Raw genomic sequence first — 57671 nt, 5'->3', positions numbered from 1 at the left:
CACCGCGCCCGACATCACCGGTCCTTCCGCCGCCACTGATCTCGCGGTGGCCAACAACGGACTGACCCTGACCGGCCGCGGCGAACCGGGGTCGACCGTTTCAGTGCGCGACGCCCAGGGCAATGTCATCGGCACCGGCGTAACGTCGGCGACCGGCAACTTCAGCGTCACCCTTGCTTCCGCTCAAACCAATGGTCAGGCGCTGCAGGTGGTCCTGAGCGACGCCGCCGGGAACCCGTCCCTGGCGACGCCGGTCACCGCGCCGGATCTGGATGGCCCGCTGCAACCGTCGGCCATCAGCATCGATGCCAGCGGCACCACGCTGACGGGCACCGGTGAGGCCGGGTCGACGATCACCGTCACCGACGTCAACGGCAACGTGCTCGGCACCGCCGTTGCGTCTGCGAACGGCCAGTTCAGCGTGATCTTGAACAGCCCGCAGAACAACGGCCAGACCCTGCTGATTGGCGCCAGCGACAGCAGTGGCAATCCGGCCTTGCCCGTGACCTTTGTCACGCCCGACACTCAGGAGCCCGCCGCGCTTACCGGCGTTGCCCTCGACGGCGCCGGGCTGATTCTCACCGGCACCGGTGAAGCCGGTGCAACCGTGACGGTGCGTGATGCGGGCGGGAACATCATCGGCACCGGCCAGGCCGGCGCCGATGGCCGCTTTACCCTGACCCTGACAGCGGCGCAAACCGACGGCCAGCTGTTGCAAGTCACCCAGGCCGACAGCGCGGGCAACCAGTCGCTGCCGGTCCCGGTCACTGCGCCGGACCTTAGCGCACCGGCACCGGTGACCAACCTCGATCTGTCGGCCAACGGGTTGATCGTCACCGGTAACGGCCAGATCGGCGCGACTGTCACCGTCAAGGACGCCCTCGGCGCGACCCTCGGCAGTGCCGTGGTGGGCAGTGACGGACGCTTTGAAGTCACCCTGTCCAGCGCGCAGATCAACGGCCAGGCACTTAACGTCTCGCAAGTGGATGGCTCGGCCCTGGCGTCTCCGACGGTGCAACTGCAGGCAGCGGACATCCAGGCGCCCGACGCCCCGACCGGCCTCACCCTGAGCGCCAACGGCCTGACGCTGAGCGGCCAGGGCGAACCCGGCGCGACGGTCAACGTGCGGGATGCCAACGGCACGCTGCTGGGCACCGCGACGGCCAATGCCGTGACCGGTCGCTTTGACGTCACGCTCAATTCGGCTCAAGACGACGGCCAGGTGCTGTTGGTCAAACAGACCGACGCGGCGGGGAACCTCTCTCCCGCGGCCTCTTTGACCGCACCTGACACCACCGCGCCCGACGCGCCGACCGGCATCACCATCAGCAATGACGGCCTGACCGTGTCCGGGACAGGCGTTGCAGGCGATACCGTTCAAGTGCGCGATGCCAGCGGGACCCTGCTGGGCTCCGCCACCGTCGCCAGCAACGGCAGCTTTGCGCTGACCCTGAATCCGGCGCAGCTGGACGGACAGGTGCTGAGCGTCACCCAGACCGACGCCAGCACCCTGCCCTCGCCCCCCGCATCTGTTACGGCGCCCGACATCACGGCACCTCCTGCGGTCATCGACCTCACGCTCGACGGCAATGGCGTGCTGACCGGCACCACCGTGCCCGGCGGCTCGGTGAAAATCCTCGATGCCAACGGCATTCTGATCGGCAACGCCACCGCCGGACCTGACGGCACGTTCACGTATACCCTTCAGTCCGTCCTGAGAAACGGCGAGACGGTGCAAGTGGTCGCCACCGATGGCACCAACGACGCCCTGGCGACCCCAGTGCTCGCCCCCGACACCACCCGGCCGGTCGACGTGACCAACCTGGCGATCAGCCCGGACGGCGCGAGCGTCTCCGGCGTCGGCGAGCCCGGCACCACCGTTACCGTTCGCGGGCCGGGCAATGTACTGCTCGGCACTGGCACCGTCGGCCAGGATGGCGCATTCGTCATCGGCCTCAATCCGCCTGCCGCCATCAATACCAACGTCGACGTCATCAGCACCGACGCCGGCGGCAACGCGTCCAACCCAGTTACCCTCCCAGGGCCGGACGGCACGCAGCTGGCGACTCCCAGCGACCTGGCCGTCAGCAGCGACGGTTTCATTCTCACCGGCACCGCCACTGCGGGGAGCACGGTCAACATCCTCGACAGCAACGGCGTCAGCCTGGGCAGCGGCAGGGTCAACAGCCTCGGCCGCTTCAGCATCCTGATGCGTTTCGCCCAACTGAATGCGCAGACCTTGCACGTTGTCGCCACCGATGACGCAGGACACACCTCGGTCACCGCCCTGATTGTCGCCAACGACCTGACGGCGCCCGAAGCCCCGGCCGGGCTGACCATCAACGCCGATGGCAGCTCTGTCACCGGGCGCGGTGAAGCCGGTGCGACGGTGACCATTACGAACAGTGGCGGCACGGTGCTGGGTTCCGGGATCGTCGCGAGCAACGGCGTCGTCACCATCGCGCTGACCCCGTCCCAGCTGGATTCGCAGCCCCTGACGGCGACCCAGGTCGATCAGGCGGGCAACGTTTCCCAGGCCGGCAGCATCATCGCGCCGGACCTGACGGCGCCCGACGCCGCCACGGGTCTGACCATCAACAACGTCGGCACCGTGGTCAATGGCCTCGGCGAGGCTGGGGCGACGGTGACGATCCGCGACGCCGCGGGCAACATCCTCGCCACGGGGCTGGTCAATCAGAGTGGCCAGTTCCAGGTCACTCTGCCAAGCGCCGTCACCACTGGCGCGGCGCTGACCGTCACCCTGACCGACGCGGCGGGCAACGTCTCGGCCGGCACAGCCCTGACGACGGTGGACACCACACCGCCGGCCCTGCCACAGAACCTGTTGATCAGCGCCAACGGCCGCACGCTTACCGGGACCGGCGAGGCCGGTGCAACGGTGAAAGTCCTCGACGCCAGCGGCACGCTGCTGGGCACCGCGCTGGTGGCAAATGACGGCACCTTCACCGTGACCCTCGCGCCTGCGCCGAACAACGGCCAGGCTCTGGACATCAGCCAGACCGACCCGAGCGGCAACGTCTCGCCGTCGGCGAACCTGACGGCGCCGGACATCACTCCGCCTGCCGCCCTCACCCAGGTGTCGGTGAACGCCGACGGCCTGACGGTGATTGGCCGTGGCGAACCTGGCGCAACGGTATCGGTGCGCACGTCCGGGGGTGCCCTTCTGAGCACGGCGCTGGTGGCCGCCAATGGCGCGTTCAGCGTCACGCTGAGCACCGCGCAGATCAACGCCGAGGTCTTGACCGTCACCCAGGAAGATCCGCCCGGCAACGTGTCGACGGCGGTCAATGTGACGTCCGTGGACCTCACTGCGCCGGACAGCCCGACCGCCCTGCTGCTCAGCGGCAGCGGCGTGCAACTGGCGGGGAACGCCGAAGCCGGCAGCACCGTCATTGTCCGCGATGCCTCCGGCAACGTGCTAGGTTCAGGCGTCGCCGGGGCCAACGGCGTGTTCCAGGTCACTCTGTCCAGCCCGCAACTCAACGGCCAAAACCTGAGCGTCACCTCCACCGACGCTTCGGGTAATGTCTCGGTGCCCGCGGCTTATCAAGCCGCCGACACCACCGCGCCCTCGGCTGCCAGCAACCTGGCCGTCAGCGCCGATGGCCTGACCCTGGGCGGGACCGGCGAGGCCGGGGCAACGGTGGTCGTGCGCGATGCCAATGGCAACGCGCTGGGCACCGCGACTGTGGCGGCCAATGGCAGCTTTACCGTCGGGCTGAACCCGGCGGCGACCGCTGGCTCTACCCTGACCGTGATTCAGACCGACGCCGCCGGCAATCCGTCCGACGCCGGCACGGTGGTAGCCCCCGGCAATCTGGCGGAGCCTGCGCCCCTCAACCTGGCCCTCAGCGCCGACGGCCTGACGCTGAGCGGCACCGCCAACGCCGGCAGCACGGTCAGCATCCGTACCGCCTCCGGTGTGCTGCTGGGCACGGCGCTGGTCAATGGCGACGGCACGTTCAGTGCACAGCTCAATGCCGCGCAACTCAACGGTGAGTCGCTCTCGGCCATCGCCACGTCCAGCGACGGCATCAATTCGCTGTCCACCGGTTACCTGGCGGCGGACGTCACCGCGCCCGGGCAGCTGACCGATCTGGTGCTCAATACCAACGGCGTCTCCCTGACCGGCCACGGCGAAGTGGGCGCAGCGGTGACGGTGCTGGGCGCTGGCGGGGTCATCCTCGGCACCGGGCAAGTGGGCGTCGACGGCAACTTCTCGCTGACGCTGAACGCGCCGCAGATTGCCGGCCAATCCCTGAGCGTCAGCCAGACCGACGTCGCCGGTAATGAATCGGCCAGCATCGCGCTGACCGCCCGGGACCTGATTGCCCCGAATGCGCCGCTCGCCCTGGCGATGACGCCAGACGGCGCGGTGCTGTCGGGCACCGGTGAACCGGGTGCCACGGTCAATGTGTTCAACGCCAGCGGCGCCCTGATCGGTTCCGGCAGCGTGCTCATCGACGGCACCTTCCAGCTCACCCTGACCACCCCGCAAGCCAACGGCGAATTGCTGGCGGTCACCCTGACCGATGCGGCCGGGAATACGTCCCTGCCCGCCGACCTGACCTCGGTCGACACCACGGCGCCGCTCGCCCTGACCCAGCTGAACATTTCCAGCGATGGCGCGACGCTGACCGGCCGCGGTGAAGCCGGGGCGATTGTCACGGTGACCAACAACCTCGGTGCCCTGCTGGGCACGGCAACAGTGGGCAGCACCGGGGCGTTTACCCTGGTGCTGGTCCCGGCGCTGTCCAATGCCGAAGTGCTGACGCTGGTGCAACGGGATGCCGCCGGCAACGTGTCGCCCCAGGCCAGCCTGACCACGCCGGACTTCACGCCGCCCGAACAGCTCGACAACGTGCGCATCAACGCAGCCGGCGCGGTGATTACCGGTACCGGTGAAGCCGGCGCCACTGTCACCGTCCGTGATGCCAGCGGCACCCTGCTCGGCTCAACGCTGGTGCTGACCGATGGCACGTTCAGCGTCACCCTCTCCACCCCGCAGATCAACAACCAGGTACTGAGCGTTCAGCAGGCCGATCCGCCCGGCAACGTCAGCGTGCCCGCAACGGTGATCGCGCCGGATTTGACCCCCCCGGCGGTCGCCACCAATCTGCAGTTCAATGCCTCCGGCAGTGTGCTCAGCGGCAGCGGCGAAGCGGGCGCGGTGGTGCGCATTACCTTGGCCGATGGCACGCAAGTGGGCAACGGCACCGTGGGTGTCGATGGCAAATTCCTGATCACCTTGAACCAGCCTCAGAACGACGGTCAGCCCGTATTCGTCGTGCTCACCGACGCGGCCACCAATGCCTCGCCAGCCGGCTCCGTCGCCTCGCCTGACCTGACACCGCCCGCAGCGGTCACCAACGTGCAAATCGATAACACGGGCGTGGTGGTCAGCGGTCGCGGTGAAGCAGGCGCCAGCCTGTTGATCACCGATGCCGCCGGCAACATTGTCGGCACAGGCGTGGTCGGCGTGGACGGCAATTTCGCGGTGTCGCTGTCGGTACCGCAAATCAATGGCGAGCTGCTGTCCGTGGTGCAACGGGATGCCGCGGGCAATCCGTCCGCCGGCGCCCCGGTAACGGCACCGGACACCACGCCCCCGGCGCTGCCGGTGGTGACCGCGCTGAGTGCCAACGGCCTGACGCTGACCGGCACCGGTGAAGCGGGCGCGACGGTCAAAGTGACCAGCGCGACCGGCGCCAGCCTCGGCAGCGCCACGGTGCTGGCCGACGGGACATTCAGCGTCGCGCTGAGCCCTGCCCAACTGAACGGCGAGAAGCTCAACCTGACCCAGACCGACGCGGCGACCAACGTCTCCGGCACCGTGGTCTACCAGGTTGCCGACGTGACCGATCCGGCTGCGGTGACCAACCTTTCGGTCAGCCAGGACGGGCTGACGCTGAGCGGACGCGGCGAACCCGGTGCTTCGGTGAGCGTTTCGCTGACCGGCGCAAGCGCGGGCACGCCTGCGCTGGGCACGGCCATCGTGCTCGCGGACGGCACGTTCAGCGTGGCGCTGTCGACTGCGCAGCTCAACGGTCAGTCGTTGTCGGTGGTGCAAGTCGACGCAGCGCTGAACGATTCGGCGCCGGTTCCCGTCATCGCGCCGGACATCACGCCACCCGCAGTGCCGGTGTTCACCTCGCTTACCGGCAACGGCACGATCCTGCAAGGCACGGCCGAAGCCAACAGCACGGTGACCGTGCGGTCCGCCGACGGCACGTTGCTGGGCACCACGCAGACCGACGCCGGTGGACGTTACGAGGTCGGGCTGAATCCTGCGCAAACCAACGGGCAAGTCATCTCCATTACGGCAACGGACGCGGCCAACAACGCTTCCGCGCCGCTGGTTTACACCGTGCCGGACACTCAGGCGCCTGATCCTGTCAGCAACCTGACGATCAGTGCCGATTACCTGCTGTTGGCGGGTCGCGGTGAAGCGGGCGCGACAGTGACCGTCAAAGACTCCCTGGGTATCACGCTCGGCATCGGACAGGTGGCTGCCAATGGCACTTTTGTGGTGGGCCTGCCTGCCGGCATCAGTGCCAACGACGTCCTTACGGTCGGTCAGGCGGACGCCAGCGGCAACGCCTCCGGGACCCTCGGCCTTACCGTCCCCGTGACCCCTCCACCGAATGCGCCAACCAATCTGCTGGTTAGCGCCGACGGACTGACGGTCACAGGCAGCGCCGCAACGGGCACCACCATCACGGTGTACAGCGCAACGGGTGTAGTGCTCGGGACGGCGGCTACCAATGCGGGCGGCACCTTCAGCGTCACACTCAATACCGCGCAAACCAACGGCGAAAGCCTGGGCGTGACGGCCAGCACCGGGGCGGGCGGCGCATCCTTGCCGGCTGCAGTGCTGGCGGCCGACTCCACGCCGCCGGCGGCGCTCGCCGACCTTGCAGTCAATGCAACCGGCACCTTGGTGACCGGTCGTGGCGAAGCCGGGGCGACGGTGACCATCACCACTTCCGACGGCGTCACCCTTGGCACTGCGCTGGTCAATGCCGGCGGCACCTTTGGCGTCCTGTTGAGCCCGGCGCAAGCCAACGGTCAGATCGTCAACGCCTATCAGACCGACACCGCGGGCTTGCCGTCGGCCGTCCTGCCGGTCACTGCGCCCGACATCACCGCGCCCAACGCACCGGTGTCGCTGGTTCTCAATGGCGCTGGCACCGTGCTGAGCGGGATTGGCGAAGCCGGCGCGACAGTGACCGTGCGCAGCAGCCTCGGCGTCGTACTCGGGACGGCAACCGTCGCCCTGGACGGCACGTTCAACGCCAACCTGTCGGCGGCGCAACTCAATGGCCAAGTGCTGACGGTGAGTCAGCGTGACGTCGCAGGCAACATCTCGGTGCTCGCCAATGTGACTGCCGTCGACACCACACCGCCCGCCGCCCTGACCAACGTCGCGCTGAACGTCGCGGGCCTGCAGGTCAGCGGCAACGGCGAAGCCGGCGCGACCGTGCGCGTGACCAACGCAGCCAACATCGTGCTCGGCACGGCAGTGGTCAATGCGGCGGGCGGGTTCGTCGTCTCGCTCTCCAGCGCGCAATTGAATGGTCAGGTGCTGAGCGTCCAGCAAGTGGACGCGGCGAGTAACGTCTCGGTCGTCACGACGGTTAATGCCCTCGACCTTCAGGCGCCCAATGCACCGTCCGCTTTGTTGTTGGCCGGCAACGGCCTGACCCTCACCGGCAGCGGTGAAGTCGGCGCGACGGTCAACGTGTTCAACGCCGGCGGTACGCTGCTGGGGACCACCACGGTAGGCCTTGGCGGGACGTTCAATGTCACCCTGAATGCCGCACAACTGGACGGCCAGGCGCTGACGGTGCGTCAGGTCGACGTCGCCGGCAACGTGTCGGCTGCCGGCAGCCTTCTGGCACCGGACATCACGGCGCCGGGCGCACCTACAGCGGTGACCGTGAATGCCAGCGGTTCGGTGGTGACCGGGACCGGTGTCGCCGGCTCGACGGTGACCGTGCGCAACGCGCTGGGAGCTGTGCTCGGCACCACGACAGTGGCCGCCAACGGCAGCTTCACGGTGGCACTGAATGCCGCGCAGATCGATAACCAGGTGCTGAGCATCACTCAGGCGGATGCCGCCGGGAATGTGTCGGTGGCCGCCAGCGCTATCGCACCTGACCTGACGCCGCCTGCGGCACCGGGTGCGCTGCTGGTCAGTGTCGATGGCCTGACGGTCAGCGGCACCGGGGAAGTCGGTTCGACGGTGCAGATCAAATCCACCGGCGGCGCGGTGCTCGGGACGGGCACCGTCGGGGCCACGGGGCAGTTCAGCGTCACCCTCGCCCCTGCGCAGATCAATGGGGAAACCCTGCTGGTCAGCCTCACCGACATCAAGGGCAACCTCTCGGTGGTGGCCAACGTCACCGCGCCGGACATCGACGTCAATACCCCGGTCATCGCCAGTGACAACCTCGCCACGGCGTCGGTCACGCTGGTACCGGTGAAGACCACGCAGAATTTTGCGGACTCTTTCACCACGCTGCTGGCCGGGTTCTCCAAGGCGTTTGTGTTCACGGTCAACAGCGGCACCAGCCTTGATCCGACCCTGACGCTGACCACCGCCAGTGCGGTGTCCTTGCTCGACGGCGTGGTCTACACGCTGCAAGTGAAGAATGCCAGCGGCAATTGGGTCACGCTGGACGTCAACGGCAACGGCGGTCTGATCGACCTCGTGGCCCTGACCGGCCAGGGCGTGCGGGTGAACATCGGTGATTTGCTGGGTGGCGATTACCGGCTGGTCGTGTCGAGCACCGGCATCGGCGTGGTGACCAATGTCACCACCCAACTGCAGCTGGACGTGACCAGCCTGACCCAGTTCAACGGGGTGGCCGGTGCCGCCGTGACCGGCAACGTCATCACCAACCCGGGGGTTGACGGCCAGGCGGACGTGACCGGCCCAGACAACGGCGCGGTGTTGCAGGTGCTGAAAAACGGCAGCTACGTTACAGCCAGCGCGGGCACCACGGTGCAAGGGCTGTACGGCACGCTGACCATCGACGCCAGTGGCAACTACAGCTACACGCCGAACGGCGCGGTCACCAGCGTCGGCAAAGTGGATGTCTTCAGTTATCAGCTGGTGCACCCGAACGGCCTCAGCGACACGGCCAATCTGTACGTGCGCATCGACAGTCCGCAGGCCACCGAGGTGTGGAGCGACAGCAGCCTGGCCAGCCCGGCCTTGCTGGTCGACGCCACCAACGACATCGCGGTCAGCGACATCACCCTGGTCAACAAGGAGGTCATCACCAACTCGGCGCTGGGCAGCTTCAGCGTACCGCTGGCCGGCACCGGCAACGGCTCGTGGACCACCAGTGTGGCGGCCGGCACCGTCACGGACCTTACGGTGGTCGTCAACTCGAGCAACCTGCTGAGTCTGCTCGGGTCAATGACCGTCGGCCTGTACAAGCTCAACACCACGACCAACCAGTACGTGCTGGTGAAAAGCTACGGCGGCAATGCGCTGTTGAACCTGGGCAGTGGCAACTACGGCATCCGTTTCGACGATCAGACCGCCGGCAGCTATCAGGTGAAAATCAGCACGGGCGGCGTCGGCCTGTTGAGCACCGTCAACGCCAGTCTGATCAACGACGCCACCTACACCAATCAGTTCGTGGTCAGCAGCTACACGCCGGTGGCGGGCAATCTGCTCACCGACACCGCCGGCGGCGGCGCTGATGTGCTGGGCTCGGCGTACACCGTGCTCAATGTGCTGGCGGCCGGCAATTACGTGACGCCGGGCTACAACGGCACCACGATTGTCGGCACCTATGGCTCGTTGCTGGTGCAGGCCGACGGGCGCTACACCTACACGCTGACGCCGGGGCAGACCGATGCGGTCATCGGCCATGAGGACGTGTTCACTTACCAGCTCAAGCACCCCAACGGCACCACCGACACGGCGACGTTGACCATTGATCTGGAACAGGCCGGTGCCGTCGTCACTACCTCGTTCGCGGCGCTGTCTACCGTGGCGAACGTCGATGATCACAGCGCGCTGACGGCCGTCGCCACCACCGGTGCCGAGCTGATTCAAGGCACGGCGGGCAACGACACGCTGGACGGGTCCCATGGCGGCGCGGTCACCCTGCAAGGCGGCGCCGGCAACGACACGCTGATCATCGCCGACCAGCATTTCGCCTCGGTCGATGGCGGTACGGGCACCGACACCCTGCTCTGGGCCGGGGGCGATGCGACCATCAACCTGGGTGATCTGCAGAGCCGGATCCACAACATCGAGGTGCTGGACCTGAACCACACCAGTGCCGTCGCGCTGACCATCAGCCTGGCGGACCTGGTCTCCATTACTTCGGCCGACAACAACACGTTGATCATCAAGGGGGGCAGCGAGGACACCGTACACATGACCAACACCTGGGTCGCCGGCGGTGCGCAACAGGCCGATGGCGTCGATTACACCCAGTACACGCCGCAGGAAGATCCAACCCATCATCTGTGGGTGCAGAACGGTATTCACGTCGTTTGATCAGCCCGCCGTCTGGCGCTGCCAGCGGCGGGGTTCAACCGGCCGATTGATTGGGTCGGCCGGTTGATTCACTAAAAGGGAAGCTCTGTATTCGTACAGTAAGGAAGCCATGTGGAGCGCGTTCGCAAGCAGAAATGGCCGGCGGTCGTCCTGACCCTCGGCCTGTGTCACCCGATGTTTTCCGTTGCGCTGGCGGAGGATCAAATCGATCCCGGCCTGCGCAGCATCAGCCCTTCGCGCCTGCAGGCAACGCCTGCGGATCAGCGCCGCAAGGACAATGGCCCTGAGGGCAGCGACAAAAGCAGCGCCAAAGGCAATGCCAAGGGGAATACAAATGACCGTTCCGGGCCCGGGGCGGTCATGGTCAAGGAAGACAGCCAGACCCTGGGCCTCGAACAAGCGGTCAGGCTCGCCGTTGACTGGCACCCCAGCATCAGCGAAGCGGTCGGCACCCTGTATCAACAGGCCGAGGGCATCAACGTGGCCGAAGCCGGTTACTACCCGCAGATCTCCGGCGGGATAAAAGGCGGTTACACCAGCGGCTACGGCAGCGATGACGGCAGCCAGTCGGTGAGCATCTCCCTCAAACAGATGCTCTACGACTTCGGCAAGGTGTCGAACTCGGTCGAAGCGGCCCGGGCCAAGGTAGCGCGCAGCCAGGCAAGCATCCTGCTGACCATCGATCAGGTCAGCCGCGACACCGCGTTCGCCTACATCGAGGTCCAGCGCTACCAGCACCTGGTGGACATCGCCCGGGAGCAGATCCGCGGCATCGGCGACATCGTCGAACTGGCCAAACAGCGCAGCGACATGGGCGCGAGCACTCGCTCCGATGTGGTTCAGGCGCAGTCCCGCGCCGAGGGCGGCATGGCCACGCTGCAGGAGTACAAAGCGCTGTACGCGCGCTGGCAGTCGACGCTGACCAACCTTCTCGGTCGGCAGACCCCGCCCCAGGTCAGCGACACCTTCACGCCCTCGATGACCGACGCCTGCACCGCGCCCGTGAGCACAGACGCCCTCCCCGCCGTGCTGCAAGCCGTGGCCCAGCGCACCCAGGCCCAGGCCGAACTGGCCCAGGCCAAAGCTGAAGCCTATCCGACACTGTCGCTGCAGCCGTCGATTAACCAGTATCTGGACGACCACTACGACGACCAGAACTCGAGGATCAATCGCACCCAGGCCGGGATCTTTCTCAACCTGGAAGTGCCGATTTATCAGGGTGGCGCCATCAGCGCCCGCAGCCGCGCCGCCAACTATGCGCTGACCGCTGCCGATTCCGCCGAAGACGCCGCCCGCTTGCTGGCGCGGCAAGGGCTGGGCGAAGCGCAGGCACAGACATCCGGCCTGACGCGCCGCCTCAGCTCGCTGGAATCGCGGCAGACCAGCATCACCGAAGCCCGCGAGTTGTATGGCCGGCAGTACCTGGAACTGGGCACCCGGCCGCTGCTCGATCTGCTCAACGCCGAGCAGGAAATCCACCAGTCGCGCTTCGACCTGGCCAACACCCAGGCCGATCTGCGCCGCCTGCAAATCGACTGCCTGTACAACAGCGGTGCGCTGCGTCGCGCGTTCGGCATCGATCACAGCACCATCCAGCACGTGGAGATCCTGCCATGACCGAGACCATCGTCATCCCCGAAGCCCCTGCGGCAGGCCCCGATCGTCCGGATTATTCGCCGTGGCTGGAAGCCATCCTCACCGTCGCCCGGCATTACCGCCTCGACGTGTCACCGGAAAGCATTCGCCTGGCATCCACCAACAGCGAGGGTCGTGTCGAAGAAGTGGTTCGCTACATGGCGCGCCAGGCGGGCTTGAGCGTCAAGTTCGCCCGCTATGACCGCAAGAGCCTGTCGCGCTGGCGCACGCCGCTGCTGGTGCAACTGCGCGACGGCCAGGTCGGGGTGATCGAAAGCGTCAGCGAGCAAGGCGAACTGGGCATCGCCTACAGCGGCGATCAGGGCCTGCAAAGCCGCATCGACCCGGCCGTGCTTGCCGAGCAGGCGCTGCGCACGGTGATCCTGCGGCCCATCCAACCCCTCAGCGACGTGCGCACCGACGACTACATCAAGCCTTACGACGAGCACTGGTTCCGGCGCATCGTCCTCAGCGACCTGCGCCCCTACCGGCAAGTGATGCTGGCGTCGCTGGTCGCCAACCTGCTGGGCATGGCCGGCGTGCTGTTTTCCATGCAGGTCTACGACCGGGTGATTCCGGCCGAGTCGCTGCCGACGCTGTACGTGTTGTTTGGCGGCGTGATGCTGGCGCTGGTGTTCGACTTCGTCATGCGCATCATGCGTCTGCGCATCACCGACGTACTGGGCAAGCGCGCCGACCTGCGGGTGTCGGACCTGGTGTTCGGCCACGCCCTGCGCCTGCGCAATTCGGCGCGGCCGAAATCCACCGGCTCGTTCATTTCGCAGCTGCGCGAGCTGGAGCAGATCCGCGACCTGATCACCTCCAGCACCGCGACGGCGCTGGCGGACATGCCGTTCTTCTTCCTGTTCTTGCTGGTGTTCTATCTGATTGGCGGGGCGCTGGTGCTGATTCCTCTGGTCGCGCTGGTGGCGATGGTGCTGCCCGGCGTCTTTGCCCAACGCAAACTGGCGCGGCTGGCCAATGCCTCGATGCGCGAAGCCGCACTGCGCAACGCCATGCTGGTGGAAGCCGTGCAGGGCATGGACGACATCAAGGCGCTGCAGGCCGAGCAACGTTTCCAGCAGCAGTGGAATCACTACAACGCCGCGTCTGCCGACAGCAGCCTGAAATTGCGTTCGCTGACCAACAGCCTGGTGGCCTGGACCCAGAACGTGCAGGGCGCGGTGTTTGCCGTGGTCATCGTGTTCGGTGCGCCCATGGTGATTGGCGGCGACCTTACCACCGGCAGCCTGGTGGCCGCCTCGATGCTGGCCTCGCGGATGATGGCGCCAATGGCGCAACTGACCCACGTGCTAACCCGCTGGCAACAGGCGAAAGTCGCGCTGCAGGGGCTCAACCGGCTGATGCAGATGCCGGTCGATCACCCCGAAGGCAGCCAGCGCGTGCATATGCCCGCCATTCGCGGGGATTACGTGTTGCGTCAGGCCGGCTTCAAATACAGCGAAGAGGCATCGCCCGCGCTGAGTGGTATCAACCTGAACATACGGCCCGGTGAGCGCGTCGCCATCCTCGGGCGCAATGGCGCGGGCAAGTCGACGCTGCTGCAGGCGCTGGCGGGTTCGATGGATTTGTCCAGCGGCGAGACCACCGTGGACGGCATCTCCCTCGCTCACCTGGACCCGGCCGACCTGCGCCGGGACGTCGGCCTGATGTCGCAGCAGGCGCGGCTGTTTCACGGCACTCTGCGCGACAACCTCACCCTCGGCGCGGGCCAGGCCAGCGATCAGGAAATCATCGCCGCCCTGTCGGTGACCGGCGCGCTGGAGTTTGTCCGCCAGATGCCCAAGGGCATGGACCACCTGATTCTCGAAGGGGGTCTGGGCCTGTCCGGCGGTCAGCGCCAGAGCCTGCTGCTGTCACGCTTGCTGATTCGCCAGCCCCAGGTGCTGCTGCTGGACGAACCCACGGCGTCACTGGATGACATCACCGAACGCCAGTTGCTGGAAAAACTCTCGACCTGGTGTCAGGGCCGCACGCTGATCGTCGCCACCCACCGAGTCAGCCTGCTGCAACTGGTGGAACGGATCATCGTGCTGGACAACGGTCGCATCGTCATCGATGACCACCGCGACGCCGCCCTCACCCGACTCAGACAGCCGCAAGGAGCGCAGGCATGAACGCACTGACCACGGAGCAAACTCCACGGCTCGCCGACCAGATCACCTACCTCGACGGCAAGGACGAGCGCAGCATCACCGGAAGCGTGCGGGTGATCTGGACCTGCGCGCTGATGCTGGCGTGCTTTATCGCCTGGGCGGCCTGGTTTCAGGTGGTGGAAGTGTCCACCGGCACCGGCAAGGTGGTGCCCAGTTCCAGGGAGCAGCTGATTCAGTCCATGGAGGGCGGGATTATCAAGGAGTTGAACGTCAGCGAAGGCACGCTGGTGGAGCGCGGTCAGGTGCTGGCGCAACTGGATGCAGTGAAGAGTGAATCGAACGTCGGTGAAAGCGAGGCGAAATACCGGGCGGCGCTGGCCAGCGTCAATCGGCTGCAGGCGGAAGTCAGCGAGAAACCGCTGACCTTCGACGCGTCGCTGGATAAGTACCCGGAGCTGCGCCGCGCCGAAACCGATTTGTTCAACGCCCGGCGCAGGGGCCTGAGCGAAACCCTCACCGGCATCGAAAGCTCGCTGAAGCTGGTGCGCAGCGAACTGGACATCACCGAGAACCTGGCGAAGATCGGCGCGTCGAGCCGGGTCGAAGTGCTGCGCCTGAACCGCCAGCGCTCCGAGCTTGAGCTCAAGGCGACCGAGGCGCGTTCGGAGTACATGGTGCATGCCCGCGAAGACCTGGCCAAAGCCAATGCCGAGGCGCAGATGCTGTCGGCGGTGATCCGTGGGCGCAGCGATTCGTTGTCACGCCTGACCTTGCGCTCGCCGGTGCGCGGCATCGTCAAGGACATCAAAGTCACCACCATCGGCGGGGTCGTGCCGCCCAATGGGCAGCTGATGCAGATCGTCCCGCTGGATGAGCAACTGCTGATCGAAACCCGCATCTCGCCCCGGGACATTGCTTTCATTCACCCCGAGCAGCAGGCCAAAGTGAAAATCACGGCCTACGACTATTCGATCTACGGCAGCCTCGACGGCAAGGTGGTGACCATCTCGCCGGACACGATTCAGGATGAGGTCAAGCCGGAAATCTTCTACTACCGCGTGTTTATCCGTACGGACTCGGATGTGCTGCGCAACAAGGCGGGCAAGACCTTTGCCATCGTCCCCGGAATGATCGCCACCGTGGACATCCGCACGGGTGAAAAAACCGTGCTGGATTACCTCATCAAGCCCCTCAACCGCGCCCGTGAAGCCCTGCGCGAGCGTTGATCAGTTGACCGCGAGATGAACCGGCGCTGGCGTGGCAGGCTTGAGCTGCGCCATGTAACGGGTCCACTCGCGGTTGATTTCGTTGTACGGCATGAAGATGCTGATCCGTGGCTGGTTGGCCAGGTCTGGACGCTTGATCTTGGCCAGGTCGCTGGAGGTCAGCAACGCCACGGTGATCCCCACTACCTTGCCATCTGCGGCGAATACCGGACCGCCCGACATGCCCTTGGCCACCGGGCCATCATGGGTGCCGTACATCACGTTGCCTTCTTTTGCGTCCAGGCGAACCATCGCCGGCAGCGCATGGCCTGTGCCTTTCACCGACATGTAAGCGGAGTTGTAGCCCACGGAGGTGAGCTCTTCACCCGGCTGGTATGAACGCCACATCGGAACGGAATCGGCCTTGTGCTTGAAGAACTGCACGTCGCCCTGCCCCTGAAACACCGCGCCCGAGATGTAAGGGATGTGTTTGACGGTCACCGCATAATCTTCATTCCACTGGATCGCGGTGCCCATCAACAGATAGGGCAACGGCGCACCGGAGTGGACGACGAAGGCTTGGTCAAAGACAGGATCCTGGGTAAAAGCGGTGGGCATTCCGTTGCACCCGCTGATCAGCACTGAGGCTGCAACAAGTGACTTGAAGGGGCGCATCTGGTTTTCCGTGTGTGAGGATGGATGACGGGAGCGAATATGTCATTGCGCCATCACTCTGGCAATAGAGTTTAACTACCACCCGACTAGTGGTAATGCACTCAGCTTATTGGATCCAACCTATTTGGATAATGCAACGACCTGCGTCGCAATCAATACCATTCATTTGCGGATAATTCGGGAAATCCAGGCCAGTTAATGAATTATTTACCCTCTGCACCTATCAGATGCAGATCGGTCTGCCACTACTACGACAGCACACATTCTCCACGGAGTGCATGGACTGCCGTTGGTCGGGATACTGATCGCCGCAACGTCACACCTCTACCTGCCGGGACTTTTATGAGATCACGCAAGAAAACCGTCAACCCGATCGGGTTGCAAGACATCACTATTGTCGACGATGCCAAGATGCGGAAGGCCATCACCGCCGCCGCCCTGGGCAACGCAATGGAATGGTTCGACTTCGGCGTCTACGGCTTCGTGGCCTACGCACTGGGCAAGATCTTCTTCCCCGGCGCCGACCCCAGCGTGCAGATGATCGCGGCCCTCGCGACCTTTTCCGTGCCCTTCCTGATTCGCCCCATCGGCGGCGTGTTCTTCGGCGCCATCGGCGACAAATACGGGCGACAGAAAGTCCTCGCCGCGACCATCGTCATCATGTCCCTCAGCACCTTCGCCATCGGGCTGATCCCCTCGTATGAAACGATTGGCATCTGGGCGCCGATCCTGCTGCTGTTGGCGAAGATGGCCCAGGGTTTCTCGGTCGGGGGCGAATACACCGGCGCTTCGATCTTCGTGGCTGAATACGCGCCGGACCGCAAACGCGGGTTCCTCGGCAGCTGGCTGGATTTCGGCTCGATCGCCGGTTTCGTACTCGGTGCCGGCGTCGTGGTGCTGATCTCTTCCGTCGTCGGCGAGGAGAAATTTCTCGAATGGGGCTGGCGCCTGCCGTTCTTCCTCGCCCTGCCACTGGGCATGATCGGCCTCTACCTGCGTAACGCCCTGGAAGAAACCCCGGCATTCCAGCAGCACGTGGAAAAACTCGAACAGGGTGACCGCGAAGGCCTGGCCCACGGCCCGAAAGTGTCGTTCAAGGAGGTCGCCACCAAGCACTGGCGCAGCCTGCTGACCTGCATCGGCGTGGTCGCGGCCACCAACGTCACGTATTACATGCTGCTGACGTACATGCCGAGTTACCTCTCGCACAACCTGCATTACAGCGAGAACCGCGGCGTACTGATCATCGTCGCGATCATGGTCGGCATGCTGTTCGTGCAGCCGCTGATTGGTTTCCTCAGCGACAAGATCGGCCGTCGGCCCTTCATCATTGCCGGCAGCATCGCTCTGCTGGTGCTGTCGATTCCGGCGTTCAAACTGATCAACAGCGGCCAGTTGGGTCTGATCTTCGCCGGCCTGCTGATGATCGCGGTGATCCTCAACTTCTTCATCGGGGTGATGGCCTCGACACTCCCGGCGATGTTCCCCACCCACATCCGTTACAGCGCGCTGGCCAGTGCCTTTAACGTGTCGGTGTTGATCGCCGGCCTGACCCCGACCGTGGTCGCCTGGCTGGTTGAAACCACCCAGGACCTGTACATGCCGGCGTACTACCTGATGGTCGTCGCGGTGGTGGGCCTGATCACCGGCCTGACCATGAAGGAAACCGCCAATAAGCCTTTGCGCGGCGCAGCGCCGGCGGCATCGGACCTCAACGAAGCCCGTGAACTGCTGCAGGAGCACCACGACAATATCGAACAGAAGATCGAAGACATCGACACGCAGATTGCCGAGTTGCAAGCCAAACGCGAGAGCCTGGTTCAGCAGCACCCGCGTATAGATTGACAGCAGCTTATCCAAACAGATGGCCGCGACGGTATCCCTGCCGTTCGCGGCCATTTCGGCAAATTTGTCTGAACCGCTGCGTCCCTCTCCCGGTCAGGTCTTGCATGAGCATTCACCCGCTTCTGTGCAGGCACTGACAGGCGGACAGATAACTGAAAGGCAGCCTCCTCCCCATGACCGACATCATTGATCACTTGCCCCCCGTGCTACGACCGCAAAGCGAAATGATCCTGGCCGACATACGCGCCTCTGGCTCGACCATCGATGTGGTCAAGAGCGGCGCTCAGGCCAATGGCTTCGTGCTCGGTTTGCGTTGCTGCGGGGGAATCGACGCGCAGCAGGCCGAGCAGCTTTCCGAGTTCTATGACGCCGTCGTGGAGTCGCGGTTGAAACGGCTGACACTCGGGTTGTCCTGAGCAGCTTTATGCGGCTTGCCTGAGCGCCGGGCCCGTCCCTTTTATTTTTAGCCATTGTCAGCGGATGACATGTTTACCAACGGAGCCACACCATGCGATCCAATACTTCCTTTCTTTTCGACCTCGACGGCACCCTGACCGACAGCGTTTATCAGAACGTCACGGCGTGGAAAGAAGCCCTCGATTCGGAAAACATTCCTCTGGCGATGTGGCGAATCCACCGCAAGATCGGCATGAGCGGCGGTTTGATGCTGAAGATGCTGTCCCGGGAAACCGGGATGGAAATCACCGAGGCGCAGGCCGAGCGGTTGAGTAAAAGGCACGCCGAGGCGTATGAGAGAACTCAGGATCAGATCATTGCTTTGCCTGGCGCTGTTGATTTGCTGAAGACGCTGGACGATGAGGGCTTCCCCTGGTGCATCGCGACCAGTGGGGAGATGTCGACGGCGCAGATCAATTTGAAGGCGTTGGGGCTGGACCCGAAGAAGATCAATCTGATCACGCGCGATGATGTGAAGAATGGCAAGCCGGACCCGGATTTGTTTGTGACGGCTGCGAAGAAGATCGACGCGAAGATTGAGGATTGTCTGGTGATCGGCGATGCGATCTGGGACATGCTGGCGGCGCGGCGGTGCAAGGCGACGGGGATTGGGTTGCTTTCGGGTGGCTACGATGTGAGTGAGCTGGAGCGGGCCGGGGCGTTGCGGGTGTATGAGGATCCGCTGGCGTTGCTCAACCATCTCGATGAGATCGCTACTCGGGAATAGCCAAATCAAGAGCGTCTGCCTAACGGCAGACATTTCGCCTTCGGCGAGTTACTTGATAAAGCCCCAAGTAACCAAGGGCTTTGTGCTCCTGGTTGGGCCCTTCCTTCGTCAGGGTTCCTTCACTCCGGTCTCACTCCGTGGGCCCGCGCCGAACGGGCATCCATGCCCTGACGGCGCTCTCGCCGCATCCATGCGGCTCGGCCCACTGCGCGAGACCTGCGTTCAGCCTGCACCCAAGTCGCGTTTCGCGGTGACTGAACCTTCTGTGTATGAAGATCAAAAGCAGAGCTAACGCGTTCTTGGTAGGACTGGCTTTAGCCGGGAAGACGCCAGTGCTGGCGCCATCAATTTTGATGGCGCCACGCGCAGCTTTTTAGTGGGACCGGCTTTAGCCGGGAATACGTAGGCCGGATCACTCCCAACTTTGCTGAATGCACGCACTGCTCTTAGTGGGACCGGCTTCAGCCGGGAATTCGCAGGCCGAATCACTCCCAATTTTGCTGAATGCACGCGCTGCTCTTAGTGGGACCGGCTTTAGCCGGGAAGAGGCCAGTTCATGCGCCACTAATCTTGGCCGTTGAAACCGGCTCCAGACTCGACGCGCTGATCGTTCCCACGCTCCGCGTCACCCCAATCGGCTAACCACCCTGCCTTCACTCACCCGCGTTATAAACCGGGTAGTCGATATACCCCTCTTCCGTCCCGCCATACAACGTGGCCGGATTGACGGGGTTGAGGGGCCAGCCGTTGGCGATGCGGGCCGGCAGGTCGGGGTTGGCGATGAAGGGGCGGCCGAAGGCGATGAGGTCGGCCACGCCGGCGTCGATCAGGCGGTTGCCGCGTTCGGCGGTGTAGCGGCCGGCGTAGATGATGCGGCCGGTGAAGGCTTCGCGGATGGCTTTGCGGAAGGTGTCCGGCAGTTCGGGGGCGTTGTCCCAGTCGGCTTCGGCGATGGAGACGTAGGCGACGCCTGCGTTTTCCAGGACCTTGATGGCTTCGACATAGGTGTGGTGCGGGTCGCTTTCCACCAGGCCGATGTAGACGCGTTCTTCGTCGGTGCTGGCGAACAGCGGCGAGAAGCGCACGCCCAGACGGTCCGCGCCTACGGCTTCGGCGACGGCAGTGACGATCTCGCGCAGGAAGCGCAGGCGGTTTTCCAGCGAGCCGCCGTATTCGTCATCGCGGTGGTTGGCGTGCTCGGAGATGAACTGGTTGACGAGGTAACCGTTTGCCGCGTGAATTTCCACGCCATCAAAACCCGCTTCGATCGCATTCTTAGCCGCCTGGGCATACAGCTTGACCAGCTCGCGGATTTCCTCGACGGTCAGCGCACGAGGCGTCGGCGGTACGACCAATTGCCCTGCGCCGGGCGCCGTTTCGATGAACGCTTTGGCGTTGGCCGCCGGAATCGCCGAGGGGGCAACCGGCGCTTCGCCGTTAGGCTGCAAGGCGTGATGGGACACACGGCCGACGTGCCAGAGCTGGGCGAAAATCACGCCCTCTTCTGCGTGCACTGCATCGGTCACTTTGCGCCAGCCTTCGACCTGCTCGGCGCTGTAGATGCCCGGGGTCCATGCATAGCCTTGGCCGCGCGGCTCGATCTGGGTGCCTTCGGTGATCATGAAGCCGGCGGACGCCCGTTGCTGGTAGTAGCTCGCCATCAAGTCCGAAGCGATATCGCCCGGCTGCAGGCTTCTCTGCCGGGTCAACGGCGGGAAGGCAATGCGGTTTTTCAGCACGTGCCGACCGAGGTTGACGTGGGTGAGCAAGGGTTGAGTGGACATGGGTGATACTCCGTTCAAGTCGTTGAAAGTGTTGGCTAGATCGCACTGCGTAGACCAGTCGTCTAGTGAATGGCCGGGAGTCTAAAGCGCACGTGCAGACCCGGCAATGTCAGATCCGCAATGATTCCGGACATCGGCCGCAGACAACGCCACTTACAGAATCTTGCGCTTTTGAGCTCATCTACCCAGACGACCCGTTGCAGTCGGTCGTCCCGCGCTTATGATTCCGCGCATCGAACGTTGGTCGACCCTCGGCAATGCCAGTGGGCTCATTGGTCTACACCCCACATCCTGAACAGGCACTCCATGAACATCATCCGCAGCAAGGACTTCACCGGTGACCGCCCATGGGCCGCGTTGGCCATCGCCAACATGAACGGCATCACCACGCGACTGCACTGGACGGATCAGCCCTACAAATGGCACGTGAATGACGGTCAGGAGGTTTTTGTGGTGCTGGACGGGCAAGTGGAGATGCGCTTCAAGCAGGACGGCGTCGAGCAAAGAACCGTGCTGCACATCGGCGATATTTTCTACGCCTCCATCGGCACGGCCCACGTTGCCCACCCGTTGGGTGAAGCGAGGATTCTGGTGATCGAAAGCGAGGGCAGCGCTTGAGCCAGGCCGCCTGATCACTGCAAAGCGGTGGTGCCTGGACGGGCCCCTTCGCGATCAATCAAGGCTTCCACGCCCCGCCTTCAACGATCACCGCCGACGGATCGGTGTCCGCCGCCAGTTGATCGCGCACGTACTGGTTGTACAGCGAGAGCAGATACTTCTGCTGACCGAGGCTGGCCAGTTCGGTGTTCACCCAGTCGCGCAGTTCAGTGTTGCCCTTCTTCACCGCCGGGGCGATCGGCGCTTCTTCACCGAGTTTCTGTGCGAGCACGCGGTAGCCGGGGTTCTGCTTGGCCCAGCTGAACAGCACCAGGTTGTCCTGGGCGTAGGCATCGCCTCGGCCGTTGGCCAGCGCCTGCAGCGACTCGGAATTCTTCTCGAACTTGAGCAGCTTCCAGTCCGGGTGGTTCTTGGTCAGCCAGATATCCGCCGTGGTGCCGGTGGTGACGATGACGGTTTTGCTCGCCAGATCATCCAGCGTCTTCACCGGGCTGCTGTCGGGCACCAGGGCCTGCACGGCGACGCGCAGGTTGGGGTGGGTGAAATCGACCACTTGCGCCCGTTCCGGCGTCACGGTCATGTTGGCGAGGATCAGGTCAACCTTGTCGCTCTGCAGAAACGGAATGCGGCTGGCGGGCTCGACCACCACGAACTCGATCTTCTTCTCGTCGCCGAGCAGATCCTTGGCGAAACGCCGACCCAGATCGGTGTCGAAGCCGACGTAGTCGCCCTGTTCGTTAACGAACCCGAACGGCGGTTTGTCGCTGAAAACGCCGACAATCAACGTGTCTCGCGCCTTGATTTTTTCCAATGACCCTGCGGCAGAGTCGGCGGCATGGGCGGCAGCGGTGCCGACCAGCAATCCGAGGGCGAGCAGTGGCAGTACGAGGGGAGATTTAAGGGTCACGATGCTTTCCTTTTTGGCATGTTTTCTACGTATGAGAATTTCTCCAGGAACTGCTGCGCGCGTGCGGTCTGCGGGGCGCTGAAGAAGGATTCGGGGTCGCTCTGTTCGGCGATACGGCCGCCGTCCATGAACAGGATTCGATCGGCCACCGCGCGGGCAAAGGCCATTTCGTGGGTGACGATCAACAGGGTCATGCCACTGCGGGCCAGGTCGAGGATGACTTCCAGCACCTCCTTGACCATCTCCGGATCAAGCGCAGCAGTGACTTCGTCGAACAGCATGACCCTGGGGTTCATGCACAGCGCGCGGACGATGGCGATGCGTTGCTGCTGACCACCGGAAAGCTCGCGCGGATAGGCGTCGCGTTTGTCCAGCAGGCCGACGCGGGTTAACAGTGTCTCAGCCTGTTGCTGCGCGTCGACGCGTGTGCGCTTCTGCACGCTCAGTGGTCCGAGCACAATGTTCTCCAGCACGGTCATGTGCGGGAACAGGTGGTAGCTCTGAAATACCATGCCGATCTGTTGCCGCACCTGGCGCCAATCGGTGTTGGCCGGCAGGTCCTGACCGGCAAAGCGGTACTGCCCGGCATGGCCGAGCTCGAGACCGTTGAGGCAACGCAGCAAGGTGCTTTTGCCGCAGCCGCTGGGGCCGAGAATCACCACCACCTCGCCTTCACGAATGCTCAGGTCAACGTCTTGCAACACCGGCACCGAACCGAATTTTTTGCTGAAGCGGGTCAGTTCTATCAATGGGCTCATGAATGATTCCAACGCCGCTCGAGCACCCGCGAAGCGGCCGAGAGCGGATAACAGGCAAGAAAGAAAAACACGAACAGGAAGCCGTAGATCAGCACCGACTCATAGGTCCGCTCGATGATTTGCTGGCCGATCTTGATCACGTCGACGACGCCGATCAGCACCGCCAGGGAGCTGGTTTTGATCAGCCGGGTGAAGACATTGATCAGCGGCGGCGTCATACGCCGCAACGCCTGGGGCAGCAGCACGCGGCCGTAGAGTTGCAGCTGGCCGAGGCCAATCGCGAGCCCCGCTTCCCGTTGCCCTTTCGGAATCGAGCGCAGCGCCCCGCGCACCACTTCGCCGGTTTCACTGGCGCCCCACAGCGACAGCACCAGCACCGCGCACCAGAAACCGGGGATGCTCCAGCCGAGAAAAATCGGCAAACCGAAAAAGAACAGGTACAGCCAGACCAGCACCGGGATCGCCCGGAACAGCTCCAGGTAGATCAGCAGCACCCCGTCGACCCAGCGCACGCCGAGGTTGCGCAGCACGCCATAGGTCAGCCCGCCGACGCTGCTGAAGATGATCGCCAACAGCGAAATACCCAGCGTGCGACCGATGCCCTGGGCCAGTTGCGGCGCCGAAATCCACAGCAATTCAAGACCCGAACTGGCCATGCTGGAGCCTCCTTTCAATCAGGCGCAGCAGCAGCGACAGCGGCACGAACAGCAGCACGCACAGGCCGGTCATGACCGCGAGCATTTCGTAGGTTTTGTAGTACAGCGCGATGTAGCTTTTGGTGGTGTAGAGAATTTCCGGCACCGCCACCGCCGAGACCACGGTGGTTTCCTTGAGCAGAAAGATGAAGTTGGCGAACAGTGCCGGCAGGCTGAGGATCCCGGCCTGGGGCAGGATGACGTGGCGCAGCAACTGCCAGCGCGACAGGCCGATGGACAGCCCCGATTCGATCTGCGATTTGGGCACCGCGTCGATGCCCGCGCGCAGGATCTCGGTCAGGTACGCGCCGCCCATGAAGGTCATGGCAATGACCGCCGAGGCAAACCCGGAGATGCGGATGCCCAGCGTGGGCAGCGCGAAGTAGATGAAAAACAGCTGGATCAGCAACGGCGTGTTGCGCGCCAGCTCCACATAGACGCGCACCAGCGGACGCAGGATCGGCACGCCGAACGCGGTGATCGCGGCATTGATCAGCGCCACGCACAGCGAGGTACCGATGGCGATGAAGCCCACTTGCAACGTGACCCCGACGGCGCTGACGAACGCGGGCAGCGTGGACACGGCAAATTCAACATCGAACGCCATATCAACCCTGGCCCTGGTTGGTGAGGTTGTCGCCATCGACGGGTGGATCGATACCGGCCGGTCCCGGGGCTGAAAGGTTGTGAAGGATCGTTGATGGGGCGGTAGACACATTAACTCCTGCCAATGACGGGTAAAACGCGACCCCATGGGTGGGTCGACGCGGGTTCGTTTGTGGGTCATTGCAGGCTTTATGCCACGCCGGAAGGTCCCGGGATTCAGCGCGATCGAGGGTCGTTAAGGGGCGTAACTGTTTGTTTTGCATGGCAAGTGGTGGAGTGCTGTTGCTGGGACAACAGTGTCAGCGGCTTCGATGATTGGAGGTCCGAAGCACAGGCTGGCACCGCGCTTACCCAAGGCATTGCCATGGCTGGCTTTTTTGTCGATGCCGCATCGCCGTCTAGCCGACCCAGCGGCGTGGGCATACGCCTTGCTATCTCCACAGCACTCCGCGCTTTCGGGCTTTACGCACAACAAGCCGTGCCGCGGACCTCGCCTGTTCCGATCCGATCCAGGAGCCACCCCATGACCCAACGCACTGAAACCCTCAAGCTCGGCCTGTTCCTGCGGGCCACCGGGCATCACATCGCCGCGTGGCGCGACAGCGGTTCCGAGGCCGACGCGGGCACTCGGCTGGACCACTTCATTGATCTGGCGCACAAGGCCGAGGCGGCCGGGTTCGACACGCTGTTCCTCGCCGACAGCGTGTCCGTCAGGGGCATCGATGCACCGACGTTCGACCGGGTCATCGCGCCGAGCCTGAGCTTCGAGCCGCTGACGCTGTTGTCGGCCCTGGCGACCGTGACCTCGCGCATCGGTCTGATTGCCACGGCCAGCACCAGTTACAGCGAGCCGTACAACCTGGCGCGACAGTTCGCCTCGCTGGACCAGATCAGCGGCGGTCGCGTGGGCTGGAACCTGGTCACCAGCAGCGACCCCGACGCAGCGAAGAATTTCGGCGGCGGGCATCAGGGCGAGCAGGCGGCGCACGCCGACCGCTACAGCCGGGCGCGGGAATTTCATGAGGTGGTCGACAAGTTGTGGGACAGCTGGGAGGACGACACGCTGCTGCTGGACAAGGACAGCGGCGTGTTTCTGGACCGCAGCAAGCTGCACCGGGCCGACCACCGGGGCGAGCACTTCCATGTGCGCGGGCCGCTGAACGTGCTGCGCTCGCCCCAGGGCAAACCGGTGCTGGTGCAGGCGGGTGCTTCCGAGGATGGGCGTGCGCTCGCGGCCGCAACCGCTGAAGCGATCTTCGCCGCGCACCAGAATCTCGGCGACGCCCAGGCGTTCTACAGCGACATCAAATCCCGCGCGGCGGTGCTGGGGCGCAAACCGGAGCACATCAAGATTCTGCCCGGGGTGACGATCTTCACCGCGCCGACCTCCGCCGAAGCCCACGCCAAACATCAGCGCCTGCAGAATCTGGTGCACCCGGAAGTCGGCCTGAGTTTGCTGTCCGGGCTGCTCGGCGGCGTCGACCTCTCGCACCTGCCGCTGGACGGGCCGCTGCCCCAGGACCTGCCTGCCACCAACGCCTCGAAAAGCCGCCAGCAATTGATTCTGCAACTGGCCGCCGAGGGGCTGAGCATCCGCGAGTTGTACCTGCGGCTGGCCGGCGCACGGGGTCACTGGACCCTGGTCGGCTCACCCGAAGAAGTGGTCGATCAACTGCAAGCGTGGTTTGAAGGGTACGGTGCCGACGGCTTCAATATCCTGCCGCCGACCTATCCCGAAGGACTGGACGATTTCATTGCGCTGATCCTGCCGGAGCTCAAACGCCGCGGCCTGGTGCCCGCCGACGGGCCGACCGGCAAGACCCTGCGCGAACGGCTGGGCCTGCCCTACCCGGCCCACCCGGCAGCGCTTGCGCGCGGCGTTCTGCTAGCGGTGTGACAACTGAGCCTTTCCCGGCTAAAGCCAGTCCTACAAGGTAATCACGGTCCCACTATGTGCGCGCGGTCCAATTGGGCGGGTGCTGTGGGGACCCTGACAGACATCAGGGTGCCCGTTCCTGCCAAAGCGCCTTCGCCGCCGTTTCAAGCCGGACACGCTGCGTATACTCAAGCGCGACGAAGCACAGGACTTCGAACCGCCGGGGGCTACGATGCTGGACGAACATCAATCTCCTCTTTATGACCGCTTCCCGCCGCCAGCGGAACAACACTGGCCGGAGGCGATTCGGCACCCTTCTCTGCAGCCCCTTGCGCACCCGGCCGCGCGCATCACTCCCGTCTGCAATCAGGACGCCGCCGCGCAAAGCGATTACGCCCAGAGCCTTCACGCCCGCAAGATGGCCGAGTTCAGCGCCTCCATCGCCCATGAAATCTGCCAGCCTCTGCTGGGCATCGCCGCCAATGCCGCTGCCAGCCTGCGCTGGCTGCAGCGCGACGTGCCAGAGATCGAAGAGGCCATTGCCGGTCTGAAGGACATCCGCGCCGGCTGCGAACGCGCTGCCAACATCGTCAAGGCCCTGGGCGCGCTGGCCCGTCAGACGCCTTTGCAGCTGCAGATCCTGAAGATTGACGACGTCATTCGCGAAGCCATACGCCTCACCCAGCCTGCGCTTACCGCCCAGCGGGTGCGGCTCGAAACCGGTTTGTTCGTCGACCAATCCATCGTCGCCGACGCCGTGCAGTTGCAGCAATTGCTGGTCAACCTCATCACCAATGCCGTGGAAGCCATGGCCGGTAACCGCGCCGCCGCTGTCCTGCGCATCAATTCGTTCACCCTCGATGACGGTGTTGAGGTGTGCGTCGAAGACAACGGCCCGGGCATCCCGGCAGACCGTCGCGAACAGATCTTCGGCGCGTTCTATACCACCAAGAGCAGCGGCCTCGGCGTCGGGCTGGCGATCTGTCGCGCGGTGGTGGACGCCCATCACGGCCGCATCTGGGCACAAGCCTCGGCCAGCGGTGGCGCGCGCATCCGCGTTCAGCTGCCGACGTGCTGTTACTGAAAGGCTGCCCGTCCTCTAGCCATCCCCCAACGACGCCTCATGAAACAGGGTTCAATCGGGCGCGCCAACCACGCCGCACACCCACGATTGTGTCCAAACGCCAATCATTCACATTCGTTCGCGCAATCCCCTAGAATGCCGCCTGGATTCAGGCTCGTGCCCCCTGCGCTGGCAGTGGCGGTAACAGAAAGGCGATCAAGGCATGCGCGACATTCCAAAGCAGAAAACAGTGGCGGTGGTGCTGTTCAACGACGTGCTCATGCTCGACGTGACCGGCCCCATGGACGTTTTTTCGATTTCCAATCGACTGCTGGCGCCGGAGAAGCAATACCGACTGATCACCGTGGCCGAACCCCCGCTGCTCATCCGCAGCTCCTGTGGGCTCAAGGTTCAGGCAGACCTGGCGCTGGACGATCTCCCAGCCGACATCGACCTGCTGCTGGTCCCCGGCGGACCGGGCGCGTACGGCGTCAGCCATCCGCAACTCGACGCCTGGTTGCCTACCGCCGCCCAGAGCGCCCGGCGTTTCGGGGCGATCTGCACCGGCGCGTTTCTGTTGGGTGACGCCGGCCTGCTCGACGGTTACCGCTGCACCACTCACTGGAACTACGTTGAGCGGTTGGCTCGGCGCTTTCCCGCCTCCCGGGTCGAAACCGAGCAGATCTACGTGGTCGACCGCAACCTGATCACTTCCGGCGGCATTACAGCGGGGATCGACATGGCCCTGGCCATCGTCGCCGAAGACCACGGCAAAGAGGTCGCGCTGGAGGTCGCCAAAGTGCTGCTGGTGGTGATGAAGCGTCAGGGCGGACAAACGCCCTACGGCCCGTTGCTGGCGGCGGTGCCCCGGGATGACAGCGCGATCGCCCGGGTGCAGGCCTACGTCGTCGACCACATTGATGAGCCCTACACCGTGCAGCGAATGGCCGACCTGGCGGCGATGAGCCCGCGCAATTTCGCTCGGGCGTTCCAGCGCGAAGTCAGCCTGACGCCCATGCAATTTCTGCTCAACGCGCGCATCGACCATTCACGCAAACTGCTCGAAGGCAGCGACCTGCCCCTCAAGGTCGTGGCCAGTCGTTGCGGCTTTGGCAGCGCGCGGCACATGCGCAAGGCATTCAGCGAGCGCATTGGCGTGACGCCCGGACAATACCGTCAGCAGTTCGGCGGCGACTGAACGAGTGCGCGCGTCAGTCATCTGATCTTCAAGGGCGGCCGTTGCGCCGCACACTCGCCAACAAGCTCGCAGACACGCACACTGCGCTGCTTGTCTGAAACACACACCGTTCAATCCCTGGAAGGACTTGCCCATGACCACCCACACCGAAACCGCGCTGCTTGCCGGAGGCTGCTTCTGGGGCATGCAGGACTTGCTGCGCCGCTACCCCGGCGTCGTCTCGACCCGCGTCGGCTACTCCGGTGGCGACGTTGACAACGCCACCTATCGCAACCACGGCACCCACGCCGAAGCCATCGAAATCGTCTTCGACCCCAAGCAAATTTCCTACCGCAAAATCCTGGAATTCTTCTTCCAGATTCATGACCCGTCGACCCCGAACCGCCAGGGCAATGACCGGGGCGTGAGCTATCGCTCCGCGATTTTCTACCTCAACGACCAGCAGAAAGCCGTGGCCCTGGACACCGTGGCCGAGGTCGATGCCTCGGGCCTGTGGCCGGGCAAAGTCGTCACCGAAATTGCCCCGGCCGGACCGTTCTGGGAAGCCGAGCCCGAGCATCAGGATTACCTGGAGCGCATCCCCAACGGCTACACCTGCCATTTCATTCGCCCAAACTGGACACTGCCGGTGCGGGACAAGGCCACTACCGCCTGATTGGGTTTACTTTGACGGGGGGCCGCGTGCCAGAGCGGTCCCTCGCACATCACGGTCATCGCCGGAGTAGAGTCTCCAACTGGCATCCGTGCATAAACTAATAACCAAACGATATTTATCCAATTCTTTTTAGAACATTATGATTCGTGGCTTGCGCCCTTTCGCGCCTCACTCGCCACGAGTTCGCCATGCCCATTCTTCGTACCATCGCTGGCACTTTCATTCGAAACGCATTGCTGACCGGCCTGGTCGCTGCGATGGCGAGCGGTTTCGCGCTGTCGGCGAGTGCTCGAGAAACGGTGCGCATCGGTTACCAGAAATCCTCCACCCTGATCACCCTGCTCAAAACCCAGGGCACCCTCGAGGAGGCACTGGGGAAAGACAACATTGACATCACCTGGCACGAGTTCCCCAGCGGTCTGCCCCTGCTTGAAGCCTTGAACGTCGGCAATGTCGACATCAGCGCGGACGTCGCCGATACCGTGCCGATCTTCGCCCAGGCCGCGAAGGCCAAACTCACCTATTTTGCTGAAGAGTCGCCCTCGCCCGCCGCCCAGGCCATCGTTGTGCGCACTGACTCGCCGATCCGCCAGTTGTCGGATTTGAAAGGCAAGAAGATCGCCGTGACCAAGGCGGCCGGCACCCATTACCTGTTGATCGCCGCGCTGAACAAGGCCGGCCTTTCGTTCTCCGATATCCAGCCGGCGTACCTGTCCCCGGCAGACGGCCGGGCGGCGTTCGAGAATGGCAAGGTCGACGCCTGGGTGACGTGGGAACCCTTCCTCACCAGCGTGCAACGCCAGTTGCCGACGCGCACGTTGAATGACGGCGTCGGCCTGGCCAGTTACAAGCGCTATTACCTGACCAGCACGCCCTACGCCAAGGCGCATCCCGAGGTGCTGAAGCGGGTTTACGAACAGCTGCAAGAGGCCGGCGGCTGGATCAAAGGCCACCCCCGGGAAGCCGCGCAAGTGCTCGGCCCGCTATGGGGCAATCTGGACGTGGAAACCGTCGAGGCCGCCAACGCACATCGCAGTTATCAGGTCGAGCCGGTGAAGACCGACCAACTGGGCGAACAACAGAAGATCGCCGATGCCTTTTTCAAGGCCGGGCTATTGCCCACTGCTGTGGATGCCAAGGACGTGGACATCTGGACGCCATGAATGGAGCACCTGGCGTTGCCAACCGCTGCACCTGACCCTTCATTCCCACTCTTGAGCGCACTTGATGAAAGGCTTAAAACCGCTGTCGCTGTCTGCCGTACTCGGCTCCGCCCTGCTGCTGAATGCCGTGTTTTCGTTCTCCGCCGTCGCCGGCCTGCTGGAAAAGGGCCGCAGTCAGGGCCTGACCGCCGGCATCGCCAATGAGCAACCCTATGCGTACGTGGGCACTGACGGGAAAATCGTCGGCGCCAACGTCGAAATCCTCCGGGCCATTCTGGAGCCCCTGGGCATCAGCAAGGTTGAGCTGCCGATCACCGAGTTCGGCTCGCTGGTGCCGGGTCTTGCGGCAGGTCGTTTCGATCTGATCGGTGCCGGCCTGTTCATCAATCCGGCGCGCTGCAAAGTGATTGGCTATTCCAACCCGGTCACCCGTTCCGGCGGCGCGTTTCTGGTCAAGGCCGGCAACCCGCTGAAGCTGCACAGCCTCAAGGACGTCGCAGCCAACGGCAAGGCGCGGCTGGCGACCCAGCCCGGCAGCAATCAGGTGCAGGAAGCCAAGGACAGCGGCATCAGCAATGGCAACGTTGTGCTCTTCGACAAGGACACTGAAGCCCTCGCCGCGCTGCAGGCCGACCGCGTCGACGTGGTGTACTTCCCGGATGCCGAGATCATCGGCCTGCTGAAAAAAGCCGAGGGCACGCCGGTTGAACGGGCGCTGCCGTTCGAGCAGATCCCGGATGCCGGCGGCAAACCGACCTGGAATTACCACGCCTACGGCCTGCCGAAAAACGATCCGGCGTTTACCCAGGCGTTCAATGAGCAACTGGCGAAACTGCGCGCGTCCGGCGACCTGCTGAAGATCCTGCAGAAATACGGCTACACCGAAAACGAACTGCCACCCGCAGACGTGACGGCCGAGCAACGCTGCAACCGCTGATGCCGACCTGATGCTGATGCCGATGCCGATGCCGATGCCGATGCCGATGCCGATGCCATTGTAGGACCGGCTTCAGCCGGGAAGGCGTCGGTGAGCACACCGCAAAATTGATGGCGCCTGCACGGGCCTCTTCCCGGCTGAAGCCGGTCCTACAGCGGGATCGCGTGCATTCAGTGGGACCGGCTTCAGCCGGGAAGGCGTCGGTGAGCACACCGCAAAATTGATGGCGCCTGCACGGGCCTCTTCCCGGCTAAAGCCGGTCCTACTGTGGGATCGCGTGCATTCAGTGGGACCGGCTTTAGCCGGGAAGGCGTCGATAGGCACACCGCAAAGTTGATTTTTCACCCCGCAACATAACGGCCCCAGCCCATACGAGTACGGCCCATGCTTTTTGATGCTTCCACCCTGGACACCGCGCGCTTCATCGCCCGCCAACTGGCCAACGGCGCACTGGTCACCCTTGAAATCACCTTCTTCGCCCAAGTCGTCGTGGTGGTGATGTCGTTTGTCATCGCGCTGATGCGCCTGTCGCCGTGGCGCGCTTGGCGCTGGATCGCGACGGTCTACGTCGAAATCCTGCGTGGCATATCCGCCCTGGTGCTGCTGTTTTACCTGTTCTTCATCCTGCCGCTGTTTGGCATCACCCTGGCCCCGATGACCACCGGCATTCTCGGCCTGGGCCTGACCTTCTCGGCCTACGGTTCGGAAATCGTCCGCTCGGCCCTGAGCAACGTCGCCCGGGGCCAGCGCGACGCGATCAAGGCCCTGGACTTCGACGCGATCAACGCGTTTCGCCGAATCATCCTGCCCCAGGCGCTGCCGTTCATGCTGCCGCCGATGGGCAATCAATTGGTCGAACTGTTAAAGACCACCTCGCTGGTGTCATTGATCACCCTCAGCGACCTGACCTTTTCCGGCGGTCAACTGATCACCACCCTGGGTCAGCAGACGCTGATCTGGAGCATTGTGCTGGTGTGTTATTTCGTCATGGCCTGGCCGCTCAGTTGGCTGGTCAAGCGCTATGAGCGACGGGTCACCCACTGGCGTCGCGGGGTGGCGCCATGAACTTCGATTACGCCTTCGCCTGGTCCATCGTCCCCGATCTGTTTCAGGGGCTGCTGGTGACGCTGCAAGTGGTGATCCTCGGCTTTCTGCTGGCGGTGCTGCTCGGTCTGCTGCTGGCCATCGCCCAGCGCTCGAAAAAAACGCTGGTGCAACGACTGAGCGCCGGCTACCTGAGCTTCTTTCGGCACACGCCGCTGATGGTTCAGCTGTACGTGCTGTTCTTCGCCCTGCCCCTGGCCGGCCTGACCCTGCCGCCGATTTCCACCGGAGTGATCGGGCTGGGGCTGTACTACGCGGCCTACATTGCCGAAGCCTTTCGCGGTGCCATCGAAGGCGTGCCGGCCGGTCAATGGGAAGCGGCCAGGGCACTGGATTTCGACAGCGCCACGACGTGGCGGCGGATCGTCCTGCCCCAAGCCCTCAAGCCGATGCTGCCGGTGCTCGGCAATTACCTCATCGGCATGTTCAAGGAAACCCCGCTGCTGGCGGTGATCACCATTCCCGAGCTGTTCCAGGCGGCGAAACAGATCGCCGGCATGACCTACCGCTACAACGAGCCCTACACGGTGATGGCGCTGATGTTTCTGGCGATCAGCGTGCCGACCTCCCTGTTGTTCAAATATTTCGAGAGGCGCAGCCATGTCTGATCTCGCACACGCTCTGCCCGGCGCTTCGCCGCAGATCATCCTCAAGCAAGTGGTGAAAAACTTCGGCGCGACCCGGGTCATCGATCACCTGGACCTGAGCATTCCCGCCGGCCAGAAAGTCGCGCTGATCGGCCCTAGCGGTTCGGGCAAATCCACGGTGCTGCGCCTGATCAAGGGCCTTGAGGCCTATCAGCACGGCAGCATTGAGGTGGCCGGCGCGCCGGTGCCGGCCAAATCCGGCGGCTGGCACTGGCCCGGCGCGAAAAAGCCACCGGTGGTGCACCGGGTGGGCATGGTGTTTCAGCAGTTCAACCTGTTTCCGCACCTGACCGTGCAGCAGAACGTCACCGAAGCGCCGCTTCAGGTGCTCAAGCTCAGTCGCGAAGAGGCCCTGGAGCGCGCCCATCAATACCTCGGGCTGGTCGGTTTGAGCCACAAGGCCGATGCCTATCCCGCGCAGCTTTCCGGCGGCCAGCAACAGCGCGTCGCGATCGCCCGGGCGCTGGCCATGCGGCCCCAGGTGATGCTGTTCGACGAGGTCACCTCCGCGCTGGACCCGGAGCTGGTCGGTGAAGTGCTGGCGGTGATCCGTGCCATCGCCCACGAGCAGCAGATGACCATGCTGCTGGTGACCCACGAAATGAAGTTCGCCCAGGACATCGCCGACCGCGTGCTGTTCATGGAGGCCGGGCGCATCGTCGCCGATGGCTCGCCGACCGAGGTGCTGGTCGACCCGGACAACGAGCGCACGCGGCGCTTTCTCAATCTGGTGGAGCAACGTTGATCGGCCGCGGATCAGGTTAGTGCGCCGTCGAAAAAAACCGAACTCGCCGACCGCTCACACATCCAACCTTCATACCCCACAGCGAGGATGAATCCATGAGCAATGACACCCCAATCGACCCACACAACGTCACCCAGCCCGACGCGCCAACCCTCGACAGCGCCGGCAAACCCGTCAACGTCGTACAGCGAGACCTCAACGACACCGACGACAACACCCGCGCGGTGGACGAAGTCATCACCCCGACCTCCATTCGGGAAAAGGAACAGGACGCCGAAGAGCTGAACAGAAAGTCAGCTGAGATCGAACGCAAGGTTGCTGACGGCCGTTGATTCAATCCAGGCGGCCTTACAGCCGCCCTGCTCTCCTGAGCGTGTATCCACTCCCGGCAACACCTGCCGCGCCGCAATAACGATGGCGTCGGTACCGGCCTCTTCCCGGCTGAAGCCGGCCTAGGTGCCCAGCAGCGCGCGCACGGCGTCGAGCACCGCGCTGATCTCGAAGGGCTTGTCGAACACCTTGCTGAACAGATCGGGCCGGGCGATGCCCAGATGGGACTGCGCACCGCTCATCAGCACAATGGGAATCTGCCCCAGGCTCTGATTCATGCGAACCGCTTCCGCCAGCTCGATGCCGTTCATCCCGGGCATCATGTAATCGGTGATGATCAGCTGCGGGCGCTCGCGTTCGAGAATGCCGAGGGCCTTCAATCCGCTGCTGGCGGTGACGGTCAGGTAGCCTTCGTCTTCCAGCGCGAAGCTCAGTATGTCGGCGATGAGGTATTCATCATCGACAATCAGAATCGTGGTCATGCAGCCCTCCGCGCGAACGAGCGATCATCGGCTCGATGACGACTTCTACGCCGTTGCATTGCCTGAATCGTCGAGGGCATGAAACGCAGCCTTTTTCACAGTCAGACCCTGCTCGCCAATCAAGACGTCCAGCAGGGCCGGGTCGTAGGGGTTATCGCGGATTTTGAGGATCGACAGTTGGCGGGTCAGCCCCGCTGTCGATTGCGCAAAGCGGATCAGCATGAGGTTGTCGACAATGCCCGACATGTCCGGGGCCGGGGCGTCGATCTTGCCGCCGATCAGGCCGCGGATTTCCCAGCTGCAGACCACCGTGACGCCACGGGCGCGAAGCTCGCTCATCAGGGCACTGAAGAGGTCGAGAATCCGCGATTGATCGGCCGAAGCGCGGGCCATGCCACCGAGGCTGTCGAGGAACACCCGCTTGATGCCCTGCTGCTCGACGATCCGCAGCAGGTCGAGGGCCAGTTTGTCGATCAACTCGGCGCTCGCCGATTTCCAGGCAATGTGCAGCGCACCGGCGCGCTCCAGCGCTTCGAAGTCCAGCCCGAGCGCCGCCGCCTTCACCCGAAGGCGCTGGGGCGACTCGTAGAAGCCAAACAACAACCCGGGCTCGTCGGGCGTCGAGCGAGCGAGGAAATTGAGGCCGAATGTGGTCTTGCCAGTGCCCGACGGGCCGAGGAGCAAGGTCACCGACGATTCCACCAGACCACCGCCAATCAACGGGTCCAGCGTGTCGATGCCGCTGGGGACGACACTGAATTCCGCGCTGTCGCGCAGCGCCGAGTGGGTGATGGTGCTTTCGAGGCGCGGGTAGACGACCAGGCCGTTTTCGGTGATTTCGCATTCGTGGGCGCCGGGGATGGCGCCGCTGCCGCGGGTCTTGCGCGCCTTGATGCGGCGTACGGAACGGTTGCCGACCAGTTCTTCACCCATTTCCAGCACGCCGTCGACCATGGTGTGTTCGGGGCTGCCGTCATCCAGCTGGGAGCTGGTCAGGAAGAACACCGTGCAACCGGCGAAGGCGGCATGGCCCTGCAATTCGGAGATAAAGCGTTTGGTGTTGAGGGTGGATTCGGCTTTGGAGCGGGCATTGAGCAGCCCGTCGAGGATCATCACCGTGGACTTCTGGCGGACGATCTCCCGGCGCAGCAGCTTGACGACTTCATCGAGGCCGTCGTTTTCCATGGTGTCGAACGCGCTCACGAACTGGATCTGGTCGCCGACCCGGTCCTTGTCGAAGAAGCTCAGCGTGGAAAGAAACTGAAACAGCCGCTCGTGGGGTTCGGCGAGCAGGGTCGCGAACAGCACTCGGCCGCCATTGCGGATGTGATTGAAACCGATCTGGTTGGCCAGAATGGTTTTTCCGGAGCCCGGTCGGCCCTGAATGATGTACGAGGATCCGGCAACGAAACCGCCCATTAGCAGCTCATCAAGCCCTTCAATTCCGCTCTGAAGGCGTTTTAGCTGATTCAAATTTGCTTCCTCCGCCACCATATTGGCGTCGTGAATATTGCGAGTTAAGTCCGCGACTAATCGCGGATTATTGAGTTTTTAAGGAAGCTTTCCAAGGGCAATCATCAATTCTCATGACAGATTCACACGCATTCGCCGACAGACATCGCGGCAAACCCATTCGAACGGGTGTTTATCACTCGACCGAATCGGATCCGGGTTCCGGGGCACAGCCGTCCGTCTCGGCCTGGGACTGCTCGGTGCGCCGCTCGGGATCGTCGGGCTTGATGGGGGCGGACAACGGGTATTCAGGCGTGTCGTCAGGGTCAGCCGGTTGATCGTCAGCAGCCCCGCGAACGAGTGATGAGCGGTCTGGGCACATGGTTGCAGGTCCATTGAGGGAGGCAGGTGTTGGAGCGCACCGGCAGGCACTCGTGCGGTTCACCGGACCAATGGAGTGAACGGTGTCGTGTGCACCGAGCTGGATTGGCTACGACCTCAACTGTAGGACCGGCTTTAGCCGGGAAGGCGTCAATAGTCCCGCTGCAAAATTGAGACTGTACCCACTGGCCTCTTCCCGGCTGAAGCCGGTCCTACTGCCGGGAAGGCGTCGGCCGTTACAACGCAAAACGGAGGGCGCTCACACCCGTTTTTCCCCGGCCTCATCGAGATTCAGCAACACGGTAAAACAGCATCCGCCGTCATCGCGGCTGGTCAGGGTCACGGTCCAGTGCTGATTGGCGCAGATTCGCTGAACCAGCGACAACCCCAGGCCCAGCCCTTCCCCGCGTTGCTCATCGCCGCGCACGAAGGGCTGGAACATGGCCTGCTGTTTTTCCAGCGGGATGCCGATGCCGCTGTCCTCGACGCTGAAACCATCACTGCGCAGGGTCAGCTGAATGAACCCCTGATCGGTGTAATGCCAAGCGTTGCGCAGCAGATTGCCCATCACCGAGCGCAGCAAGGGCGCGTTGTAGACCTCACCGTCGCCGTCGTGGCGCTGATAGATAAAGCGCAAGCCTTTGGCTTCGATGGGCGTGCGCCAGGTGTCCACCAGCTCATCGGCAATCAGCACCAGCGAAGAACGCTGACCCTGAGGCGTGTTCTTGCCCTCCGTGCGCGCCAGCAGCAGGAAGGTTTCGACCAGTTGGTTCATCCCCGCCGTGGCCTTGCCGATGCGCTTTACCTGCGTGCGGGAGCGGTCGTCCAGCGCCGGGTATTCCATCAGCAATTCGCAGGACGTCGCCAGCACCATGAGCGGCGTGCGCAGTTCATGGCTGACGTCGCTGGTGAACAGCTTCTCGCGGCTCAATGCGGCGCGCAGCCGGCCCAGGGTTTCATCGAATGATCGGGCCAGCGCACCGACTTCATCGTTGGCGTAGTCGCTGGCGAGCACCGGCGCCATCTCCAGCAACTGATCGCGATGACGCACCTGGCCGGCCAGGCGCGACACCGGCGTGATCACCCGGGACGCGAGCAGCCGACCCAGCAGCACCGCCAACAGCACGCTGAGAAAGAAACCGACCAGCACCACACCGAACAGAATGCGCTCGCGCTTTTCGAACTTGCGCTGATCACGCAGCAGCACGTAGTGGCGCCCGTTTACCTCGGAGACCATGGCGTAATAGGCTTTCTTGCCGCGAAAGAACTCCTGGAATCCCGGGCGCAGGCCCTTGAGGTCGTCGCTCATGGCGAGGTCACCGACGCCCTCGTCGGCGTAGAACAACTCGTCTTTTTCCGGCCGGTGGCGCCAGTCGTTGACGCTGTCCACGGCCAGCAGCCGGTGCAGATTGCCGCCCAGGCTCATGATCGTCAGGCGCTTTTCGACCACGTGCACGGTGGCGATGATGCCGACGGCGAATACCCCGGCGACCAGCGCGCTCATCAACGCAAATACGATGACAATCCGTTGTTTAAGGCTGTGTTTGATGTCCATGAAGGTCCGTGCATGGCGGTACTCGAATCCGGGGCGTGGCCCCACCGGCGGCGATTATCCGGTGCGGGATGTCATGGTTTTGTCAAATGCCGCGCTCTTTGCGGCTGAAGCCGTTCCCAGCGGAAATCAGCGGCCGCATGAGCAACATGCCGGCCGCGCACCCGCCCATCAGCAGGCAGGTGACGATGAAGACCACCGGCATGCCGAAATGCCCGCCCAGGTATCCCCCGGTCAGTGGCCCCAGCACCTGGCCGATGTACTGGCAGGACGTGGAGTAGCCGAGCATGCGCCCGGCGACGGCGTCGGGCACCGAATGGCGGATGATCGCCGCAATGCACGGCAACAGGCCACCCAGGGCGATGCCCATGAGAAAACGCAGCAGCACCAGCTGCCAGGCATGGGTGACGAACGCCTGGGGAATGAGCAAGACAGCCGCCGCCGTCAGACAGCCGATGACCACTTTCCAGTGGCCGATGCGGTCGGCGAGCTTGCCGATCCGCGAGGCCGACAACACACTTGCCAGTGCAGTGACCGACATCACCAGCCCGGCCATCAGCGTGACGTTTTCGCTGTGCATCTGGGTCAGGTACACGGTGATGATCGGCTCGATGGACATGAGCGAAAACATCACCAGACAGGCCACAACCAGCATGGTCAGCACCGGTTTCCTGTCCGCGATGACGTCCCAGGCCCGCACAGCCGGCGCTTTCGCCACGCCAGTCTGACGCTTGGGCCGAGGCGCCTCCTTCATCAGAAACAGCGTGGCAAGGAAGGTCAGAAAGATCACGCCCCCGGCCAGGAAGAATGTGCTGCGGATGCCGATCAGCGGCGGCAACAGCCCGCCAATCAACGGCCCGGTCAGATTACCGGCCATGATTCCCGACGAGAGCATGCCCAGCGCCCAGCCGGTGCGCGCCTTGGGCGTCTGCGTGGCGACCAGAATGGTCGCGCCGGAGGCATAGCCGCCGAGCAACCCCGCCAGCAAACGCAGCCCGACCAACTGGTAAATGTTCTCTGCCAGCCCGATCAGCGACATCGCCACCGCCATGCCCAGGCTGGCACGAATCAGCATGAGCTTGCGCCCGTAACGATCACCCAGCCGCCCCCACAGCGGCGCGGTCAGCGCGGCAGACAGAAAGGTCGCGCCAAACGCCACCCCTGACCACTGCACGATGGCGGCCTGATCAGTGACGCCCAAGTGCTCGACATACAGCGGCAGAAACGGCAGCAGCAAGGTCATCGCAACGATGGTGGTGAACGCGCCGAACACACAGACGGCCAGGTTGCGCCTCCAGTGTTCTTCGACGAGGGATGGCTGAGATTGAGAGGGCGTGGTCATGACGGCTCTACCGTGAACGGAATACGCTCACGGTAGAGGGCTAGGGGCCATAAATAAAATTCATGTTTTTCATGCGGGGGATTCCAGTCAGGAATAACCCCCTGCCGCTAAAGCGGTCGCACCCGATTCACGACGCCTTGGACGCGCGCGGTATCGTGAAACGGAATTCGCTGCCGACGCCCTCTTCACTGGTGGCCGTCAGTTCACCGCCGTGAACCTTGACGATCCCTTGGGAGATATAGAGCCCAAGGCCGGTGCCATTCGGGTTGCCTTCACGTCTGCGCCAGTAGCGCTCGAACACATGGGGCAACTGATCGCTGCGAATACCCTCCCCGGTATCCACCACGGTGAACACCACATGGTCGCCCGCACCTGCCGCCGTGACCTTCACACTACCAGCCTTGGGGGTGAATTTGATCGCATTGCCCACCAGGTTGGACAGCACCTGAAACATGCGCTCCGGATCGGCGAAAACCGTCAGCTCGGGTTCGGCGTGGAAGGTCAGGTCGATGAATTTGTTCAGTGCCAGTGGCGTGAGCAGTGACCAGGCGTCTTCGAACAACTGGCTGACTTCCAGCCGCTCGGCGTCGATGAAGTAGCGGCCGGCTTCGATCTTTGACGTATCGAGCAAATCCTCCAGCAGGCTGCTCATCCGCGAAGACGCGCGCTGCAGGATGTCGACGGCAGAGCTGAGTCGTTTGGTAGATGCTGTGGCGTCGGCGTTGATCACCCGCTGCATCATGCCGCACTGCATGACGATAACCGTCAGCGGGCTGCGCAGGTCGTGGGACACCACGGCCACCAGTTCATCGCGGGCACGCACCGCCTCTTTCTCGCGCAGCACCTGCCGTGACAGGTCTGCCTCCAGCGCAGAGCGACGCAGATCGGACACCGCGTAGACCTCACCGGCGCTCCAGGTTCTGGCCTTGCCCTCGACCTGCTGTTCCCACAGGGCAAAGGATTCCCGTGGTTGCAGGCGGTCATTGACGACCCGTTTGGCCTGTTGCGGGTTGCCGCTCCACTCCACGCTGCCCCTGACTTCGGCGCGAAACCACAGCACCCCGTTGGCCACCGGCTTGGGCAAACTGAACGCCAGCAGTCCGCTGGCCACGCGTTGGTACGCTTGGGCGTCGGGGAACACGGCACCAAGGCTGGACGTCTCGAACACAGATCCGGGCCGGTTCTGCAGCCATTGCTGCAACGCGCTCACTTGCTCGGTGCTCGGGCACTGGCCGATCAGGTGTACCTGACCGTCGATGATCACCGCCGCACCGTTGGCGTCGACCAGTGTCAGCAGCGCCTGGGCGTGTTCAAGCAGCCCGTTGTACACGTCGTCAGCGGACTCGTTCATCGCCCTGGACAGCCTGTCCAGCATGTGATGCTTGGCCAGTCGCTGGCGCTGAGTCTGCTGATCTTCCAGCAGGCTGATCTGCATCGACAGCACTTGCCCGATGGTCTGGCAGGCCGAGCGCAGCGTGTGCGGCACCTGCAGCGGCTCGCGATTGCCGCAACTGATCAGGCCCCAGAGGCGTTCATCCTTGAGCAGGGAAATGCTCATTGATGAGCGCACGCCCATGTTGTGCATGTACTGACAATGGATCGGCGACACGCTGCGCAGCACCGCGTGGCTCATGTCCAGCGGCTCGCCGGTATCCGGGCGCAGGGCCGGGACCAAAGGCGCCGGCACATACGCGGCGTCGGGGATGATGCGCAGCCAGTTCAGGCGGTACAGCTCGCGGGCCTGCTGCGGGATGTCGGTGGCGGGGAAAAACAGCCCCAGGTAGGCGTCCAGTTCGGCCGTCGCCGACTCGGCAATGACCTGCCCGTGACCCTCCTCTTCAAAGCGATAGATCATGACCCGGTCGTAGCCGGTCAGTGCACGGATTTCCGAGACGCTGATGGCGTACAGATCGTCCAGCGATTTGGCCGATTGCAGGCGACGCAAGGTGCGCGTGAGGCGCGGCCCCAAGTGCTGCATCGATGCCTGTGTGACGACGGGCTCAAGTTCCAGAAACAACAGGCCGTCGTGGCGATGCAACAGGCCATCGAATGCCTGCCCGGCACATTGCGTCGGCAATGGATCGAGGCTGTGCAGATCCGCGTCTTGAACGGCGTCGCGCAAGGCCTCGGCCTGCGCCTCGCCCAGCCAGCGTACCAGCGAGTCGCCAGCCTGCACGTCGCCGGGGATGCCCAGCATCTGCCAGGCATTGGCGCTGGCCTGTTGCACGGTCCAGTCGGTTTCGAGCAGGGTCAGCAGAGCGCCGTGGGGCTGAATGGCGCCGGGGATACGAATGGGTTCATTGGCACAGGTGTCCAGCAGCTCATCCATGTTCAGCGTGTGGTCAAGCGTCATTCAACACTCCCGTTTGCTCCAGCCAGGTTTGAAAGCAGTGGAAAGTGGCACAGGCCGCCTGCACCACCTCGGCGTTGTGCAGCGGCGCATCGAACTCGGCCAGTTGCTTGAGGAAGGCCTTCCACAACCGCCCGGTGTCGCGGCCGTACACGTCCAAAAACTCACCGCCGCTGTCGGCATCAACGCCCAGCCTGTTGGCGATGATCCGGCGCAGCACCTGCCCCCCCAGCGTAGCCCCTTCCATGACATACATCACACCGAGCAACTGCGCGACGCTGTCGATGGCGGGCAGTTCGGTGCACAGCGGCAACGCCTGAATCTGCAGGTCGTCCAGGCCGAGGGCGTGCAGATCCTTGATCAGCGCGGGGATTTTCTGCCGGGCGGGGTCGATGGCCTGGGGCGCAAGAAAGCGCTCAATCGATTGTTGCAAGGGCAGATGGAAGCCGTAGTAGGCCGCGATGATCCGTTTGTAGGTGCCGAGATCAAGCTGGGGGTGGGTCAGTGGCAGTCGGGCTTCGAGTGTCGAGTGCTGGACGGCGGTAGCCGTTCGCAATTGCTGAAGGACACTGGCATAGGGGGCCGGGACGCAAGGGTCGCGCAACGCAGGGGTGATTTCAACCAAGGGCGAAAGTGTCCGGTCTGAGCGGACGTGCCTGAACATGCGGCAGCCGCTGTTGAGGCAGATGATGCGCGCACACTAATGGAGACAGTGCCCGGCTGTAAATATGGCTGACGGGGAAATGCCGACGTTCGGCCGGGCGGTATGGTCTCGGCGCGACCTTGGCCGTCGGCAAGCCTTGATACACGGGTATTGTCACAGCCAGGCCAATGCGGCGAGCAGGCCGAGCAATCCGCCGATGAGTAATCCGATCCACATCGCGGTGCGTTTTTCTGCAGTGACCTTGATGTCGGTGGACGTTGGCTGCGTGGCTGCAGAGTTTCTCTGGGTTGGGATGTTTCTCTGGGTTGGTGTGTTTCTCTGGGTTGAGGAATGAGTCCCGATGTGCAGCGATGGGGGCGGCATGGCGTTCGGCGCGACCAGCACCGCGGCCTGAGCTTCGCGCTCGATCCGCGACGCCCGTTGCTCCACCTGCGTGCGCAAGCCTTCCAGGCTATTGATGGACACAGGAAGCCGCTCAAGCAGCGTCCGGCGCACGTGCTCAAGCCGCACGCAAAACAGACCGAGGTCCGCCAGATCGCCGACATTGATCTCCAGTTCACGCAGCACCGCTTGCCAAGAGCCGAACAGTCCATTGAGGAGTTCCGCCCGCGCCGGCCCCCCTCGCGGCCAGGGTTGGGCGTCTGCCCGCAACAGGGTTTCCAGGACCGACAGGCCTTCGTACATCCCGTTCAGCCCGGCCAGATGACTGCGCGCCAGGGCGTAACCCGCCGCCGTTTGCAGGTCCGCGCCATTGCGGGCAAAGACACCCAGGCAGCACTGCTCGACGTGCCGCCAGTCGACATCAGGACAGGCGGGATGAGCGAGCCTGGCCATTTCGGTGCGCAGCATGCGGTATTCGGGCAGCGCGCGCGGATCGCCCCCAGGCTGGATGTCCAGGCCCGACCGCCTTTTTGCCTGGCCGCTCACGTTAGGCCCTGCACATTATGGCGCTTGAGATGACGCACCACCGCCCTTCCCTCCGGGCTCAAGGTCGTGCCGAACGTCGCGGTGCGGTTCCCTTCAAGGGTGGCGTCGAGGGCGTAGACCAGATGGCCCGGCTGGGTCTGGGGCAACAATTCGATGTCCAGCGACAACAGGCGCGGCTCGTACTTGAGCAGCGTGTCGGCGATGGTTCGCATCAGCCCATGGGCGGCAGAGGGCAAGCCTTCGAGCACAGCGCCCATGTCCGGCAGGCCGTAATCGGGCAAGTGCGCGAGGGTGCCCGCGCGGCTGTTGAGCACACGTTGCACATTGTCCAGCACCGAGAGCACGTATTGATCGTTTTCCCCCACCCGGGACAGGTCGAGCTCGCCGCTGAAATTCTGTAGCAGGGTTTCGTACAGCGAAGGGTTGAGCTCGCTCATGGCTCAACCCTCGGCCAGGGGGCGCAGGGTCAGCCGGCTTTCGCCCAGCTCGATGACCCGGGGCCGGTCCGGGTCGAGGTCGTCGCGGGTGAGCAGCAAGCGCCATTCATTGAGCTGCAGATCGGGCTCGCGGAATAACCCGACGACGGCGATCACTCCGGCGTTTTCGTTCAGCGGCACATCCAGCGGCGCGCCCTCCCCGGGCTTGATCACCAGCGATCGCTGATCCAGCAGGTCAGCGCCGAGCACCTGGTCGGCGTCCCGCAGCAGGTCGTCGTAGGTGGCTTTGCTCGCCGACTTGCCATCGCGCAGCTGATACACCCGCACCATCACCGGTACCGACAACTCGCGCATGTCCGTGCCATGAGTGTTCAGGGCCAGGCGGCCGTCGAAGTCCAGACGCAGGGTCCTGACCTGTTTGTAGAAAATCGCCTGGGTCATTGCTGCGGTGGATTCGGACACGCTCTGCGTCACCCCGCAGCCGCTGACGAAGAGGCCGAGGACGATGACGGACAACGCTTTATAAAAAATAGGCGACATGGGTGGGTTCTCTTTCCTGAGGATTGATGTGGAGCCCCTGGTAACGGCCCAGATGGATAGTGATGATGTCGTTTATCCCGGCAGCGCTGCCCTGCAACCCGAGTCCGGCGGTCATGCCCAGCAGCACACCTCGTCCGCCCAGCGCTGACAGCGGCAGGCAGCCGATGGGCAGCGACAGGCGCAACCGCGCGGTACAGCGCCAACCGAGGTAAACCTGCAACAGCACCCGCAGGTCGCTGTGCAAACCACCGCCGGGCAGCCATTCCTGCGCCTCGTCGTGGTCGGCGGTGAACAGCGTCAGCAACAGTTCGCTGTTGACGTCGCGGCCCACGCAGCCCAACGGCGTGCCCTGGGACAGACTCACCGGCCGCGCGGACGACAGGCTGGCAGGCGCGTCGAGGGCAATGTTTCGCGGCCAGTGCGGCTTGATCGACGCCTGAGTGCGAGACGCCAGCAAATGCACCAGCGCCGAAATGCCCTCGGCGTTGCGGGTTGGCAGACGCATCACGCCGAGCAACGCCAGAAAACGCGACAGCGGCGTGGCGATGCGCTTCGCGGTACCGGGGATACCCAGCCCGATCAGCCCGAACAGGCACTGGGAGGTGGGGTCGGCCCCAGCGGGCGCGAACGAGGCCGGGTAGGAATACTTGCGCCAGATCCGGTAGAACTGGGTGAAGACCCGGTGGTTGAAGATGTCGAGAAACCCCTCCAGCGCCTCGTGGCCTTCCCGCTTTTGCGCGATGTCGTCGAGGTAGCGCGTCGGCATCGGTGAATCCACGCCGTAGAGGCCGAGCAAGCGGGTGCGCACGGTTGCAGGTAGCGGCTGATCCTCAGACGACCACTCCACGGCTTTCAACTCACTGGCAGGAAAGCCCATGCCGGGATCGGGCCGGAAGCGCACCAGATCATCCGCCGGATCTTCCGAGCTGCCCATCGGCGGCTGCTCCGGCGCCGCGGCTTCCAGCAACTGGCAGAAGCGGTAGACGCTCGCCTCGGCCACCCGACCCTGCACGGCAGCGAGCCATTCGGCGACCCTTAGCCGGGAATCCGCTGGCTGTGGTTTTCGCTCCATCGCAGGCTCCTCCCGGTCGGTTGCAGAATCAGGGTGATCTGGGTGAACAAGTGGATGTCGGCGTACAGCGCGAAGAACCGGTTGAGCATTTCGCCGAACAGGCAGATGTCGCCCTCGCCGGCAAAGCCGTTGGCATCGAGGGTCACTTCGATGTCCACGCCGCGCAGCAAAAAACCTTTTTCGAAGCGCTGGATGAGGTGATGACGCACCTCAACGATGGCTTCCAGACGCCGACGATTGAGCTCGCTGCCGGTCCAGTCGTACAGCGCCAGGGTGCCACGCAGCACTTCGGCGTTATCGAGCATCGGCAGAAAGTTCGAGCCCAGATGGCTCAACACCCGCCAGTGAAAGCGGTCGCGGCTGGGCGGATAGCACGGCAGGGTCGGCGCACACAGGTTGCGCACCCGCAGACCGGACTGGGTCGCGTGCAGCGGCGTATCAAGGATCGTGCTTTGCAGCGCTTTCCTCGGCAGTTGCCCATTGGTGCCGGTAAGGCGCAGGGACAGGCACGGCCGCTCGGTCAATCGATCAAGGTCGGCGCCCTCGCCGCCCAGTATCAGCCAGGTGTCGTGCAGCCCGTTCGCGCCGCGCTTGAGGCGGGTGTGGAAATAACGCTCGGGCGCCTCGTCACGGAGCATGCCGCCCTTGTGCCGGAAGCTGGAAAACGGCACGTACTCTTCCCGCCCCGAGTCGCGGGACGCCGTTACCCGGTCGACCGAATAGATTTCGGTGTGGCCGTCCTGCAGGCGCATGGGCCGCAGCAAATAGTCGGTCTGCAAGGGATCAAGGGACAGCGGGTCGGCCTCCAGCGGAAACAGATTGATCACCGGCACGGCGTGCAGGCGAATGTGCTCGCTGCTCAGCGAAAATGCATGGGGCCAGGGCACACTCAGGACAGCCTCGAGTTCGAACCACGGCGCGTCCGGCGCGATGCTCATGTTTTCGAGCCCGTGCAGGGTCACGAACATGAATTTCTCGCGAAAACTGAAGTACTCCAGCAGCAACTGATAGCCACTGAAGGCGCTGTCGCCCTTCGGCCAGAGCCGGTCGTCATCGCCGAAGCCCTTGGGCCCGAAACGTCCTTGCAGCGGTTGACGTTGCGCGTCCCCGGGCTGACGCACGTAGAGGGCCTGAGTGCCCAGGGTCAGCGCGTGATGCAACGCGTTGGCCACCGCCGGGGTGGCGTTGAGGTACAGCGGGATGCGGCGCAAATCCAGCTGGCCCCAGTTGCTCAGCGCACCACAGGAAAACCGCAGGCGGATCACCGAGCGCCCGTCCGGTTCCTGGGCCAGGCGCACCGAATCCAGCGCCAGTGGACGCAGGGTCAAGTCCTGGGTGGTGGTGTAACTGCAGCGCGTGCGCTGGGGGCCGATGGGTTGCGACTGAATTTCAAAGCCGGTCGCGACCTGCTCGCTCTGCTTCATCTGGTTTACGTCGGGCTGCAGCTCGACGATCGACAGCGACGGAATCGTGCGCAGGTAATGGGGCCACAGCAGACTGACCAGGCCTTCGGTCAGCTCCGGCAGGTCATCGTCAAGTTTTTCCCGCAGCCGTCCCATGAGGAACGCGAAGCCTTCGAACAGCCGCTCGACGTAGGGATCGTGGGCGCCGGGCTTGTCTAGATTCAGCGAAGCGGCGCGGTCGGGAAACGCCTGGGCGAACTCCTTGCCGGCCTCGCGCAGGTAGCGCATTTCCGCATCGAAGTAGCGCAGGGTCAGATTGTCCGTGTTCAAAAAAACCTCCTGGTTGAAAGTGTCAGCCGCACAGCACTGCCGCGCGCACCGGGTCCATAGCCACCAGAGCCGCCAGCAGCGGCTCCATCCGTTTGCCCAGCGCAGCCTTGTCGGCGTCGCTGCGCTGGGCTTTCATGCGCAGCAACTTGAGCAGCCGCGCCTTGACTTCAAACACCCGCGCCGGCTCCCACTGAGCGAGCACATGGCGCTGGGCCGTGGCGTCCAGTTCGCCGAGCAGGTGCAACGCCAGCTCGCTTTTGCCGTACTGCTCGGCGACCCGCGCCATCAGCAGCTGCAGCAGCCAGCGCTGGCGGCCGCTGTGAATGTCGGGTCGGGTGTCGAGCCAGGCCAGCGCCACCTCGACGCCGTCGCGGTCGGCCTGGGCCAGCGCCTCGCTTTCGAGGGCCAGAATGTCGGCTTCGTCGGGGGTGGAAGCCGCCGGCGTAGGCAGCCACGTCGCAGCGCCCTGGGTGCTGACGTGCTGAACGATCCACTCGCGGGTGGTCTCGTCGGCAAAGGACGAGCCGTCGTCCCAGCACAGGGTTTCGAGGCCCGGCAGGCGTTCGAGGAGCATGCCCAGGTCGTCCTTGACGATCCGCGCCCAGCCCTCGAACGGCGCGGGTTGCCGACTCAGCGCCTGATACAGAAACCACTGCAGGTCGAGCCAGAAATGGTTCACGCCCTCGGCGAACATGCGCTCCACCTGATCGAGCAACTCGTTCCAGCTCTGTTGCAGGTACAGCCGTTTGAGCTGCGCGCGGTATTCGCCTCGCGGCGGTGCCAGTCGCGTGCGGCCATTGGCGTCCTGGGGCGGCGACTGGTGCACGGTGTCCCAGCGCAGGCTTTTCATCAGGCGATGGGCGGCCAGCCAGCCCTGGGGTTGCTCGCGCAGATAACTGGCCAGCGCGCGGCCGTTGTCCAGCAGGTCGCGGCCTGAGCGGACGGAATGTGGCGCGGGTGCTGCGCCGTGGCCGGGGGATTCGCGGGTTGCAGAATCATGGCGGGCACTGAATTGCGGCACCACGGCATCCAGTCCGCCGGCCTGGGCCAGGCGTGCCGACAGCGCCGAGTACAGCGCGCCGAGTTCCGGACGTTGTTCTGCGGGCCATCCTTCCAGCGACTGATCCAGCCAGGCCAGCGCGGCAACGGTGCGTTCGGCCTCGGCCTTCACCACTTCCGGGTACAGCGTCAGGCTGTCGAGGACTTTGGCGCTCGCCAGCCACTCCAGCGCGACCTTGCGACTGTTGGGCCGCGCCGGCAGCACCTCGACGCTGTAGCGATCAACCATGGCGGCCAGCAGATTCAAACCGTCCGCCAGCCCCGCTTCGCCGTCCCGCTGCAGGCGCGCCCACAGGTAATAGGTGAGCACGCGCAGGTCCTTGCAGGTGCCTTTGAGGAGTTTTTCCGCCAGTACGATGACCCGATCGGCGTCCGCCCCGGACAGCTTGTTGACCTCCTCGCGCATGCTCTGGAAATCATCGTCATAGCCGGGGTCCTGACCCACATTTGAGTCACCACTGATCGGAGCCAGCCATGACGCCCACTCGGTAGCGTGGGCCTTGGCGAGGGCCACCGCGTCGCGCTCACCCAGCGTCGTGGCGATCAACGCTTGCAGGCTCATTCCGTCACCTCGGCGCGCGACGGGGTTTGCGCGCTGGCGATGCCGTTGAGGAAGATCTGTCGCGGCAGTTTGAAATTGCGCAGCGCCAGCAGGCTCATCGGTCCCGCGCCCAGCTCGGTGCGCATGTGCCAGGTCAGGTCCAGGCCGTCCGGCGCCGGCACGCTGATGCGGTAGCGGCTGTCGCTGTCGTCCAGCGCGGTGACCGTGGCGGCGTCCAGCAAACGGATCAGCCCCCAGGCGCCCTGAAAGTCACCGTACAGACGCTCGCCGCTGCGCACGCTGGTCCACGTGAGGCTGGCGCCGGGGTAATCGCTGCTGCCGGGCCAGGCAAAGCGCTGCCAGCTCTCCTTCTGATTGAAGTACTGATGGCGCGCGCCGTTGAGCACGAAGGTGGTCTGCACCACGTCGCGCACCGCCTTGCCCTGCAGCTCGAAGTTGATGCCCATGCCGCCGTCGGTGTAGAGCACGTCGGCCAGGTGGCTGAGCTGATTGACCGCCGCGAGAAACCTGGGGTTGATCTGCAGGCCCTGACCGTGGGCCGGGTCCACCCCCCAGCGACCGCCGTCCTTGCGCAACACGCCGGTCAGCTCCCGCTGCAAGAACTGCTCAATGCGCCCCGAGTCCGCGCGGATCATCTTGCCCAGCATCGTCAACGAGGCGTCGCTGCCGGTGGCGGCGAAGGGATAACGGCCGAGAAATGCCTTGTCCCATTCATCAACCACCGCCTGCTGCCACTGCCGGTTCAGCGCGATCGCCGAAGGTTCCAGGACCTTGCCCCACGCCTGATCCAGCGGCTGCACGAACAGCGCATGGGCCACGCCGTCCCACTCCTCGCCGAGACTGGCCGCCAGCAGTTCGCCGTAGGCCCGAGTATCGGTAAGGTCGATGTTCTTGCCCTGAAAGACCGTTTGCGCCATGGCCTGGGTCATGCCCTGGGGATCGGCGGCATGGCTGACCTGTTGAAGCTTCAGGCGCACCCGCGTCACGCGGGTCAGAAACGCTTGCAGGCTGAGGTCGTCATCGCCGCCCTTGCCTTCCGCGTCCTTGCCCAGCAACCCCAACAGTGGGCCGAAGGTCGGATCCAGCGGCCCGGCCGGCGTGTCGAGCTGCTGGCTGATGGCAGGGACCTGCGACGGGCGCTCGCTGCCCATCAGCTTCTGCGCCGACTGCATCAGCGAGTCTTTCAGACCCTGACTGCGATGGCCGGCCTGACCCTGCCACGCCAGGGTGTTCATGAAGGCAATCAAGGGTGACTGGCGGACGTCGCTCATCAGCGTCAGTTGATCGATGACGTCGGCCAGGCTGTCGGCCCGCCGCCATTGCACGCTGTTGAGAAACTCCAGCCAGGCGCCGGAGTAATCATGGAAGTAGCGCTCGGTCAGCCGCGCTCGCAGCTGTTCCGGCGAGGTATTCGCGACGCCGCTGTTTTCCCGGTCGCTGAGCACCCAGTCGATCTGCTCGCGACGGGCCGCGACGATGTTTTCGATCGCCTGACGCACCTGCCCTTCCCACGCCTGCCGCGTGAACACACCCGGCACACGCGCCTCGGTGAAAAACAGCGGCCACGCCTCTTTGTCATCGACCATCTGCTCAACCCCGAGATCGGGAGCGTGAGTCGCGGCGGCCTCCAGCACCTGCTGATACAGGCTGGCTTCGCCATTGCGCTGGCCCAGTTGCACCAGCAACACCTGCCGCGCCTGGGCCACCAGCGCGTTATCCGACTCGATGCGCCACTGCGGATTGGCCTTCAGTTGCTCGGCATAAAACTGCCACAGCGTCGGTGACAGCCCTTTCCATAATCCCGGCGACACGCCCATGCGCGTCGGTTCGGCATGACCGAGGGCCGTGACCAGAAACCCCACGTCCACTTTCTCCGGGCGGACCATCATCAGATAGGCCTTGAGCTGCACATATGCGTTGTGCGCGCCCTTGGCACGCCGAGGACTGTCGGCGGGCGATGCCACCAAGGCGGCGAGTTGGCGCTTGAGGTTCTCCGCCGCCGGGTCGCGCATCAGCCGATTATTGGCCTCCACGTAGCGCGGCCACATCGCCGCGAGCAAGGCATCGTTCTGACTCAGCCCGAAGCGCTGAAACCATGGCTCGCCACTGCGTGCGCGGTCCTTCAGCCGCCCCATTTCGAGGATCAGCGCGTTGAGGGCGAGCAACGGCTCATCGCCGTTGCCCGACGGCTCCACGGCCGCGAGGGACGACTTGATGTCGAGGATCTGCGCGCGGTGGGTGGAAAACGACAGCAGTTGGCCGGTTAACCCGATCAGCATGGCGCCGAGGGCAAGGGCGTAGCTGATGCGCGTGACAGGCCAGCCCAGGCGCCGGGCGTCGCGAGGTGTGCCCGCGAGAACACCGGCCCACGCCGGACCCGGCAGCCACAGATTGCCGACGGACTCGGTCGGTAGCGCCGGCAAACTGAACCACAGCCCGCGTAACGGCACGCCCCGCGCGAACTTGCCCAGCAACGGCGTCAGGGCCTGGTGCCAGCGGGCGATGCCCTCTGCTTTCAGGTTGGAGGACAACCGGGAGAGAAAGTCATGGTCAGGGTAGACCGCCAGCTCGGCCAGGCCCATCTGATGCAACGAGTCGTCGATGGGGGCCAATATCATCCGCAGTTGCGAGCCGCGGAAGCGCGGGGGCAGCAGCGACCCAGCGGGCCCGCGTGCGTGCTTTTGCTGCGTCCGATTGCTCTCGCAGACCTCCCACAGGTGCAGCGGCAACTGCCAGCCCAGGGTTCGCGCGAGTTGCTGCAGACCGGCGACGCCACTGCCCATCGTCACGGCGTTGGCGCTTTGCTGTTTATCGAGGGCCCAGACAGCGCCGTCCAGGCCGCGCCGCTGGGTTACGTCGTGCCAGCGGGTGGCGGTTTTGCAGAGCTGGGATTGCGGGCTGCCGCCCCAGAGCAGCACGGTGTTCTGGGATTCAAGCCACTGGGCGTCGGCCAGGCCTGGGGCGATGGCTTCAATCTGCTTGGGCTCTCCGACGACCAGGATGAAGCGGGTGCGGGTGCGCTGGAAGGCGGTGTATTGGTGGTGGAGGTGCTCTTTGAGCGCATCGGCGATCTGTAGCGCCTTGTCCTCGCCCGGTCCAGTCCCTTCGGCAGATGCTGGCTGGGGAGAGATTTCACTGGCTTTTCTGAGATATTCCGCCCGCCCCAACCGTTGCGTCAGCCACTGAAAACTCACCGCGCCCGCACAGGCCGTTATTGTGGCGGCCGCAACACCCAGCAGCCATGCGGTTTGTTCTTCGCTGCCGGCAGCGATGCCCATGAGGTGAGGGAACTGCCATATCAGAATTATCAGGCCGAAGCCCACCACCAAAATGGCTGTGAGAACAACGAACCCGATAGAACGTGGAATACGCATAAAAAAGCTCCTGCTAGGGACGCGCGGGGACGGGCGTCAAGACCATGCCCCAGAGTGCGGTTTCACCCGAACCCTCCCCGGACAAAACAAATTGAGGTTTGGCTTCGTGCTGCAGATTCAGCGCAGCGGCGGCGAGGGGCAGCCACGGCGCGGCAGGTCCGGCGTGGCCCAGCAACGCGTCGAGATCGATCAGCTCCGGTTTGGCGTCCGCCGTCGGCAGGGCCGCTGGGATCTGTGCAGCAATTGCGGCGTTGCGCGCCCCATCGACACCTGCGCGCCAGACCTGACCGACCTGCTCGGGCTGCAGCGGTACCCAGTCCAGCGCTTGACGCATTGCCCGGATCAATGAGGTGTCGTCTTGCTCGCGCTCCGGTTCAGGACGATGAAGGCAGGCAAGCGTCGTTACACCGCTATGGTTCGTGGGGTTTGCAAGCAGCAGCCCAACGGCGGCCTCAGCCGTTGCATCGGCGTTCGAGGGGGCGATCTGCAGCGCGATGACCATCAGTGGGCTCTGGTCCGCAGCGCGTTGGTCGAGCCATTGGTCGACAGCGGCCATGCCTGTTTCGGCAACGGGCACTGGGGCGTGCCGGATGCCTGACTGTTGCCACGCCTGTTTCCAGATGTCTTGAAGCGTTTCCTCGGGTACACAGGTCTCAACCGTAAGCAGCAACGCAATCGGGCTGTTTTGTGGGAACTGCGCCAATGCAGGTGCCAGATCACCGAGCACTCTGCGCAAGGCCCCATCCAGCACATCCTCAGGCGCTTCGGCTACATCCCCGGGCAGGCGACTGTGACGTGCCACAACGCCAAGTCTTGTTACCTGGGATTTGATGGCGGGTTCGTCCCCGAGCATCAGATCGAGCTGAGGGTGTGTATCTGAGTCCGGCGCTCGCAACGCGGTGTGCAGGCTTGCGCCCAATACGTCAAGCGAGCGGCGACCACAGCTGATCCGCTGAGCCAGGTCCTCTTCCCGCACCTCATCCCAGCCGTCGGCCGAGCGCTGTTGGCCGGCGAAGATCATCGCTCTCAATCCGGCAAGGGCAGCCCAGATCATGGCCGACAAAGACACCGCCGGCCCCAGGATGATTGGCCGGCCCTCCTCCGGTGGCGGGATCAGCAGCACCTGTCCGGCCAGGCCCGCCATCACCAGCAAGACGAGTGCGCCAAGCCACAGCCACACCCGGGGCCGACCGGGTCGCTGAGCAACGGACGGCACTTGATCCAGTCTGACCGGCATGACTAACGTGCACTCGCTTGCGGCATGGACGAAATCAACAGGCATCCGCATGCGCAGCGATGGCCGTGAAAGGCGACCGGGATACCGTTGTCATTGAAGGCGGCGTGCCCTTCGGCCACGAACGTCGGGCCATGCCCGGGCAGCGGACAAAAGACAGGATCGTTCAGCCGGGCGACGCCAATGCCGCCGAATTTCATGACCCCGGAACCCGAAAGCACCTGGCCGCCTCCGGTGTGTGTGTCGCCTATGCGGATGATGTTTTTCATGATGTTTGTCTCTTGATGGCAGAAATAAAAGTTGATCGAATCCGGCCGAACTCACAGAAGTCCGGACGTGACAGTGCTTCGCACAAAATGTGCATTGCAGGAAAAGCCCTTCAGAACGTGCGTTTGGTAGTCCTTCAGGCATTTTTAGATGCCTCTGAAAACTGCCTATGGGTAGCGCTTGCTCGTGCGCCCGCACCCAGGTTTTATTTGGATTTACGGCATCTATTGACGGCCATCTTTGTCAGTTTGGCTTCTGTTAACCGATCTAATAAAAACGGATCATGAGAGCGGATAACGTCTAGATACACAGGCTTATCCGGCTGAGGCTTGTTAAATACCAAAAAGGCCAGCTTTTGTTTGAAGTAATAACAGCCTGACGACGTTTTTACGTATTTCTCGGGCTTTGCATTCGACAGATCATCCATGGAGGCATATCGATCGTATACCTCAACCTTGCCAATTTTTCCCAGAAGAAAATCTCCGCTAGTTTTATTGCTGATCATTGGCCATGTGTCGAATGCGTAGACCGAATGCATCCAAGTATTAGCGAGCTCCTGTGCAATGCTCTGAGAGTCTTCGTCGATCTTTGCATTGAGACCGCACATCCCCGCAAGCACTCCAGCGCCATTTCTCGAGTTTCTGCCATCGGCATACGCGCAATCGATATACGCACCGCGCGCATCTGCCTTTAAAGTGTAGTAATAACTGTCTCTTCCGAAAGCGAACAGCGCGGGCGCATTATTGATGAGCTTTACGCCTGTCGATAAGCCATATCGATCGCCGATAATATTGGGATATTGAAACTCCTGACCGCTAACAGGTGCTGTCAGGGTTCCATCTTTGTCGTTGGAAGAAATTGAAAAGGCTGCGTTCACCCCGGTTGCCATCGACAGGCACATAAGCCCCAGTAACACCTTCACGATTTTCATAGCGATTTCTCCGGACAGCCTTCGTGACTGCTTTAATTTTCTTTTTAAAAGGTCCCGTGCATCGGGATCAATTAGTTGCTAGCCGTAACTGTCTTTATTTGCACGCGTCAATGCCTTAGTGCCGTTCCTGTTAACGGCACTTTCTGACGGCCATTTTTGTTAATTTGGCTTCTGTTAACCGATCTAACAAAAATGGATCGTGAGAGCGGATTACGTCTAGAAATACAGGCTTATCCGGTCGAGGTTTGTTAAACACCAGGAAGGCCAGCTTTTGTTTGAAGTAATAACAGCCCGACGACGTTTTTACGTATTTCTCGGGCTTTGCATTCAAGAGATCGTCAATGGAGGCATATCGATCGTATACCTCAACCTCGCCAATTTTTCCCAGGAGAAAGTCTCCGCTGGTTTTATTGCTGATCATTGGCCATGTGTCGAATCCGTAGACAGAGTCTTGCCAGTCGTTTGAGTAGTTCTGAGCGATCACCTGAAAGTCTTCGATAATTCTCTCATCGAGCCCGCACATACCAGCAAGCACTCTGGCCCCATTTGTGGAATTTCTGGCATCGGCATACGCACAGTCAATATGCACACCCCCTGCATGCGTTTTTAAAGTGTAGTAATAGCTATCTCGACCCAAAACGTAGAGCGCGGGCGCATTATTGATCAGCCCGTCCGTCGTCCAGAGACCATCTTGGTCACCAATAATATCCGGGTACTTAAATTCATGACCATCCACACGCGCTGTTAAGATCGTATTATCGGCACTAGATGATAAGGAGAAATCCGCGCTTAGCCCAGTAGACATTGACAAACACATGAACATCAGTGTCGCGCGCTCAATTTTCATAATAGCTTTCCCGACAGTCTTGATGACTGCTGTAGTATTTTTTCAAAGTGCTCTGCATAGGAAGCAATCAACGCTGCTTTATCCATCTTATTAATAATTTGCCTAGCATATAAATAGTCGCGCGTATCACCTTTAAAATAATAAGAAAGTTTCCTCCCTGTAAAAAGCCCTTTGGTCATACCAATGATCATAATAGGCACTGAATGCTCGACTTTAGCCGCCGCATCCGGATCAGCGACATAATCGAAGCCTCGCAAATCAGAAAACTTTCGATAATTAGTCTTCCATGTTAGATGCACACAACCGCGCCCTCGATATTTAAACCCATCGCCCTTACTGGTATTTCCATATTTCACAGCTTCCGCTCGCTGGCCTGGGTTAGGAGCAAGTACAGGGTCGTACTTATTAAAGTAAGAAAGCTCTCCAATCTCAGGTTTTTCGCTGAAAAACTCGCGTGACGGCCAGTGATAGGTTTCATGTCTGACCGTTGCCAACATATAAGCAACCTCGTACACGCTCGCAACGTCGGTGGATTCCTCGTAATACTTGTTGATCGCCAGGACGGTCCTGCGCAGATTTTCTCTTGAACCCGCCGTAAGCGCAGGCGTGCCCGGAGCGAAGCGGGTGTGTTCCGCGGCATACAACGTCAAAAATGCTTCGACATCTATCAGGCCACCTGTCTTTTCAAAACACCCGATCAACCCGATCGGATGCAGATGATGCAACTTCCCATCTGCGGGCAACCCAAGCCGTCCGGCCACCTCTGCCCACCAACTCATCGCCTTGATCCGTTCCTTCTCCGCCAACCAGTTCAGGTTAGGCGTCGAGCCGCCGTGCCCCAGCAAGTCGTCCAGCGCATCCCACTTGCCCGGGACGTGATGCCATTCGCTTTGGTAGCGAACTATCAACTGCGAAATCGACTGCGCGTGGGCTGGCAATCTCAGTGCGGTTTGTATCTCGCTGCCGCTGAGCTTGTCGTCACGGTTGCGGTCAATGATGTCGAACAGGCGCTTTTTGATCGGGCCTTGGTCGGCCTTGTCAGCCGCCGCGCCATGGCGTGTGATCTCGTCCTCGTTGAACCGGCCTGATGCACGCATAAAAGAGGCGAGCATGCTCCGCGGTGAATCGTAGTCTGCCAAGGTCTCGTAACCCTCCCACGACCAAAGACTGAGCCACGGCGTCACGTCCACTTCTTCACGTACCCATCCGTCGAGCAGGTTGTTGTCGGCGTCGTGCAGCAGCCCGTCGAGGCGATACCAGTTGCACGCTTTACTGTCGCCAATGGCAGGCACTGCGATTTTTCGCTCGGCCGGCAAACCGTCGAGCAAACTTTTGGGAAGCAACAATTGCGCGGCGCTGAGCGTGTCTGCCGCCTTCAACGTCGGCGGTTTTTTGCTGCTGAACGTGCCCTGATGCGCGACCACGGGTGTGCCTTTGACGAGTTTCAGCCAAGCCCTGCTGCTGGCGGGTAGTTTGTCTGCCCAAAGGCGGCTCAGGCGCAGGAACATGTTCACGTCGCCCGCGCTGAACACCTCCAGGTGCAGACGATTCTCCGGGTAATCGACGGCGCCTTCGTGATATCGGCCCATGTGCCCGATCAGTTCACCGGCCTTGATCGCAACCGGCCTATCCAGAACGACAACGCTGCCCCGCGCTTCCGGCTCGACCGCGCCGCTCTGCAACGAAGCGAAGTGCACGTATTGATTGACCTGCTCCAGCTTGCGAAACCGGCCTGTGCCACTGACCGTCACCTCGGTGCCTGGATACAGCGTGCCGATCTCGTTGCCTTTGCGAACCATTGGCTGAGCACGGACGTTCAGGGGCGTCCCGGAAACGACCCGATGCTGCTCGCCCGCCAGGGATCGCAGGAAGTCGGCGCAGACATAACCTCGCAACGCACCGCTGGCGTCTTTCAGGTGATCGGGGCCGGGGGTGTTTTCAAGCTTGCGATAAGTGCCTTCGCCGCTGACCTGGACTTCCGCACCACGCGGCAGCCAGCCGATGATCGCGCCCTTGCTCGCCTTGTTGCGCACGTTCAGTCCGCGTTGCCCGGGGTAGTCCCCATGGATGTCGTTAACGTCGACGCGAACCTGAAGGGTCGATCCGGATTTCCAAAATCCTGGCCTGACGACAGCCGAGTCTTTTTCGTACGCCGCCCAATCCCGCAAATGCA

The 57671-nt window shown here is 63.2% G+C and carries 43 protein-coding genes (1 of these 43 running past the window's edge); 18 read left to right on the top strand and 25 right to left on the bottom strand.

Annotated features, from left to right (window positions below; genetic code table 11):
• From IFT47_RS19825 to IFT47_RS19810, 4 genes are all read left to right on the top strand, one after another.
• A protein-coding gene (locus tag IFT47_RS19825; protein ID WP_192172234.1) for a BapA/Bap/LapF family large adhesin crosses the window boundary here: on the top strand, positions 1-10546 show its 3' portion. Its footprint begins 2873 nt before the window's first position; the window shows 10546 of its 13419 coding nt (coding positions 2874-13419); the start codon falls outside the window, past its left edge; the stop codon is at positions 10544-10546.
• 174 nt (positions 10547-10720) lie between these two features.
• Positions 10721-12163, top strand: coding sequence for a TolC family outer membrane protein (locus IFT47_RS19820; protein ID WP_192172300.1), 1443 nt, complete (start codon positions 10721-10723; stop codon positions 12161-12163).
• Positions 12160-14319: a type I secretion system permease/ATPase gene (locus tag IFT47_RS19815; protein ID WP_192172235.1), complete on the top strand. Its 2160-nt coding sequence runs from the start codon at positions 12160-12162 to the stop codon at positions 14317-14319. Before IFT47_RS19820 ends, IFT47_RS19815 begins: the two co-directional genes overlap by 4 nt.
• Positions 14316-15524 (top strand): HlyD family efflux transporter periplasmic adaptor subunit, encoded by a 1209-nt coding sequence (locus IFT47_RS19810; protein WP_192172236.1) that lies wholly within the window; start codon positions 14316-14318, stop codon positions 15522-15524. Before IFT47_RS19815 ends, IFT47_RS19810 begins: the two co-directional genes overlap by 4 nt.
• Here IFT47_RS19810 and IFT47_RS19805 read toward each other — a convergent pair whose 3' ends face one another.
• A complete protein-coding gene (locus tag IFT47_RS19805; RefSeq protein WP_192172237.1) occupies positions 15525-16121 on the bottom strand; it encodes a trypsin-like peptidase domain-containing protein in 597 nt (198 codons plus the stop codon).
• A 399-nt stretch (positions 16122-16520) separates the two neighbouring features.
• On the opposite strand from IFT47_RS19805, the gene proP reads away from it, so the two are divergent.
• The 3 genes from proP to IFT47_RS19790 all read left to right on the top strand — a co-directional run bounded on the left by proP (position 16521) and on the right by IFT47_RS19790 (position 19206).
• Positions 16521-18023: a glycine betaine/L-proline transporter ProP gene (proP, locus tag IFT47_RS19800; RefSeq protein WP_192172238.1), complete on the top strand. Its 1503-nt coding sequence runs from the start codon at positions 16521-16523 to the stop codon at positions 18021-18023.
• 173 nt (positions 18024-18196) lie between these two features.
• Entirely contained in the window at positions 18197-18439 is a 243-nt protein-coding gene (locus tag IFT47_RS19795; protein ID WP_192172239.1) for a hypothetical protein, read from the top strand.
• Positions 18440-18531: 92 nt separating this feature from the next.
• Entirely contained in the window at positions 18532-19206 is a 675-nt protein-coding gene (locus IFT47_RS19790; RefSeq protein ID WP_192172240.1) for an HAD family hydrolase, read from the top strand.
• Between the two features lie 653 nt (positions 19207-19859).
• Here IFT47_RS19790 and IFT47_RS19785 read toward each other — a convergent pair.
• Entirely contained in the window at positions 19860-20990 is a 1131-nt protein-coding gene (locus tag IFT47_RS19785) for an alkene reductase (protein WP_192172241.1), read from the bottom strand.
• Positions 20991-21296: 306 nt separating this feature from the next.
• On the opposite strand from IFT47_RS19785, the gene IFT47_RS19780 reads away from it, so the two are divergent.
• Entirely contained in the window at positions 21297-21608 is a 312-nt protein-coding gene (locus IFT47_RS19780) for a cupin domain-containing protein (RefSeq protein WP_192172242.1), read from the top strand.
• Positions 21609-21666: 58 nt separating this feature from the next.
• Here the strand turns inward: IFT47_RS19780 and IFT47_RS19775 are convergent, their stop codons facing one another.
• Genes IFT47_RS19775 through IFT47_RS19760 form a run of 4 tightly spaced genes read right to left on the bottom strand, consistent with a single transcriptional unit; the run spans position 21667 to position 24575 of the window.
• Positions 21667-22518, bottom strand: coding sequence for a transporter substrate-binding domain-containing protein (locus IFT47_RS19775; protein ID WP_192172301.1), 852 nt, complete (start codon positions 22516-22518; stop codon positions 21667-21669).
• A complete protein-coding gene (locus IFT47_RS19770) occupies positions 22512-23273 on the bottom strand; it encodes an amino acid ABC transporter ATP-binding protein (RefSeq protein WP_192172243.1) in 762 nt (253 codons plus the stop codon). The genes IFT47_RS19775 and IFT47_RS19770 overlap by 7 nt, the downstream gene beginning before the upstream one ends.
• The gene (locus IFT47_RS19765; RefSeq protein WP_192172244.1) at positions 23270-23929 is read right to left on the bottom strand and encodes an amino acid ABC transporter permease; all 660 of its coding nucleotides are present in this window, start codon (positions 23927-23929) and stop codon (positions 23270-23272) included. The genes IFT47_RS19770 and IFT47_RS19765 overlap by 4 nt, the downstream gene beginning before the upstream one ends.
• Positions 23910-24575 (bottom strand): amino acid ABC transporter permease, encoded by a 666-nt coding sequence (locus IFT47_RS19760; protein ID WP_192172245.1) that lies wholly within the window; start codon positions 24573-24575, stop codon positions 23910-23912. Before IFT47_RS19760 ends, IFT47_RS19765 begins: the two co-directional genes overlap by 20 nt.
• A gap of 522 nt (positions 24576-25097) precedes the next feature.
• Between IFT47_RS19760 and IFT47_RS19755 the strand changes: the two genes are divergently transcribed.
• The 10 genes from IFT47_RS19755 to IFT47_RS19710 all read left to right on the top strand — a co-directional run bounded on the left by IFT47_RS19755 (position 25098) and on the right by IFT47_RS19710 (position 34294).
• Positions 25098-26471, top strand: coding sequence for an LLM class flavin-dependent oxidoreductase (locus IFT47_RS19755; RefSeq protein WP_192172246.1), 1374 nt, complete (start codon positions 25098-25100; stop codon positions 26469-26471).
• Between the two features lie 211 nt (positions 26472-26682).
• A complete protein-coding gene (locus IFT47_RS19750; protein WP_192172247.1) occupies positions 26683-27534 on the top strand; it encodes a sensor histidine kinase in 852 nt (283 codons plus the stop codon).
• A 202-nt stretch (positions 27535-27736) separates the two neighbouring features.
• On the top strand, positions 27737-28711 hold the full coding sequence (locus IFT47_RS19745; protein WP_192172248.1) for a GlxA family transcriptional regulator: 975 nt from the start codon (positions 27737-27739) through the stop codon (positions 28709-28711).
• A 133-nt stretch (positions 28712-28844) separates the two neighbouring features.
• Positions 28845-29366, top strand: coding sequence for a peptide-methionine (S)-S-oxide reductase MsrA (gene msrA / locus IFT47_RS19740; protein WP_192172249.1), 522 nt, complete (start codon positions 28845-28847; stop codon positions 29364-29366).
• 257 nt (positions 29367-29623) lie between these two features.
• Entirely contained in the window at positions 29624-30529 is a 906-nt protein-coding gene (locus IFT47_RS19735) for an aliphatic sulfonate ABC transporter substrate-binding protein (protein ID WP_244655905.1), read from the top strand.
• Positions 30530-30593: 64 nt separating this feature from the next.
• Entirely contained in the window at positions 30594-31466 is an 873-nt protein-coding gene (gene ehuB, locus IFT47_RS19730) for an ectoine/hydroxyectoine ABC transporter substrate-binding protein EhuB (protein ID WP_192172251.1), read from the top strand.
• A gap of 384 nt (positions 31467-31850) precedes the next feature.
• On the top strand, positions 31851-32531 hold the full coding sequence (ehuC, locus tag IFT47_RS19725; protein WP_192172252.1) for an ectoine/hydroxyectoine ABC transporter permease subunit EhuC: 681 nt from the start codon (positions 31851-31853) through the stop codon (positions 32529-32531).
• Positions 32528-33178 (top strand): ectoine/hydroxyectoine ABC transporter permease subunit EhuD, encoded by a 651-nt coding sequence (gene ehuD / locus IFT47_RS19720; RefSeq protein ID WP_192172253.1) that lies wholly within the window; start codon positions 32528-32530, stop codon positions 33176-33178. Before ehuC ends, ehuD begins: the two co-directional genes overlap by 4 nt.
• Entirely contained in the window at positions 33171-33962 is a 792-nt protein-coding gene (locus IFT47_RS19715) for an amino acid ABC transporter ATP-binding protein (protein WP_192172254.1), read from the top strand. Before ehuD ends, IFT47_RS19715 begins: the two co-directional genes overlap by 8 nt.
• A 95-nt stretch (positions 33963-34057) precedes the next feature.
• Complete coding sequence (locus IFT47_RS19710; protein ID WP_192172255.1) at positions 34058-34294, top strand: hypothetical protein; 237 nt, start codon at positions 34058-34060, stop codon at positions 34292-34294.
• A gap of 120 nt (positions 34295-34414) precedes the next feature.
• Here the strand turns inward: IFT47_RS19710 and IFT47_RS19705 are convergent, their stop codons facing one another.
• The 19 genes from IFT47_RS19705 to IFT47_RS19615 form a co-directional block, all read right to left on the bottom strand.
• Entirely contained in the window at positions 34415-34774 is a 360-nt protein-coding gene (locus IFT47_RS19705; RefSeq protein WP_192172256.1) for a response regulator, read from the bottom strand.
• Between the two features lie 45 nt (positions 34775-34819).
• On the bottom strand, positions 34820-36247 hold the full coding sequence (locus IFT47_RS19700) for an ATPase domain-containing protein (RefSeq protein WP_274605507.1): 1428 nt from the start codon (positions 36245-36247) through the stop codon (positions 34820-34822).
• Positions 36248-36422: 175 nt separating this feature from the next.
• Entirely contained in the window at positions 36423-36608 is a 186-nt protein-coding gene (locus IFT47_RS19695) for a hypothetical protein (RefSeq protein WP_192172258.1), read from the bottom strand.
• Between the two features lie 258 nt (positions 36609-36866).
• Positions 36867-38162 (bottom strand): sensor histidine kinase, encoded by a 1296-nt coding sequence (locus IFT47_RS19690; protein ID WP_192172259.1) that lies wholly within the window; start codon positions 38160-38162, stop codon positions 36867-36869.
• 82 nt (positions 38163-38244) lie between these two features.
• Positions 38245-39501 carry an MFS transporter gene (locus tag IFT47_RS19685; RefSeq protein WP_192172260.1) on the bottom strand — a complete coding sequence of 419 codons (1257 nt, stop codon included), beginning with the start codon at positions 39499-39501 and terminating at the stop codon, positions 38245-38247.
• Between the two features lie 127 nt (positions 39502-39628).
• Positions 39629-41854 carry an ATP-binding protein gene (locus IFT47_RS19680; RefSeq protein WP_192172261.1) on the bottom strand — a complete coding sequence of 742 codons (2226 nt, stop codon included), beginning with the start codon at positions 41852-41854 and terminating at the stop codon, positions 39629-39631.
• The gene (locus tag IFT47_RS19675; RefSeq protein WP_244655887.1) at positions 41844-42476 is read right to left on the bottom strand and encodes a biliverdin-producing heme oxygenase; all 633 of its coding nucleotides are present in this window, start codon (positions 42474-42476) and stop codon (positions 41844-41846) included. Before IFT47_RS19675 ends, IFT47_RS19680 begins: the two co-directional genes overlap by 11 nt.
• Before the next feature lie 192 nt (positions 42477-42668).
• A complete protein-coding gene (locus IFT47_RS19670; protein WP_192172263.1) occupies positions 42669-43442 on the bottom strand; it encodes a type VI secretion system ImpA family N-terminal domain-containing protein in 774 nt (257 codons plus the stop codon).
• Positions 43439-43879: a type VI secretion system baseplate subunit TssE gene (gene tssE, locus IFT47_RS19665; RefSeq protein ID WP_192172264.1), complete on the bottom strand. Its 441-nt coding sequence runs from the start codon at positions 43877-43879 to the stop codon at positions 43439-43441. Before tssE ends, IFT47_RS19670 begins: the two co-directional genes overlap by 4 nt.
• 3 nt (positions 43880-43882) lie before the next feature.
• Positions 43883-44419, bottom strand: coding sequence for a type VI secretion system lipoprotein TssJ (gene tssJ, locus IFT47_RS19660; RefSeq protein WP_192172265.1), 537 nt, complete (start codon positions 44417-44419; stop codon positions 43883-43885).
• On the bottom strand, positions 44400-45491 hold the full coding sequence (gene tssG, locus IFT47_RS19655) for a type VI secretion system baseplate subunit TssG (protein ID WP_192172266.1): 1092 nt from the start codon (positions 45489-45491) through the stop codon (positions 44400-44402). Before tssG ends, tssJ begins: the two co-directional genes overlap by 20 nt.
• Complete coding sequence (tssF, locus tag IFT47_RS19650; protein ID WP_192172267.1) at positions 45455-47224, bottom strand: type VI secretion system baseplate subunit TssF; 1770 nt, start codon at positions 47222-47224, stop codon at positions 45455-45457. Before tssF ends, tssG begins: the two co-directional genes overlap by 37 nt.
• A gap of 22 nt (positions 47225-47246) precedes the next feature.
• Positions 47247-48845 (bottom strand): type VI secretion system protein TssA, encoded by a 1599-nt coding sequence (gene tssA, locus IFT47_RS19645; protein WP_192172268.1) that lies wholly within the window; start codon positions 48843-48845, stop codon positions 47247-47249.
• Positions 48842-52219, bottom strand: coding sequence for an ImcF-related family protein (locus IFT47_RS19640; protein ID WP_192172269.1), 3378 nt, complete (start codon positions 52217-52219; stop codon positions 48842-48844). Before IFT47_RS19640 ends, tssA begins: the two co-directional genes overlap by 4 nt.
• 13 nt (positions 52220-52232) lie before the next feature.
• Positions 52233-53456, bottom strand: a complete 1224-nt coding sequence (locus tag IFT47_RS19635; protein ID WP_192172270.1) for a hypothetical protein — start codon at positions 53454-53456, stop codon at positions 52233-52235.
• A 2-nt stretch (positions 53457-53458) separates the two neighbouring features.
• On the bottom strand, positions 53459-53722 hold the full coding sequence (locus IFT47_RS19630; RefSeq protein ID WP_192172271.1) for a PAAR domain-containing protein: 264 nt from the start codon (positions 53720-53722) through the stop codon (positions 53459-53461).
• A 203-nt stretch (positions 53723-53925) separates the two neighbouring features.
• Entirely contained in the window at positions 53926-54651 is a 726-nt protein-coding gene (locus IFT47_RS19625; RefSeq protein WP_192172272.1) for a hypothetical protein, read from the bottom strand.
• 130 nt (positions 54652-54781) lie between these two features.
• On the bottom strand, positions 54782-55498 hold the full coding sequence (locus IFT47_RS19620) for a hypothetical protein (protein ID WP_192172273.1): 717 nt from the start codon (positions 55496-55498) through the stop codon (positions 54782-54784).
• Positions 55495-57671 (bottom strand): hypothetical protein (locus tag IFT47_RS19615; protein ID WP_192176538.1); only part of this gene is annotated, 2177 nt, incomplete at its 5' end. The genes IFT47_RS19620 and IFT47_RS19615, both read right to left, overlap by 4 nt.

It is taken from the genome of Pseudomonas sp. CFBP 13711 (assembly GCF_014842265.1).
In the GTDB taxonomy this organism is placed as follows: Bacteria; Pseudomonadota; Gammaproteobacteria; order Pseudomonadales; family Pseudomonadaceae; genus Aquipseudomonas.
Note: the sequence above shows the minus strand (reverse complement) of the source record. Positions and strands in the feature narration are given on the sequence as shown.

Bases quoted from the DNA above. Each gene is read 5' to 3' on its own strand.
- IFT47_RS19820 (WP_192172300.1), top strand. From the start codon at position 10,721: ATGTTTTCCGTTGCGCTGGCGGAGGATCAAATCGATCCCGGCCTGCGC.
- IFT47_RS19815 (WP_192172235.1), top strand. From the start codon at position 12,160: ATGACCGAGACCATCGTCATCCCCGAAGCCCCTGCGGCAGGCCCCGAT.
- IFT47_RS19810 (WP_192172236.1), top strand. From the start codon at position 14,316: ATGAACGCACTGACCACGGAGCAAACTCCACGGCTCGCCGACCAGATC.
- IFT47_RS19805 (WP_192172237.1), bottom strand. From the start codon at position 16,121: ATGCCCACCGCTTTTACCCAGGATCCTGTCTTTGACCAAGCCTTCGTC.
- proP (WP_192172238.1), top strand. From the start codon at position 16,521: ATGAGATCACGCAAGAAAACCGTCAACCCGATCGGGTTGCAAGACATC.
- IFT47_RS19795 (WP_192172239.1), top strand. From the start codon at position 18,197: ATGACCGACATCATTGATCACTTGCCCCCCGTGCTACGACCGCAAAGC.
- IFT47_RS19790 (WP_192172240.1), top strand. From the start codon at position 18,532: ATGCGATCCAATACTTCCTTTCTTTTCGACCTCGACGGCACCCTGACC.
- IFT47_RS19785 (WP_192172241.1), bottom strand. From the start codon at position 20,990: ATGTCCACTCAACCCTTGCTCACCCACGTCAACCTCGGTCGGCACGTG.
- IFT47_RS19780 (WP_192172242.1), top strand. From the start codon at position 21,297: ATGAACATCATCCGCAGCAAGGACTTCACCGGTGACCGCCCATGGGCC.
- IFT47_RS19770 (WP_192172243.1), bottom strand. From the start codon at position 23,273: ATGAGCCCATTGATAGAACTGACCCGCTTCAGCAAAAAATTCGGTTCG.
- IFT47_RS19765 (WP_192172244.1), bottom strand. From the start codon at position 23,929: ATGGCCAGTTCGGGTCTTGAATTGCTGTGGATTTCGGCGCCGCAACTG.
- IFT47_RS19760 (WP_192172245.1), bottom strand. From the start codon at position 24,575: ATGGCGTTCGATGTTGAATTTGCCGTGTCCACGCTGCCCGCGTTCGTC.
- IFT47_RS19755 (WP_192172246.1), top strand. From the start codon at position 25,098: ATGACCCAACGCACTGAAACCCTCAAGCTCGGCCTGTTCCTGCGGGCC.
- IFT47_RS19750 (WP_192172247.1), top strand. From the start codon at position 26,683: ATGCTGGACGAACATCAATCTCCTCTTTATGACCGCTTCCCGCCGCCA.
- IFT47_RS19745 (WP_192172248.1), top strand. From the start codon at position 27,737: ATGCGCGACATTCCAAAGCAGAAAACAGTGGCGGTGGTGCTGTTCAAC.
- msrA (WP_192172249.1), top strand. From the start codon at position 28,845: ATGACCACCCACACCGAAACCGCGCTGCTTGCCGGAGGCTGCTTCTGG.
- IFT47_RS19735 (WP_244655905.1), top strand. From the start codon at position 29,624: ATGGCGAGCGGTTTCGCGCTGTCGGCGAGTGCTCGAGAAACGGTGCGC.
- ehuB (WP_192172251.1), top strand. From the start codon at position 30,594: ATGAAAGGCTTAAAACCGCTGTCGCTGTCTGCCGTACTCGGCTCCGCC.
- ehuC (WP_192172252.1), top strand. From the start codon at position 31,851: ATGCTTTTTGATGCTTCCACCCTGGACACCGCGCGCTTCATCGCCCGC.
- ehuD (WP_192172253.1), top strand. From the start codon at position 32,528: ATGAACTTCGATTACGCCTTCGCCTGGTCCATCGTCCCCGATCTGTTT.
- IFT47_RS19715 (WP_192172254.1), top strand. From the start codon at position 33,171: ATGTCTGATCTCGCACACGCTCTGCCCGGCGCTTCGCCGCAGATCATC.
- IFT47_RS19710 (WP_192172255.1), top strand. From the start codon at position 34,058: ATGAGCAATGACACCCCAATCGACCCACACAACGTCACCCAGCCCGAC.
- IFT47_RS19705 (WP_192172256.1), bottom strand. From the start codon at position 34,774: ATGACCACGATTCTGATTGTCGATGATGAATACCTCATCGCCGACATA.
- IFT47_RS19695 (WP_192172258.1), bottom strand. From the start codon at position 36,608: ATGTGCCCAGACCGCTCATCACTCGTTCGCGGGGCTGCTGACGATCAA.
- IFT47_RS19690 (WP_192172259.1), bottom strand. From the start codon at position 38,162: ATGGACATCAAACACAGCCTTAAACAACGGATTGTCATCGTATTTGCG.
- IFT47_RS19685 (WP_192172260.1), bottom strand. From the start codon at position 39,501: ATGACCACGCCCTCTCAATCTCAGCCATCCCTCGTCGAAGAACACTGG.
- IFT47_RS19680 (WP_192172261.1), bottom strand. From the start codon at position 41,854: ATGACGCTTGACCACACGCTGAACATGGATGAGCTGCTGGACACCTGT.
- tssE (WP_192172264.1), bottom strand. From the start codon at position 43,879: ATGAGCGAGCTCAACCCTTCGCTGTACGAAACCCTGCTACAGAATTTC.
- tssJ (WP_192172265.1), bottom strand. From the start codon at position 44,419: ATGTCGCCTATTTTTTATAAAGCGTTGTCCGTCATCGTCCTCGGCCTC.
- tssG (WP_192172266.1), bottom strand. From the start codon at position 45,491: ATGGAGCGAAAACCACAGCCAGCGGATTCCCGGCTAAGGGTCGCCGAA.
- tssA (WP_192172268.1), bottom strand. From the start codon at position 48,845: ATGAGCCTGCAAGCGTTGATCGCCACGACGCTGGGTGAGCGCGACGCG.
- IFT47_RS19640 (WP_192172269.1), bottom strand. From the start codon at position 52,219: ATGCGTATTCCACGTTCTATCGGGTTCGTTGTTCTCACAGCCATTTTG.
- IFT47_RS19635 (WP_192172270.1), bottom strand. From the start codon at position 53,456: ATGCCGGTCAGACTGGATCAAGTGCCGTCCGTTGCTCAGCGACCCGGT.
- IFT47_RS19630 (WP_192172271.1), bottom strand. From the start codon at position 53,722: ATGAAAAACATCATCCGCATAGGCGACACACACACCGGAGGCGGCCAG.
- IFT47_RS19625 (WP_192172272.1), bottom strand. From the start codon at position 54,651: ATGAAAATCGTGAAGGTGTTACTGGGGCTTATGTGCCTGTCGATGGCA.
- IFT47_RS19620 (WP_192172273.1), bottom strand. From the start codon at position 55,498: ATGAAAATTGAGCGCGCGACACTGATGTTCATGTGTTTGTCAATGTCT.